This window comes from Cellulomonas chitinilytica (assembly GCF_016862675.1).
Classification (GTDB): domain Bacteria; phylum Actinomycetota; class Actinomycetes; order Actinomycetales; family Cellulomonadaceae; genus Cellulomonas; species Cellulomonas chitinilytica.
The window spans coordinates 1-57,671 of the sequence record NZ_BONK01000016.1 but is presented as its reverse complement, the minus strand read 5'-3'; the positions used below and the strand labels follow the sequence as shown (position 1 = coordinate 57,671).

Below are 57,671 nucleotides of genomic sequence, written 5' to 3'. Positions count from 1 at the left end.
ACGTCGAGGGCACGCGGCACCTGCTCGCCGCCGCCCGCGCGGCCGGTGCCGGCCGGTTCGTGCACGTCTCGTCGCCGTCCGTCGCGCACGTCGGCGGGTCGCTGGTCGGCGCCCCGGCGACTGCTGCCGAACCGGCGCTCGCCCGGGGGCCGTACGCCCGGACGAAGGCGGCCGGCGAGCTGCTGGCGCTCGAGACGGACACCGCGGCGATGCGCGTCGTCGTCGTCCGGCCGCACCTGGTCTGGGGACCGGGGGACACCCAGCTGATCGGGCGGGTCGTCGCCCGTGCCCGGGCCGGGCGGTTGCCGGTCCTGGGGTCGGGCGCACCGCTGATCGACACGACCTACGTGGACAACGCCGCCGACGCGCTCGTGGCGGCGCTGACCGCACCGGACGCCGCGTGCGGTCAGGCGTACGTGGTGACGAACGGGGAGCCGCGCCCCGTCCTGGAGCTGCTGCGCGCCATCTGCGTGGCGTCCGGGGCCCCGGCGCCACGCGTCCACGTGCCGGGCGGCCTCGCCAGGGCGCTCGGGGCCGGCCTCGACGCCGTGTGGGCCCGGTTCCCGCTCGCGGGCGAGCCGCCGCTCACCCGGTTCGTCGCCGAACAGCTCTCGACGGCGCACTGGTTCGACCAGCGGCGCACCCGCGAGGCGCTGCGATGGTCCCCGCGGGTGTCGCTGGACGAGGGCTTCGCCCGGCTCGCCGCCGCGTCGTGAGCGACGACCCGGGTCGGGTCAGGCGGTCATGTCCATGACGATGCGCCCGTCGATGTGCCCCGCCTCCATCTCGGCGAAGATCGCGTTGATGTCGCTCATCGGCCGCACGGCGTAGGTCGGGCTGACCTTTCCCCGTGCGAAGAAGTCGATGGCTTCGGCCATGTCCTTGCGGGTGCCGACGATCGACCCGCGCACCGTGAGCCCGAACAGGACCGTCGTGAAGATGTCCAGCGGGAACTGGTCGGGCGGCAGGCCGACGAGCGACACCGTGCCGCCGCGCCGCAGCGCGCCGACGGCCTGCGGGAACGCGTGCGCGTTGACCGCCGTGACGAGCGCGCCGTGCACGCCGCCGCCCGTGAGCTCCTGCAGGCGGCCCGCCGGGTCCGCCTCGGTCGCGGCGTTCACCGCGACCTCGGCGCCGTGCTTGCGGGCGAGGGCCAGCTTCGACTCGTCGACGTCGATCGCGGCGACCCGCCGGCCCATCGCGACCGCGTACTGGACGGCGAGGTGCCCGAGGCCGCCGATGCCGGAGACGAGCACCCACTCGCCGGGCTGGGTGTCCGTGACCTTGAGGCCCTTGTAGACGGTGACGCCCGCGCACAGGATCGGCGCGGCCGCTGCGAGGTCGACCCCGTCCGGGATGACCGGGCAGTAGCGGGAGTCGACCAGCATGAACTGCCCGAACGAGCCGTCCACCGCGTACCCGCCGTTCTTCTGCTGCGGGCACAGCGTCTCCCAGCCGGTCTCGCAGTACTCGCACTCGCCGCACGCCGACCACAGCCACGCGTTGCCCACCCGGTCGCCGACCTTGACGCGGGTCACCTGGTCGCCGACGGCGACGACCGTGCCGGCACCCTCGTGGCCGGGCACGAACGGCGGGGTCGGCTTCACCGGCCAGTCGCCGCGCGCCGCGTGCAGGTCCGTGTGGCAGACGCCCGAGTAGCGGACCTCGACGAGGGCCTCGAGCGGGCCGGGTGTCGGGATCTCGATGTCGGTGACGTCCAGCTCGGCGTCGAACGACCGCACGACGGCCGCCTTCATGGTGCTCATCTCGTCCTCCTCGACGGTGCGCACAGCGGGGCGGTCGAGCGGCCGTCCCGCTCTCGACAGTAGGCCGACCCCGGCACGCCCGGGAGGGGACGATCGTCCCGATCCCGGACGCCCCGACGCCCGTCGCCGAGCCGTCCTTAGAATCGGTGCGTGCCCCACGACCTCGCGCGCCCCACGCTGCCGCTGCGTCCCGAGCTCGCCGGCGTCGAGCCCTACGGCGCCCCGCAGCTCGACGTCCCGTACGCGCTCAACGTCAACGAGAACCCGTACGCGCCCTCGGCCGAGGTGGTGGCGGACATCGCGGAGTCCGTCGCGGCGGCGGCGGGCGGCCTGAACCGGTATCCCGACCGGGACTTCCTCGACCTGCGCGCGGACCTCGCTGCCTACCTGGCCGTCGAGTCGGGCGTGCCGCTGGCCGCCGAGCAGCTGTGGGCGGCGAACGGCTCGAACGAGATCATGCTGCACGTCCTGCAGGCGTTCGGGGGACCGGGGCGCACGGCCGTCTCGTTCGCGCCGACGTACTCGATGTACCCGGAGTACGCGCGGGACACGCACACCGGCTGGGTGACGGGCCGGCGGGAGGCGGACTTCAGCCTCGACCCGCAGGTGGCCCGGGACACGATCGCGGAGCTCGCGCCGTCGGTCGTGCTGCTCGCGAGCCCCAACAACCCGACGGGGACCGCGCTGCCGACGTCGACCGTCCTCGCCGTCCTCGAGGCGGCCGCGCAGGTCCCGGGCGGGTGCGTCGTCGTGGTGGACGAGGCGTACGGGGAGTTCCGCCGGCGGGGCACCCCGTCGGCGCTCGAGCTGCTCGCGGACCACCCTCACCTCGCCGTGAGCCGCACCATGTCCAAGGCGTTCGGCCTGGCGGGTGCGCGCGTCGGCTACCTCGCGGCGTCGCCGGCCCTCGTCGACGCGCTGCGGGTGGTCCGGCTGCCGTACCACCTGTCGGCCGTGACGCAGGCGGTCGCGCGCGCGGCGCTGCGGCACGCGCCCACGCTGATGGCGCAGGTCGGCTCGCTGCGCGACGAGCGGGACGCGCTCGTCGTCTGGTTGCGCGAGCGTGGCCTGCAGGTCGCGGACTCCGACGCGAACTTCGTGCTGTTCGGGGTGTTCGACGACCGGCACGCGATCTGGCAGGGTCTGCTCGACCGTGGCGTGCTGATCCGGGAGTCGGGTCCGGACGGATGGTTGCGGGTGTCGGTCGGCACCCCCCAGGAGACGGCGGCGTTCAAGGACGCCCTGGTCGACGTGGCAGGGCTCTGAGCGTCCACCCGGGACGACGCGGAGCGGAGCGCAGCAGAGGTATGGACGAGGAGAGACTGTGAGCCCAGCGCAGGGCAGGACGGCGCGGATCGAGCGCGCCACGAGCGAGTCGAGCGTGCTGGTCGAGGTCGACCTCGACGGCACGGGCCGCACCGACATCTCGACGACCGTGCCGTTCTACGACCACATGCTCACGGCGCTGGGCAAGCACTCGCTCATCGACCTCACGGTCAAGGCGACCGGCGACACCCACATCGACGCCCACCACACGGTCGAGGACGTCGCGATCACGCTCGGCGAGGCCCTGCGGCAGGCGCTCGGCGACAAGCGCGGCATCTCGCGCTTCGGCGACGCGACGGTCCCGCTCGACGAGGCCCTCGCGCAGGCGGTCGTCGACGTGTCGGGCCGCCCGTACTTGGTGCACACCGGCGAGCCGCCCGGGCAGGAGTACCACCTGATCGGCGGCCACTTCACGGGCTCGCTCACGCGGCACGTGCTCGAGTCGATCGCGCACCACGCCGCGTTCAGCATCCACGTCCGCGTCCTCGCGGGCCGCGACCCGCACCACATCGTCGAGGCGCAGTTCAAGGCGTTGGCCCGCGCGCTGCGGTTCGCGGTGGCGCTCGACCCGCGCGTCGACGGCATCCCGTCCACGAAGGGCGCCCTGTGAGCGACGACGACGTCGTCGTGCCCGACGACCTGTCGAGCCTGCTCGACGGGACCGCCGAGACGCCGTCCGTCGCGCTCGTCCTGACCCAGGTGGGGGTGCCGGCGCCGCTCGCGGCGGCCTGCGCGCTCGCGAAGGTCGACGTCGACGTGGTGCCGTCCCCGGTCGGCGCGATCGCGGTCCTGCGCGACCCGGCGGCCGCACCTGACGGCGCGGCGGCCATCTCGAAGCTGCTCCGCTCGGTGCCGGTCGTCCTCCTGGAGCGGCGCGAGGGGCAGATCACCGCGACCCGGTGGACCGCCGGGGTGCGTGGCGACAAGCTCCCCGCCGGTCTGGTGCTGTCGGACGCCCCGCCGGTGCTCGAGGAGCTCCTGCTCGACTCGGTGGACCCCACGACGCTCGACGACGTCGTGACGAGCGTGGGGCTGTCCCGGTGGCGGGCGACGAGGATGCTCGCGGAAGGCGCCCGCCGCCGTCCGACGTCCTGACCGGCCCCTCACCCGCACCCGAACCGCGCGACCGGTGACCGCGCGGGTCGTCGTCGTCCCGCCGCCCTGACCAGGCCCGGGGTCGGGCCATTCGACGTGCCTAAACGTTCCAGTTCCTGTCGGAACGGTTCGAGTGCTGCTTGCATGAACGCTGCCCACAAGCCTTCCGCCCCGCCGCGCACCGTGCTGGTCGGCCCGCCTCGCAGGAGAGGCGGAAGCGCTCCCATCTCCCTCACAGGAGCGTTCATGACACGCACGAGACGCGGCATCGTCGCCCGTCTGGTCAGCTCGGCGGCTGCCCTCGCCGTCGCGGCGACCGCGCTGGTCGCCCTCTCCGGGTCCACCGCGACCGCCGCGAACGCCAGCGGCACCGGCACCGGCTACCTCAGCACGAAGGGGAGCCAGATCGTTGACTCCACGGGTGCCACGGTCCGCCTCACCGGCATCAACTGGTTCGGCATGGAGACCGACAACAAGACGTTCCACGGCCTGTGGGCGAGCGTCACGTGGAAGTCGCAGATGGACCACATGGCCCAGCTCGGCTACAACACGCTGCGGGTCCCGTTCGCGGGCGACGCGCTCAAGTCCGGCGCGCAGGCGACGAGCGTGAACTCGTACACGAATCCCGACCTCGTCGGGCTGTCGCCGCTCGAGATCCTCGACAAGGTCGTCGACTACGCGGGTGAGCTCGGCATGCGCGTCATCCTCGACCGGCACCGCCCCACGGCGGCCGGCCAGACGGCGCTCTGGTACACCCCGACCGTGTCGGAGGCCAGCGAGATCGCCGACTGGAAGCTCCTCGCGGCGCGCTACGCGGGCAACCCGACGGTCATCGGCGCAGACCTGTTCAACGAGCCGCACGCCGAGGGCACCGAGCCGAACTCCACGGGCTCCTGCTGGGGCTGCGGCGACACCGCCCGCGACTGGCGGCTCGCCGCCGAGCGCATCGGCAACGCCGTCCTGGCCGCGAACCCGAACTGGCTCGTCATCGTCGAGGGCGTGTCCTGCCTGTCCGGCGGCGTCGCGAACCAGTGGGACGACATCCCGGACGACCCGGCGAACTGCAGCTGGTGGGGCGGGAACCTCGCGAACGCCGGCACGTACCCGGTCCGGCTCAGCGCGAGCAACAAGCTCGTGTACTCCGCGCACGACTACGGCATCTCCGTGTACGACCACCAGGAGTGGTTCGACACCACGAAGCACCCGGACTTCCCGGCCAACCTGCCGGCGACGTGGGACCACTACTGGGGCTACCTCGTCAAGCAGAACGTCGCGCCGGTGCTCGTCGGCGAGTTCGGCAGCACGCTGGCCGACCCGCGTGACACGAAGTGGCTCACGACGCTCGTCGACTACATGAAGACGAACGGCATCTCGTTCACGTACTGGTCGTGGAACCCGGACTCGGGCGACACGGGCGGCATCGTCAAGGACGACTGGGTGACGGTGCAGACCGCCAAGCAGTCGATCCTGCAGTCCGCGCTCGTGCCGCCGGTCCGCCGGGGCACGACCCCGACGCCGACCCCCACCACCCCGACGCCGACGCCGACCACGCCGACGCCGACCACCCCCACGCCGACCCCGACCCCGACGCCCACGCCCACGCAGAACCCGGGCGCGTGCACGTCGACGGTCACGCTGACCAACACGTGGGCGGGCGGGTTCCAGGCGGCGATCACCGCGAAGAACGGCTCGTCGTCGGCCCTCAACCCGTGGACCATCACGTTCACGGTGCCCTCCGGCGTGACGGTCGGCAGCGGGTGGAACGGCACGTTCAGCCAGAGCGGCACGACCGTGACGGTGACGGCGCCGACCTGGAACAGCTCGCTGGCCGCCGGGTCGGTGGCGAGCATCGGGCTCGTCGCGAACGGCCCGTCGAGCCCTGCCCCGAGCAACGTCAAGCTCAACGGGGTCGCGTGCTCCTGAGCTGAGGCCGCCCGTCGGGCGGCGGGCGTCACGGCCCGCCGCCCGACGGACCTTCCCGTCCTCCCACGTCGTCGACCGCTCCGAAGGAGTGCCATGATTCACCGAACCCGCACCCGCACGGTCGTGCTGACCGCGCTGCTGACCGCCGTCCTGGGCCTGCTCGGCCTGTCCGGCGCGCAGGTCGCCAGCGCGGCACCCGTGATCTGCGAGCAGTACGGCAACGCGTCCATCCAGGGCGGCCGCTACATCGTGATGAACAACCGCTGGGGCACCAGCTCCACCCAGTGCATCGACGTCTCGTCGACCGGCTTCACGGTCACCCAGGCCGACGGGCAGACGGCCACCAACGGCGCCCCGAAGTCGTACCCGGCGGTCTACTACGGGTGCCACTACAGCCAGTGCACGACGAGCAACAACATCCTGAGCCCGAACGGCCTGCAGACGAGCGACCCGCGCTTCAGCACCCTGAGCACGAGCGTGAGCATGACCTTCCCGAGCAGCGGCACGTACGACGCGGCCTACGACATCTGGTTCAACAAGTCGCGGCCCACGACGACGACGCAGCAGAACGACGGCGCCGAGCTCATGGTGTGGCTCAACCACGCCGGGTCGATCCAGCCGATCGGCTCGAAGGTCGGCACGGCGAACGTCGCGGGTGCCACGTGGGACGTCTGGTACGGCTCGTCCGGCTGGAACGTCATCTCGTACGTGCGGCAGACGCCCACGAGCTCGATCAGCTTCCCGGTGAGCGCGTTCTGGAACGACGTGGTGAGCCGCGGCTACGGCTCGACGAGCTGGTACCTCACGAGCGTCCAGGCGGGCTTCGAGCCGTGGATCGGCGGCGCCGGCCTCGCAGTGACCAACTTCTCGGTCACGACGGACGGGTCGACGCCGACCCCGACTCCCACCCCGACCCCGACGCCCACGCCGACCCCGACGCCCACCCCGACCCCGACGCTCACGCCGCCGCCCTCGTCCGGGTGCAGCGCCACGCTCAAGGTCGACAGCACCTGGTCGACCGGCTTCCAGGGCACGGTCGTCGTGAAGAACACCGGCTCGTCGATGACGAGCGGCTGGACCGTGACGGGCACCCTCGCGAACGGCACCACCATCCAGAACCTCTGGAACGGCGTGCTCACCACGAGCGGCTCGTCGATCACGGTGCGGAACGCCGCGTACAACGGGCTGCTGAGCGGCGGGGCGTCGACGTCGTTCGGCTTCGTCGCCAACGGCGGCGGTGCGATCAGCAACCTGAGCTGCACCACGTCCTGATCCCGACCGGCGACGGGCCCGGCACCACGCGTGCCGGGCCCGTCGCCGTGCGTGGACGCCCCCGCGGCCGCACCCGGTGCCCCGGGTAGCCTGGGCCGGTGCCCACCCAGCCCCACGTCGTCGTCCTCGACTACGGATTCGGCAACGTCCGTTCGGCGGTACGCGCCCTCGAACGCGTCGGCGCCGAGGTGGAGCTCACGGCCGACAAGCACGCGGCGGTCGAGGCCGACGGTCTCGTCGTGCCGGGCGTCGGCGCCTTCGCCGCCGTCATGGCGGGCCTGCGCGAGGTGGGCGGCGACCAGGTGGTCGACCGCCGGCTCGCCGGCGGGCGGCCCGTGCTCGGCATCTGCGTCGGCATGCAGGTGATGTTCGCCGAGGGGGTCGAGCACGGCGAGCGCACCGACGGGCTGGGGGAGTGGCCCGGTGTCGTCGACCGGCTCGAGGCCGACGTCGTCCCGCACATGGGCTGGGCGACGATCGACGCGGCCCCCGGGTCCACGCTGTTCAAGGGCCTCGAGGACGAGCGGTTCTACTTCGTGCACTCGTACGCGGCCCGCTCGTTCCCGCTGACCGACGACGGCGCGGGTGCGCCCCCGTTCACCACGCCGCTGGTCACGTGGGCGGAGCACGGCGACCGGTTCGTCGCCGCCGTCGAGAACGGCCCGCTCGCCGCGACGCAGTTCCACCCCGAGAAGTCCGGCGACGCCGGCGCGCAGCTGCTGTCCCACTGGGTCGACCAGCTCCGCTGACCTGCCCGCCGACCTGCCCCACCACACACCCCACGGAGAACACCGTCATGACCGACCGCCTCGAGCTCCTGCCTGCCGTCGACGTGGCCGACGGCCAGGCCGTCCGTCTCGTCCAGGGGGAGGCCGGCTCCGAGACGGGCTACGGCGACCCGCTGGCCGCCGCGCTCGACTGGGCCGAGGGCGGCGCCGAGTGGATCCACCTCGTCGACCTCGACGCCGCGTTCGGCCGTGGCTCCAACGCGCCGCTGCTCGCGGACGTCGCCGCCGAGCTGTCGGGGCGGGGCGTCAAGGTCGAGCTGTCGGGCGGCATCCGGGACGACGCGTCCCTGGAGCGAGCGCTCGCCACGGGCGCGACGCGCGTGAACCTCGGCACGGCCGCGCTCGAGGACCCCGAGTGGACGGCGCGGGTGATCGCGAGCCACGGCGACCAGATCGCGGTGGGGCTCGACGTGCGCGGCACCACGCTCGCGGCTCGCGGCTGGACGAAGGAGGGCGGCGACCTCTGGGAGGTGCTGGCCCGCCTCGACGCCGCCGGCTGCTCCCGCTACGTCGTCACGGACGTGACCAAGGACGGCACGCTGCGCGGCCCGAACGTCGAGCTGCTGCGCGAGGTGTGCAGCCGCACGGACGCGCCCGTCGTCGCGTCGGGCGGCATCTCGAGCCTCGACGACCTGCGGGTCCTGCGCACGCTCGTCCCCGTCGGCGTGGAGGGGACGATCGTCGGCAAGGCGCTGTACGCGGGCGCGTTCACGCTGCCGGAGGCGCTCGACGTCGCCGGCCGCCCCTGAGGCCGCGGCGTCGTGGCCGGTCGTGAGCTGCCGCCGTCGTCCCCGTTCGCGGGGGACGACGGCACCGCCGACCCGGCGGTCGCGGCGGCGCTGACCGCATACGGGGCAGGCGCGGGATCGCTGGGGGCGGTGGTCGAGGCGCTCGCCGGGACGCGCGTGCTCGTGCCGGTGCTCGCCGAGCTCGAGGCCTCCGACGTCGTCGTGCACGACGGGCACGAGCACACCGTCGACAAGGAGGCCTCGGCCGGCATCGTCGCGCTGCGGACCCCCGACGGCCGGACGGCGCTGCCCGTCTTCACCTCGGTGGCGGCAATGGGGGCGTGGCGGACGGATGCGCGGCCGGTGCCGTCGGACGTCGCGCGCGCGGCGCTGTCCGTGGTGAGCGAGGGGTGGGACGTCGTGGTCGTCGACCCGGGCGGGCCCGTCACCGCGCTCGTGCCGCGACCGGCCGTCTGGGCGCTCGCGCAGCAGGTGCCGTGGGCGCCGGCCGTCGTCGACGGACGTGTGGACCAGGACGTCGACCGCGCGGTCCGTGGTGCCCTCGCCGGCATCGCCGGCGTGGTCGACGCCTCGAGCGTCCCCGGGCGGCATGCCGAGGTCGCGGTGGTCGTCGGCCTCGTCCCGGGTCTGGACCAGGCGGCGCTCGACGCGGTCCTGGCGCAGGTCAACGCGGCGCTCGCCGCCGACGAGACGGTCGCGGCACGGGTGGACTCGGTGGAGCTCCGGCTGCGCGCGGCCGGCTGACCGTCTCCTCGGCGGGCCCGCGCCGTGCGTCGTCAGGTCCCGCGCGGACGCGGAGCGGCGCCAGGACGAGATCCCGCGCCGCTCCGCGCGTCGTGCTCAGGCGTCAGGACGAGGCCCAGCGCGACACGGCGTTCGCGATCGCGCTCGCGGCCGACGAGGCCGCACCGGCGAGCGCCTTCACGGCGAGCGCGGCGGCGAACGCGCTGACGGCGGTGGCCGCGACGGCCTGGCCGCCGAGGATCACCCGGTTCACGTCGATCGACGGCTTCCAGTGCACGCCCGCGTCGTCGATCACGTAGACGCCGACGGCCTTGACGTAGGCGCCGTACCCGCCGCCCCCGCCGTGACCGCCGCCGTAGCCCTGCTGCGGCCCGGAGTCGTCGAGCGGTGGCGCCTCCGCGTCGGACCCGGCGGCCAGGCGGCTCTGCAGGCGGGACCCGAGGGCGCCGAAGGGGACACCGCCCTCGCCGTCGCCCAGGCCCAGACCGGTCGCGGCCCACAGGCGTGCGACGGGGATGACGGTCACCCCGCCGCGTTCGTACGCGTCGCCGAACACGCGGCGGACGGTGACGGTGTCGTTCACGGCACCGGTGAGGGTGGCGGGGTCGAAGCGTGGGACATCGGCCATGGGAACCTCCGGGTCAGCTGCAGGTGGGCGCAGGGGTGAACGCCGAGTCGTCGTCCAGCATGGCCCGCAGCGTGCTCACCGGCACGACGAAACTCCGGTTCTGCTCGTCCTTCGCATACACGACACCGACGACCCGCCCGTCGGCGTCGAGGACGGCCGAGCCGGAGCTGCCGAACTCGACGGTCGCGTCGGTGAGGAACACCGCGCCGAGGTTCTCGTTGAGCGGGTCCGTCGTCGAGGCGAGCACCTGCCCGGTGGTCACGGTCAGCGCGTGCCCGAGCGGGTAACCGACCACCGTCACCGCGTCGCCGACGACCGGGTCGGTGCCCGAGAGCTCCGGCGCGTACGGCAGCGCGTCCGCCGTCCGGACGATTGCCAGGTCGGCGAGCCCGGCGGTGCTGGCGGCCGTCGCGGCGACGTCCCGGCCGTCGTACGTGCTGAGCTGGAGGGTCGCGGAGTCCGCGACGACGTGACGGTTCGTGACGAGGGTGTGGTCGTCGATCGCGAAGCCCGAGCCGGTGGACACCGAGCCGCAGCCGATGTTCCGGATCCGCACGGCCATCCGCTGCGCGGCGTCGAACCCGTCCGGCGAGAGGTTGCCGGACGACGTCGGCGCGGGCACGGGCGCGTCGGTCGGGACGACGCTCGTCGGGACCGGCGCCGGCAGCTCCGGCAGCGCGGAGCACCCGGCGAGAGCGACCAGGAGCGCCGCCGTCGCCACCCCCCGTGCGAGGGGCGACCTCACTGCGAGAGCTCGCGCTGGAGCGCCGCGTTCGCGTCGGTCGCCGCCCCGCAGACGGTCGTGACGTCCTGCTTGAACCGGGCGAGGTCGGCCGGGTCGTACCGGTCCGACTCCTCGAGGTAGCCGATGAGCTTCTGCTGCCCCGTGATGCACTGCGCGAGGGCGGTGGCGACGTTGCCGGCCGCCTGCGACACGCGCGCCTGGTAGTCGGCGAGCTGCGACTGCGCCGCGCTCGTGTCGCCGAGCTGGGCCTTCTCGTCTGCGAGCTCGGTGATCCGCGCCTGGGCGGTGGCGAGCTGGGTCTGCGCGTCGGTGAGCTGCGCCTGCGCGTCCGCGAGCTCGCCCTGCGCCGTCGCCAGGTCGGCACCGTGCGTCCGGGCGAGCGCCTCCCACCCGGCGCTGGACCGCTGCCACGCGTGCGTCGTGACGAGCATCCGGCCGACGAGCGCGGCGCCGAGGGCGACCGCGAGCACCAGCGCGACCGTGAGCAGGACGACCGTGCGGCGGGGCCGGGCGGCCGGGGCCGGTCCCACGGCGGCGCCGCCCGGCGTACCTGCGCGCACCAGCGGGTCCGCCGTCGCACCCGGGATCACGACCTGGTCGACCGGTCCGCCCGGTGGGACGGGGAGGCCCGGAGGCAGGCTCGGCGGTGGGACGGGGCCGCTCGCCGGCGGGGGCGGCGGTGAGGTCGGCGGAGGGCTCCAGCCCGGCACGGGGTCGTCGGACGGCATCCGCCCAGGATAGGGACTCGGGCTGTGGGCGACGGGGGTCCCTGTGAGGCGTCCCACCGTTCGTCACCCGCTATTGCGTTCGGGAGCACGCACGGTTGCGGGAGACAATCGTCGGCATGCCCCGGACGCCCTACGCCGCTCTTCTGCGCCTTCCCGGCGTCGCACGGCTGTTCGTGGTGTCCTTCGTCGCCCGCATCCCCGCCGCCATGGTGGGCGTGGTCCTGACGCTGCACGTCGTGACCTCCCTCGACCGCGGGTACGCGCAGGCCGGGGTCGTCGCCGGCGCGGCGACGGTCGGCATGGCGCTCGGCGCGCCGTGGCGCGGGCGGCTCGTCGACCGGTTCGGCCTGCGTCGGGCGATCGCCCCGTCGGTGCTCGTCGAGTCCGCGGTGTGGGTGTGCGCGCCTCGGCTGTCGTACGAGCTGCTCATCGGGGCGGCGTTCGTGGCCGGGCTGTTCCTCGTCCCCGTCTTCTCGGTGACCCGGCAGTCGTTGTCCGTGCTCGTGCCGCTGGCGCAGCAGCGTGCCGCCTTCGCGCTCGACTCGGTGGCGGTCGAGCTGACGTTCATGCTGTCGCCCGTGATCGGGGTCGTGCTCGCGACGCAGGTCTCGACGGTGGCCGCGCTCACCGTGGTCGGCGTCGCGACGGTCGCCGCCGGGGTGCTGCTGTGGTGGGCGAACCCGCCGACCCGGTCGGCGGCACCGGTCGCACCGCTCGAGACCGACGGTGCGCCGGACGGCACCGCACGCCGTCTGCTCGGGCCCGCGCTCGTCGTCGTGCTGCTCGCGGCCGTCGCCGCGGCGTTCGTCCTGGTCGGCACGGACGTCGCGCTCGTCGCGTCGCTCAACGACGCGGGCCGGGCGGGCGACGTCGGCTGGATGATCGCCCTGTGGGCCGGCGGCTCCGTCGTGGGCGGCCTCGTCCACGGCGCCCGTCACCGGTCGCCGTCGCCGCTCGTGCTCGTGGCGCTCCTCGCGCTCGCGACCGTCCCCGCCGCGTTCGCGCCCGGTCCGTACCGGCTGGCCGTCGCGGTGTTCGTCGCCGGCCTGCCCTGCGCCCCCGCGCTGTCGTCGATCAACGCGACCCTCGTCCGGCTCGTGCCGGAGCAGCGCCGCGGCGAGGTCATGGGGTGGAGCGGCACCATGGGGACCGTCGGGAACGCGCTCGGCGCCCCGCTGTGCGGGTTCGTCATCGACCGGTCGTCGCCGGGGGCCGGGTTCCTCACGGCCGCGTGCGTCGGCGGTGGCATCGCCGTGGCGGGGCTCGTGGTGCTGGCGCTCACGCGGCACTCGGCGGCGGGAGTCCCGGTGGCGGCGGACGCCCCGGCCCCGGAGGCCCTCGGTACCCCGGCCGAACGCGAGGTCTCGGCAGGGACGGCGTCGGGCGCCGGCGACGACGAGCGCGCCGAGCCCGGCCGTCTCGCCGAGGTCCCGCAGCCGCGGCGCTCGTCCGAGCGGCTCGGCCACACGGTCCGGCGGCGGGTCCGCCGGGTCGGTCGTCGGCCGTCGGCAGGGGTCAGACCACCGAGCCCGTGAACTTCTCGCCGGGGCCCTCGCCGGGGGCGTCCGGGAACGGGGAGGCCTCGCGGAAGGCGAGCTGCAGCGAGCGGAGCCCGTCGCGCAGCGACCGCGCGTGCTGGTTGCCGATGTCGGGCGCCGCCGCGGTCACGAGTGCGGCGAGCGCCGTGATGAGCTTGCGCGCCTCGTCGAGGTCCAGGTAGTCGGCGCCCTTGCCGTCCGGGCCGTCCTCGGCGAGGCCGCACTTCACGGCGGCCGCGCTCATGAGGTGGACGGCGGCGGTCGTGATGACCTCGACCGCGGCGACGTCCGCGATGTCTCGGGTCGCCTCGGCGGTGGGGTCGGGGGAGCTGGTCATGGTGTCGATCCTCTCATCGCCGTCCGGTCTGCCCGGCCGCGTGCCAGGTCTGCTTGCGGACGACGGTGCGGCCCCGCGTCGGGTGGACGCGGGGCCGCACGGGGTCGTGCTCGTCCGGAGATGGTCAGGCGCCGAGGTTCGCCCGCAGCTTCGCGCCCAGGTCGGCGTCGACGTGCGTCCAGTACGCGATCGCACGCTCGCGAATGTCGTCGGAGCGGACGGCCCCCACGTGGCCGGTGATCGTCTCGAGGAACCGGGCGCGCGCCTCGTCGTCGAACACCTCGCGGTACAGCGTCCCGGCCTGGCCGAAGTCGTCGTCCTCGCTGTGCAGGGACGCGGCGGCGCGCACGAGCGCACCGTCCGACTCCCAGCCGGCCGACTCGGCCGCGCGCAGCGGGTCGGCGTGCGCGCCGCCGCGGGAGTTCGGGGCGTACACGGGGACGTCGGCCGCCGAGAACGTGTACCGCGCGGCCCCGTCCTGCGCGTACGAGTGCGTCGGCGCCTTCGGGGCGTTCACCGGGAGCTGGGCGTGGTTGGTGCCCACCCGGTACCGGTGCGCGTCGGCGTAGGCGAAGATCCGCGCGAGCAGCATCTTGTCGGGGCTGGCCGCGATGCCGGGCACGAAGCTGCTCGGCGCGAACGTCGCCTGCTCGATCTGCGCGAAGTAGTTCTCCGGGTTCCGGTTCAGCTCCATCACGCCGACCTCGACGAGCGGGTAGTCGGCGTGCGGCCACACCTTCGTGAGGTCGAACGGGTTGAACCGGTAGCCCGCCGCGTCGGCGTACGGCATGACCTGGACGGAGAGCGTCCAGCGCGGGTGGTCGCCGGCCTCGATGTGCTCGTGGAGGTCGCGGATGTGCAGGTCGCCGTCCGAGCCGGCCAGCGCGGCGGCCTCGTCGGCGGTGAGGTTCTTGATGCCCTGCTGCGTCGTGAAGTGGTACTTGACCCAGAAGCGCTCGCCGGCGGCGTTGATCCACTGGTAGGTGTGCGAGCCGAACCCGTCCATGTGCCGCCACGACGCCGGCAGCCCGCGGTCGCCCATGAGCCACGTGACCTGGTGCGCGGACTCGGGCGACAGCGTCCAGAAGGCCCACTGCATGTCGTTGTCCCGCAGGTGCGAGCCGGGCAGCCGCTTCTGGGAGTGGATGAAGTCGGGGAACTTGATGCCGTCCCGGATGAAGAAGACCGGGGTGTTGTTCCCGACGAGGTCGTAGTTGCCCTCCGACGTGTAGAACTTCACCGCGAAGCCGCGCGGGTCGCGCCACGTGTCGGGCGAGCCGGCCTCGCCGGCGACGGACGAGAACCGGGCGAGCAGCTCGGTCTCGACCGCGGGCTGGAACAGGGCGGCCCGGGTGTACGCCGTCACGTCGCCGGTCACCCTGAACGTGCCGAACGCGCCGCCGCCCTTGGCGTGCACGACGCGCTCGGGCACGCGCTCACGGTTGAACTGCGCGAGCTTCTCCACGAGGTAGTGGTCGTGCAGGACGATCGGGCCGTCGGCGCCGACGGACAGCGCGTGGCCGTCCGAGGCGACCGGGGCGCCGCTGGTCGTGGTGGTGGCGGGCACGTGAGGCATGGGTGTGCGTCCTTCGTGGTGTGTGGTGGGTCTCGGCGGGCCGAGGGGTCGGTGAGGGGACGCGTGGTCGACGACCACGGCGTGCGGGGAGGGGTGCGTCAGCCGGCGGTGGTCGACCTGCACGCGGGACACAGGCCCCAGAAGGTCACCTCGGCGACCTCGATGCTGAACCCCTCGGTCGAGCTGGGGGTCAGGCAGGGGGAGTGGCCGACGGTGCAGTCGATGTCGCCGACGGCGCCGCACGAGCGGCAGACGACGTGGTGGTGGTTGTCCCCGATGCGGCGCTCGTAGCGCGCGGGGTGGCCGGCGGGCTCGATGCGTCGCACGAGCCCGGCGTCGGTGAGGGCGTGCAGGACGTCGTAGACCGCCTGGACCGAGACGGCGGGGAGCCTGTCGCGCGCGGCTCGCAGGACCGTCTCGGCGTCGGCGTGCGGGTGCTCGTGCAGCGCCTCGAGCACCGCCACCCGGGGTCCGGTGACCCGCAGGCCGTGCGTCCGCAGCACCTCGACGTCGTCCATGGGTACCACCCCACCACATGAACTGGAATCATTCAAATAACCGAACAGTTCAACTCTGCTGCTGGCCAGCAGGCGATCGGCCGGCGCGCACGCGCGTGCCGTCGGGCGTCCCGCGGCTCCGATCGACCCGTCCGGAACCGTGCCCCTGTTCTGGTAGAGTGGGCGGTCGACTGACCTGGGACGTACGCGAGTGCGACTCAGGCGCACAAGTGGAGCTTCTCCCACCTGGGTCTCGACCGCACGGCTCACGCCGACAACAGGGACCGGGTCACAGTCCGCACCGGACGGCCTCGTCGCCGTTCCGGTGGCGCAAGCGCGGCCGTCGGCCGGGTTTGGCCGCGCGGGCTATCGAGGCCTCCTCCTGTGCTCAGGACGGGGGCCTTCCTCGTTCCTGGCGGTCGGTCACGACGAACCCGAGGAGCAACAATCAGCGAGCCCCGCATCAACGATCGGATCCGCGTCGCCGAGGTCCGCCTGGTCGGCCCGAACGGCGAGCAGGTCGGCATCGTCCGCGTGGAAGACGCACTGCGCCTGGCCCAGGACGCAGACCTCGACCTGGTCGAGGTCGCTCCGGATGCCCGTCCGCCGGTCTGCAAGATCATGGACTACGGCAAGTTCAAGTACGAAGCGGACATGAAGGCCCGTGAGGCCCGGCGGAACCAGACGAACACGGTCCTCAAGGAGATCCGTTTCCGTCTGAAGATCGACCCGCACGACTACGGGACGAAGAAGGGCCATGTCACGCGGTTCCTCGCCGCGGGCGACAAGGTCAAGGTCATGATCATGTTCCGCGGTCGTGAGCAGTCGCGCCCCGAGATGGGCATCCGCCTGCTGCAGCGGCTCGCCGACGACGTCGCCGACCTCGGCTTCGTCGAGAGCGCGCCGAAGCAGGACGGCCGCAACATGATCATGGTGCTCGGCCCGGTCAAGAAGAAGGCGGACCAGAAGCAGGAGCAGCGTCGTCAGGCCCAGGCCGACGCGGCGCGTGCGGCGAACGCCGCTGCGGCTGCCGCGGCTTCCGCGCCGGCCCCCAGCGAGCCCGCCGCCGCGCCGGTCGTCGAGACGCCGGTCGTCGAGACGCCCACGGTCGAGACGCCCGCCGTCGAGGCCCCCGCGGCCGAGGCGCCGGTCGTGGAGACGCCTGCCGTCGAGGCCGCCGTGGTCGAGACGCCCGCTGCCGAGCCGGTCGCTGCGCCCGAGCCCGTCGCCGTCGAGCCCACCCCGGCTCCGACGCCGGCCCCCGCCCGGACCGCTGCGCCCCGCCCGCCGGCACCGCGCCCCGCCGCGGCCCGTCCGTCGACGCCGCGTCCGAGCACTCCGCGCCCGGCTCCGGCTGCGTCGCCCGCCGCCCGGTCGGCGAGCCCGGCGCCGCGTCCTGCGGCGCCCCGGGCCACCCCGGGCGCGGCCGCACCGAAGCCCGTCCCACGCCCGGGTCCGGCCGCCGGCCGCCCCTCGCCGTCGGCCTCCGACGACAAGAGCTGACCGCACGACGAACGGTCCGGCCGCCAGCCGGGCCGCACGACACGAGTCGCACGAACCCGTGCGATGAGAACGACAAGGAGACACGGCAGCCATGCCGAAGAACAAGACGCACTCCGGTGCCAAGAAGCGCTTCCGGGTGACCGGCACCGGGAAGGTCATGCGTGAGCAGGCCAACGGCCGCCACCTTCTCGAGCACAAGTCGAGCCGTCGCACGCGCCGCATCGCCGGCGACGTCGTCGTCTCCGCCGCTGACACCCCGAAGATCAAGAAGCTGCTCGGCAAGTGACCCGTCGGGACGCCCCCGCGTCCCCGGCGTCGCACTGCGAGCCCTAGACCAGCAAGGAGCATCACGTGGCACGCGTGAAGCGGGCGGTCAACGCCCAGAAGAAGCGTCGTTCGACCCTGGAGCGCGCGAGCGGTTACCGCGGGCAGCGCTCGCGCCTGTACCGGAAGGCGAAGGAGCAGGTCACCCACTCCCTCGTCTACTCGTACCGCGACCGCAAGGCGCGCAAGAGCGACTTCCGCAAGCTGTGGATCCAGCGGATCAACGCAGCCTCGCGCGAGCAGGGCCTGACGTACAACCGCCTCATCCAGGGCCTCAAGCTCGCGGGCATCGAGGTGGACCGTCGTGTCCTCGCCGACCTGGCCGTGAACGACGCCCCGGCGTTCAACGTCCTCGTCCAGGCCGCCAAGGACGCGCTGCCCGCCGACGTCAACGCGCCGTCGGCTGCGTGACGCTCCCTTCGGGAGCTGAACCGAGCCGCATCCCGGACGCCCGGCCGATGCCCGAGCTGACCAACCCCCGCGCCGAGCGGGTGAAGGCAGTCAGGGCGCTGGCCGGGCGTTCGGCGCGTCTGCGTGCAGGCCGGTTCGTGGTCGAGGGACCGCAGGCCGTCCGCGAGGCCGTCGCGGTCGGCGGTGTGCGCGTGCACGACGTGTACGTCACCGAGCAGTCGGCGCAGCGGTACCCCGAGATCGTGCGGGGCGCGCAGGACCGCGGCATCCGGGTGCACACCGGCTCCGCCGAGGTGCTGGACGCGATGAGCGCCGACGCGCAGGAGGTCGTCGCCGTGGCGGACCTCCTGGAGTCATCGCTCGACGACGTGCTCGGTGCGGCGCCCCGGCTGCTGGCGGTGCTCGCGCACGTCCGTGACCCCGGCAACGCCGGCACGGTCGTGCGGGCGTCCGACGCGGCGGGTGCGGATGCCGCACTGCTGACCAGCGAGAGCGTCGACGTGCACAACCCCAAGGTGGTCCGGTCGACGGCCGGGTCGCTGTTCCACCTGCCCGTGGTGACGGGCCTGGACCTGGCCGGCGCCGTCGACCGGCTGCGGTCCGCCGGGCTGAGCATCCTCGCCGCCGACGGCACGGGCGAGCACGACCTCGACGACCTGCTGGACGTCGCGGGTGCTGCACCGGCGGGTGTCCCCGACCTCGCGGCACCCACGGCGTGGGTGTTCGGCAACGAGGCGTGGGGGCTGCGCGACGAGGACCGGGCGCTCGCCGACGCCGTCGTCCGGGTGCCGATCCGGGGGCGCGCCGAGTCGCTCAACCTGGCGACCGCGGCGACGGTCTGCCTGTACGCGAGCTCGCGCGCGCAGCGCCCGGCGCGGCCATGAGGCTGTTCGCGGCCGTGTGGCCGCCGGACGACGTGCTCGACCACCTCGACCTCGCCCTCGCGTCGGTCCGCGGCGGCCCGGCAGGGTCGTCGACGGCGATCCGCTGGTCGGCGCGCGAGACCTGGCACCTCACGGCGGCGTTCTACGGGGACGTCCCCGACGGTGCGGTCCCTGCCCTGACGGCCGACCTGGCGTCGGCGGCGCAGGAGATCGACCCGTACCCGCTGGCCCTGCGGGGTGCCGGGGTGTTCTCGCACCGCACCATGTGGGTCGGCGTCTCGGGCGACGTCGACGCGCAGCGGGCGCTGACGGCGGCCTGCGTCGACGCGGGCGCCGCGGCGGGGGCGCACGAGGACCTGCGTCCTCGGGACCGGGCGCACCTCACGGTCGGGCGGATCCGTCCGGGGAGCCGCCCGCCGCGACGACGGTCCTCGCGGCCGGGACGGGGCGGGCCGGAGATGGCCGGGCGTCCGGGTGCGCCGGCGGACGACGACGACGTCGCGACGGGCGTCGCCCGCGCGCTGGCCGTGTACGAGGGTCCGACCTGGCTCGTGCAGGAGGTCGTGCTCGTCGAGTCGCGGCCCGGAGCGGGGCGCGGCGGCGGCCCGCTGTACACCGAGGTCGAGCGGCTCCCGCTCGGACGCTGAGCCGCCAAAGCGGTCGTCGACGTCACGGCGTGCGTGGCAGGATGACCGGCATGACGCCGTGCCCCCGTCGATTTCCGCGGCCCGTTCCCGGGCCGCGCTGACGCGCACGTGAGCAGGTCCGCCGACGTCGGCGGACGGCGCACCGGGCCCCGGGACGGGCGCCACTAGACTTCCCTGCTGGCCGTGCGCCTCGCGCACGTCCACGGCCCGGCGTCGCTCGCGCACGGTCGGGTCGCCCGCAACCTCCCCTGGAAGGTCCGGATGTCCGACGACACCCCCTTGTCCCCGCTCGACGAGCCCGGCATCGCCGCCGCCGTGGAGGCCGCGCTCAAGGCGTTCGACGCCGCGACCGACCTCGACGGGCTGAAGCAGGCACGGCTCGCCCACCTCGGGGAGCACAGCCCGCTCGCGCTCGCGAACCGGGCCATCGGCGGCCTCGCCCCGGCCGACAAGGGCACCGCCGGGCGGCTGCTCGGTGCGGCCCGCGGCCGCCTCAACGCCGCCCTCGCGGAGCGGCAGGCCGTGCTCGAGGCGGAGCGCGACGCCCGCGTGCTCGTCGAGGAGGCCGTCGACGTCACGCTGCCGGTGGACCGCCGTCCGCTGGGCGCGCGCCACCCGCTCGAGACGCTCCAGGAGCGCGTCGCGGACATCTTCGTCGCGATGGGCTGGGAGATCGCCGAGGGCCCCGAGCTCGAGGCCGAGTGGTTCAACTTCGACGCGCTGAACTTCGGCGTCGACCACCCGGCGCGCCAGATGCAGGACACGTTCTTCGTCGACGCGGGTGCGGGTGCCGAGTCGGGTCTCGTGCTGCGGACGCACACGTCGCCCGTCCAGGCCCGCTCGCTGCTGGAGCGCGAGCTGCCCGTCTACATCGCGTGCCCGGGCAAGGTGTTCCGGACCGACGAGCTCGACGCGACGCACACGCCGGTGTTCCACCAGGTCGAGGGCCTCGCGGTCGACAAGGGCCTGACGATGGCGCACCTCAAGGGCACGCTCGACCACTTCGTGCGGTCGATCTTCGGCCCGGAGGCGCGCACACGCCTGCGACCGGCGTACTTCCCCTTCACGGAGCCGAGCGCCGAGATGGACCTGTGGTTCCCGCAGAAGAAGGGCGGACCCGGCTGGATCGAGTGGGGCGGCTGCGGGATGGTCAACCCGAACGTGCTGCGCGCGTGCGGGGTCGACCCCGACGTCTACTCGGGCTTCGCCTTCGGCATGGGCATCGAGCGCACGCTCATGCTCCGCCACGAGATCGCTGACATGCACGACATGGTGGAGGGCGACGTGCGCTTCTCCACGCAGTTCGGGACGGAGATCTGATGCCCCGCATCCCCCTGACGTGGCTCGCCGAGCACGTCGAGCTGCCCGCCGGCCTCACCGCCGAGCAGCTGGCCGCGGACCTGGTCCGCGTCGGGCTCGAGGAGGAGGCGATCCACGCCGCCGCCGTCACCGGTCCGCTCGTGGTCGGCGAGGTCGTCGAGCTGACGCCCGAGGAGCAGAAGAACGGCAAGACGATCAACTGGTGCCGCGTCGACGTCGGCCCGGAGCACAACGAGCCCGGCGGCACCCCGAGGGGCATCGTGTGCGGCGCGCACAACTTCGTCGTCGGTGACCGCGTGGTCGTCGCGCTGCCCGGGGCCGTGCTGCCGGGACCGTTCGCGATCGCGTCCCGCAAGACGTACGGGCACGTGTCCGACGGCATGATCTGCTCGGCGCGCGAGCTCGGGCTCGGCGAGGACCACGCCGGGATCATCGTGCTGTCGACCCTGGGCATCGACGCGGAGGTCGGCACGGACGCGCGTGAGCTGCTCGGGCTCGGCGACGAGGTGCTCGAGATCAACGTGACGCCCGACCGCGGGTACTGCTTCTCGATGCGTGGCGTCGCCCGCGAGTACTCGCACTCGACCGGTGCATGGTTCACGGACCGCGGTCTGGCGTCCGACGCGCAGCGCGCGCCCGTGTCCGGCGGCTTCGCGGTCGAGATCGACGACGCCGCGCCCGTCGACGGCGTGCCCGGTGCGGACCGGTTCGTCGCGCAGGTGGTGCGGGGCGTGCGCGCGAACGACCCGTCGCCGCAGTGGATGCAGCGCCGGCTCACCCAGGCCGGCATGCGGCCCATCGGGCTCGCTGTCGACGTGACGAACTACGTCATGCTCGACCTCGGGCAGCCGCTGCACGCCTACGACCTGGACAAGGTCGCCGAGCCGATCGTCGTGCGGCGGGCGGCGCCGGGGGAGCGGATGCGCACGCTCGACGACGTCGACCGGGCGCTCGACCCCGAGGACCTGCTCATCACCGACAGCCCCGGCGGCGTGCGTGCGTCGCGGGTCATCGGCCTCGCCGCGGTCATGGGCGGCGGGGACAGCGAGGTCGGCCCGGGCACGACGGACCTGCTGATCGAGGCCGCCCACTTCGACCCGATCACGGTCGCCCGCACCGCGCGCCGGCACAAGCTGCCGAGCGAGGCCGCCAAGCGGTTCGAGCGGGGCGTCGACCCGCAGCTGCCGCGCGTGGCGGTCGCGCGGGCGGTGGCGCTCCTGACCGAGCACGGCGGCGGCGTCGCCGACGACGGGCTGACGGACGTGAACGCCACCACGGCACCGGCCCCGATCACGCTGGACGTGACCCTGCCGGCCCGGCTGGTCGGTGTCCCGTACACGGCCGACGAGGTCGTCGAGACCGTCACGGAGATCGGGTGCGCGGTCGGCGACGTCGTCGACGGCACCGTCCAGGTCCTGCCGCCGACGTGGCGTCCCGACCTGGTCGTGGGCGTGGACCTCGTCGAGGAGGTCGCGCGGCTGCGCGGCTACGACGCGATCCCGAGCATCGTGCCCGACGCGCCGGTCGGCCGTGGCCTGACCCACGGTCAGCGGACCCGGCGCTCCGTGGCCCGCGCGCTGGCGGAGGCGGGCCTCGTCGAGGTGCTGAGCTACCCGTTCGTCTCGACCGAGCAGCTCGACGCCCTCGGGCTGCCCGCGGACGACGCGCGGCGGCGGGCGGTGCGTCTGGTCAACCCGCTCTCCGACGCGCAGCCGTACCTGCGGACGAACCTGCTGGTCACGCTGCTCGACACCGCGCGGCGCAACGTCTCGCGCGGGGTCGTCGACGTCGCCGTGTTCGAGATCGGGCTCGTCACCCGGCCGCTGGCCGGCGCGCCCGTCGCGCCCCGGCTGCCCGGTGGTGTGCGGCCCTCGGACGAGGACCTCGCCGCCATCGAGGCGGCGGTCCCGCCGCAGCCGCGTCGGGTCGCGGGCGTGCTCGCGGGGAACGTGTTCCCGTCGGGGTGGTGGGGACCGGGTCGCAAGGCCGACTACACGGACGCGATCGCGGCCGCCGAGAAGGTCGCGCAGATCGTGGGCGTGCCGCTGGTCGTGTCGGCGGACGCCGACCACGCGCCGTGGCACCCGGGGCGGTGCGCGCGCCTGACGACGGCCGACGGGACGCTCGTCGGGCATGCGGGCGAGCTGCACCCGAAGGTCGTCGCCGCCCACCACCTGCCCGCGCGGGCGGTCGCGTTCGAGCTCGACCTCGACGTGCTGCTGGCGCACGCACCGCACGACCCGGTCCAGGCGCACCCGGTGTCGCCGTTCCCGGTCGCCAAGGAGGACGTCGCCCTCGTCGTCCCCGCCGAGGTGCCGGCGGCGGACGTGCTCGCGGCCGTCCGCGACGGTGCGTCGTCGAGCCCGGCGGGTGACGTCGTCGAGGACGTCCGGCTGTTCGACGTGTACGTCGGCGACCAGGTGCCGGCCGGGACCCGGTCGCTCGCGTTCGCGCTGCGGCTGCGGGCCGCCGACCGGACCCTGACGGCTCAGGAGCAGGCAGCCGTCCGGGACGCCGTCGTCGCCGCGACGCACGAGCGGTTCGGAGCCACGCTGCGCGCCTGACCTGCGTCGCGACCGTCACGACCCCGCGCGCCGCACCGGCCGCGGGGTCGTGTCGTGTCCGGTTGTCGTGCAGTCCTGGGACGAGTTCACCAAACGGTTACCGATGAGTAGTTGCGGCATATCGGGCAACCCGTGAGAGTGAACGACGGCCGCCCTGTGGGGCGGCTGTGTGGCGCCCCCGACGAAGGAGAGCTCGACGTGCACGCAGGAGTGAAGTCGGCGGCCGGGGGCATCGCGGCCCTCGGCCTGGCACTGGTCGGCACCATCGTGGGGGCGGGTGGCGCGCAGGCCACCGTCGTCGCGGGCGCGCCGCTCGTCATCAACGAGGTGTACGGCGGGGGCGGCAACTCGGGCGCCCCGTTCGACCGCGACTTCGTCGAGCTCTACAACCCGGGGACCGCGCCCGTCGCCCTCAGCGGGTGGGCGGTCCAGTACGCGTCCACGTCGGGGTCCTCGTGGCAGAAGACCGTCCTGACCGGCGGGACCCTCGAGCCCGGCGACTTCCTGGTCGTCGGCGAGGCGTTCGGCTCCAACACGGCGGCACCGGACGTCCCGGTGGACGTCGAGGGCACCATCCCGATGGGCGGGGCCGGCGGGAAGGTCGCGCTCACCAGCGACACCGCGTCGCTCGCCTGCTCGTCCGGCTGCGCGCTCCTGCCGGCCGTGGTCGACCTCGTCGGCTGGGGCAGCGCGACCGACTTCGCCGGCACGGGCGCGGCACCGGCCACGACCAACGCGACCTCGGTGTCGCGCTCGGCGACGCACGCGAACACCGCGGACAACGCGGCGGACTTCACCGCGGGTGCACCCACGCCGACGGCGTCCGGCACGGGCCCCGGCGGGCCGGGCACGCCGACCGAGCACACCATCGCCGAGATCCAGGGCACGGGCGCCGCGTCGCCGCTGGTCGGGACGCAGGTCGTGACGAGCGGCGTGGTCACCGCGGCCTACCCGACGGGTGGGCTCAGCGGGTACGTCATCCAGACGCCGGGCACCGGAGGGGCGAGCGACCCGACGCCGGGTGCGTCGGACGCGATCTTCGTCTTCTCGTCCGCGACCGTCGACCAGGTCCGGATCGGCGACAGCGTGAAGGTCACGGGTGCCGTCAGCGAGTTCAACGGGCTCACGGAGCTGACCGTCGCGGCCGGCGGCCTCGAGCCGCTGCACGACCCGGTGCCGGCCGTGACGCCGGTCGCGGGCGGGTGGCCGACGACCGACGCGGCACGTGAGGCGCTCGAGTCGATGCTGTTCACGCCGACCGGCGACTTCACCGTGTCCAACACGTTCAGCACCAACCAGTACGGCGAGGTCGGGCTGGCGGCGGGGACCACGCCGCTGCTGCAGCCCACCGAGGTCGGCGCGCCCGGCTCGGCCGAGGCCGCCGCTGCGGCCGCCGACGACGCGGCACGCGGTGTCGTCCTCGACGACGGCGCGTCCACCAACTTCCTGTCCGCGGCCAACCAGAGCCAGACGCCGCCGTACGTGTCGCTCGCGAACCCGGTGCGGGTGGGCGAGGCCGTGACGTTCAGCGCCCCGCTCGTCGTGGACTTCCGGAACAACGTGTGGAAGCTGAACCCGACCGCGCAGGTTGTCGCGGGCCTGCCCGCGCCGGTGGCGTTCGCGAACGACCGCACCACCGCACCCGACGCGGCGGCGATCGGCGGAGACCTCAAGGTCGCGTCGTTCAACGTCCTCAACTACTTCACGACGCTCGGCGCGGGGACCCCCGGCTGCACGTCGTTTAACGACCGCACCGGTGACCCGGTGACGGTGAACAGCGGCTGCAACCCGCGCGGGGCGTGGGACCCGGCCGACCTGCAGCGCCAGCAGGACAAGATCGTCGCGGCGATCAACGGGCTCGACGCCGACGTGGTCGGCCTGCTCGAGATCGAGAACTCACTGGTGGTGGACGGGGTGGCCGACGAGGCGGTCGGCACGCTCGTCGACGCGCTCAACGCGGACGCCGGGCCGGGAACCTGGGCGTTCGTCCCGTCCGCGACGGCCGACCTGCCGCCGGTCGCGCAGATGGACGTCATCAACAACGCGATCATCTACCGGACCGCCGCGGTGACCCGGACGGGGCCGTCGCACGCCCTCGGCTCGCTCAGCGCCGACGACGAGGCGTTCGGCAACGCCCGCGAGCCGATCGCCCAGGCGTTCACGCCGGCCGGCGGGGGAGAGCCGTTCCTCGTCGTGGTCAACCACTTCAAGTCGAAGGGATCGGCCGGCCCGTGGCCGGGCGACGTCGACAGCGGCGACGGCCAGGGCGCGTCGAACGAGTCCCGGGTCCGGCAGGCCACCGCGCTGCGGGACTGGGTCCCGGCCATCCAGGGCGGGGTCGAGTCGGTCGCGCTCGTCGGCGACTTCAACTCCTACACCCAGGAGGACCCGCTGCGGCTGCTCTACGACGCCGGGTACACGGACGCCGGGTCGGACCTCGCGCCGGGCCAGTACTCCTACTCGTTCGGCGGCCTGTCCGGGTCACTCGACCACGTGCTGCTCAACGGCCCGGCGCTCGCGCGGGCGACGGGTGCGGACATCTGGGAGATCAACGCCGAGGAGTCGATCGCGCTCGAGTACAGCCGGTACAACTACCACGGCACGCTGTTCTACGCGGCGGACCCGTACCGGTCCTCGGACCACGACCCGGTGGTCGTCGGCCTCGTGAAGGGCGCCGCGGTGCCCGTGAACCTCACGCTGCTCGACATCAACGACTTCCACGGCCGCATCGACGCCAACACCGTGAAGTTCGCGGGCACCGTCGAGAAGGAGAAGGCAGCAGCGATCGCCGCCGGGGACCCCGTCGCGTTCGTGTCGGCCGGTGACAACGTGAGCGCGTCGCTGTTCGCGTCCGCGGTGCAGCAGGACCAGCCGACGATCGACGTGCTCAACGCGCTCGAGCTCAACGCGTCGGCGGTCGGCAACCACGAGTTCGACAAGGGCTTCGCCGACCTCCGTGACCGCATCATCGCGGGCGGGACGAACGCCACGTGGGACTACCTCGGGGCGAACGTCTACGAGGCGGGGACCACCACCCCGGCGCTCCCGGAGTACGCCCTCATCGACATGGACGGCGTGACCGTCGGCATCATCGGGGCGGTCACCGAGGAGACGCCGTCGCTGGTCAGCCCCGGCGGCATCACCGAGCTGTCGTTCGGCGACCCCGTCGAGGCGGTCAACCGCGTCGCGGGCGAGCTGACCGACGGCGACCCGTCCAACGGCGAGGCCGACGTGCTCGTCGCGTCTTTCCACGAGGGCGCGTCGGAGGGCACGCCGGACGGGGCGACGCTGGAGGAGGAGGTCGCCGCGGGCGGCGCGTTCGCGGAGATCGTCAACGACACCTCGCCTGCCGTGGACGCGATCTTCACCGGGCACACCCACAAGCAGTACGCGTGGGAGGCTCCGGTCCCGGGGCAGCCGGGCAAGACGCGTCCGATCCTGCAGACGGGCTCGTACGGCGACAACATCGGCAAGATCGTGCTCACGTACGACCCGAGCACCGACGAGGTCCTCGCCCACACCCAGACGAACGTCCCGCGGCTCGTCCCGCCGGCCGGCACGAGCGAGGCGGACTTCGCCGCGCAGCTCGCGGCGACGTACCCGCGGGTCGCCGAGGTGAAGCGGATCACCGACGCCGCCCTCGCGTACGCCAACGAGGTCGGCTCGGTCCCCGTCGGGTCGGTCACCGACGACATCACCACCGCGTTCTCCGGCGGCACGTACACAGCGGACGGCTACGTCGGGCCTGGCCCGACGCCGACGTCCGGCCGGGACGACCGGGCGAGCGAGTCGACGCTCGGCGACCTCGTGGCGAACGCGCTGCGGGACACCCTGGCACCCGACAACCTCGGCGGCGCGCAGATCGGCGTCGTCAACCCGGGCGGCCTGCGGGCCGAGCTGCTGTACGCGCCCGACGGCGTCGTGACCACGGCCGAGGCGAACTCGGTGCTCCCGTTCGTCAACAACCTCTGGACGACCTCGCTCACGGGCGCCCAGGTCAAGACGATGCTCGAGCAGCAGTGGCAGACGAACCCGGACGGCACCATCCCGACGCGGCCGTACCTGCAGCTCGGGCTGTCCGACAACGTGACGTACACCTACGACGCCGCGGCGCCGATGGGGTCGCACATCACGTCCATCACGGTCGACGGCGTGCCGCTCGACCCGGCGGCGAGCTACCGCATCGGCACGTTCTCGTTCCTCGTCACGGGCGGCGACAACTTCCGGGTCTTCACCGAGGGCACGGACGCCCGCGACTCCGGGCTCGTCGACCGCGACGGCTGGATCGCGTACCTGCAGGCGCACCCGGACCTCGCGCCGGACTTCGCCCGCCAGGCCGTCGGCGTGCCGGTGCTGCCGGCGTCCGTCACGGCCGGCGACACCCTCGCGTTCCCGGTGACGAAGCTCGACCTCACGAGCCTCGGGTCACCGCAGAACACGAGTCTCGACGTGCGGCTCGACGGCACGTCGATCGGCTCGGCGCCCGTGACCGGCGGGAACGCGAGCGTGTCCGTCACGGTCCCGTCGGGCACCGGCGGGGGAGCGCACACCCTCACGCTCGTCGCGGCGCCCAGCGGCACCACGGTGACGCTGCCGCTCACGGTCGAGGAGGCGCTCCCGGCGTCGACCACGACCCTCACCGCGGCGCCCGCGCGCCAGGTGTACGGGACGTCGAAGGTCAAGCTCAAGGCGACGGTCACGTCGACGGTGCCGGTCTCCGGTCCCGTCGAGTTCGTGGCCGGCGATACGGTCCTGGGGACGGCGACGCTGAGCAAGGGCAAGGCCACGCTGACCCTGCCCGCCTCGACGCCCGCGGGCACCTACGAGGTCGTCGCACGGTTCGCCGGGGACGACACGGTCACCGGCTCGCAGTCCGAGGCGGTGACGGTCGTGGTGGACAAGGTCACCACCAGGACGAGCCTGACGGTGACCCCCGGCTTCCTGTTCGTCCCGTCCTTCGCCGTCGCGACCGTCTCGACCGACAACGGGAGGTTCCCGTCCGGGAAGGTCGAGATCCGTGAGGGCGGCACCGTCGTGAAGTCGCTCGACGTGGTGCTCGGGATCGCCATCGGCACCGTGCCGTCCGGCCGCCACACGTACACGGCCACGTTCGTGCCGGACGACCCGGCGAACGTGTCGCCGAGCACGAGCAGGCCGGTCAGCACCCGCTGACCGCGCGCACGGGGGCCCGCGTCCACGACGGACGCGGGCCCTCGGGCGTCCGTGCCGAACTCGGTGGACAACGGCCGCCGCGCCCGCGAGGGTGCCGAGATGGAGATCCCGCCCGACGTCCAGGCCTACTACGCCATCGGCGACGAGCAGGCGCGTCTCGGCGCCGGTCACGGCCGCCTCGAGGCGCTGCGCACCACCGAGCTGCTCCACCGCTGGCTGCCCCCCGCACCCGCGGTCGTGCTCGACGTCGGTGGTGCGGCGGGCCGGTACGCGCTGCCGCTGGCCGACGAGGGCTACACCGTGCACCTCGTCGACCCGGTGCCGCTGCACGTGGAGCAGGCGCGCGCGGCGTCAGCGGCCGCCCGCCGTCCGCTCGCGTCCGTGACCGAGGGTGACGCCCGCGCGCTCGCGTTCGACGACGGCTCGGTGGACGCCGTCCTGCTGCTCGGGCCGCTCTACCACCTGCCGTCCCGGCCGGACCGGTTGCGGGCGTGGGCGGAGGCCCGCAGGGTCCTGCGTCCGGGCGGGGTGGTCGTGGCCGCGGCGATCAGCCGGTTCGGGTCGACGATCGACGGGTTCGCGAGCGGGTTCCTGCGGGACCCGCGGTTCGCCGAGGTGGTCCGTCGTGGCGTCGAGACCGGCGAGCACGTCAACGCCGACCGGGTACCGGGCTGGTTCGCGACCGCGTACTTCCACCGGGCCGACGAGCTCGCCCACGAGGTCGAGGAGGCGGGGCTGGAGCTCGACGGCCCGGTCGCGGTCGAAGGGCCGGGCTCGTTCCAGCGAGGGATCGAGGAGCTGCTGGATGACCCCGGCACGCGTGAGCGGGTGCTCGACGCGATCCGCCGGGTCGAGCGCGAGCCCAGCCTGCTCGGAGCGAGCGCGCACCTGCTGGTCCGGGGCCGCCGGGCCTGACCCCGACGGGCGCTGTCAGAGGAAGTCGTGGTACGCGGGCAGGTCGAGCACCCCGTTGCCGGACAGCCCGATGACGATCGTCTGCGGCTCGGTCGCCGCGCGCGCGTGCGCGATGGCTCCCGCGACCGCGTGCGTCGACTCCGGCGCCGGGATGATCCCCTCGGCCCGCGCGAACTCGACCCCCGCCGCGAACGCGGTCTCCTGGTCGACGGCGATCGCATCGAGCAGCCCCAGCTCCTTCGCGTGCGACACCATCGGCGCCATCCCGTGGTACCTCAGGCCGCCCGCGTGGATAGGTGGCGGTACGAAGTCCTTGCCCAGGGTGTGCATCTTGAGCAGCGGGGTCAGGCCGGCGACGTCCCCGAAGTCGTAGCGGTACTCGCCCTGCGTGAGCGACGGGCACGCCGCCGGCTCGCACGCCACGACGCGGGTGCTCGTGCCCTCGCGCAGGTTGCGGCCGAGGAACGGGAACGCCAGCCCGCCGAGGTTCGAGCCGCCGCCCGCGCAGCCGAACACGACGTCGGCCCGCTCGTCGATCTCGTCGAGCTGCGCGAGGGCCTCCTGGCCGATGACCGTCTGGTGCAGGAGCACGTGGTTGAGCACGCTGCCGAGCGCGTAGTGCGCCGCCGGGTCGGTCGCCGCGGCCTCCACCGCCTCGCTGATCGCCATGCCGAGCGACCCGGTGGTGTGCGGGTCGGCCTCGAGCATCGCGCGACCAGCCTGCGTGAGGTCCGACGGCGACGGGTGGCACACCGCGCCGTACGTCTCCATCTGCATCCGCCGGTACGGCTTGGAGTCGTAGGACGCCCGCACCTGCCACACCTCGCACTCCAGGCCGAGCAGCGAGCACGCCATCGACAGCGACGCGCCCCACTGGCCGGCGCCGGTCTCCGTGGTGAGCTTCGTGATCCCCTCGACGGCGTTGTAGTAGGCCTGCGCGACGGCCGTGTTCGGCTTGTGCGACCCGGCCGGGCTCACGCCCTCGTACTTGTAGTAGATGCGCGCCGGGGTGCCGAGCGCCCGCTCCAGCCGCCGCGCCCGCACGAGGGGCGACGGCCGCCACAGCGCGTAGATCTCCCGGACGGTCTGCGGGATCTCGACGTACCGCTCGGTCGAGACCTCCTGGCCGATGAGCGCCATCGGGAAGAGCGGGGCGAGGTCGTCGGGCGTGAGCGGCTGCTGCGTGCCCGGGTGCAGGGCGGGCGGCACGGGCGTCGGCAGGTCCGCGGCGAGGTTGTACCAGTGGGTGGGCACGGCCGACGGGACCGCGAGGCCCAGGGGCTCGGTGCGCGGGGTCAGACGGACGTCGTCGGGGGAAGTCGTCATCGGTGCCTCCAGGTGAGCACGCCGCAGGCGTGCGCCGGTCAGGGGACGCACCGTTCGACGGTCGGGACCGACGCCGTCGAGCGGTCCGCAGCCGCAGGCTATCCGTTGCGCTCTGCACGAACGCGGTGCTCGGCCGGCTGAATCCACCCCCTGGGCGTCACGTCACCGTGCTAGCGTCCGCAGGCAAGCGCTTGACCATCGCGTGACCATCGTCCGACGGCGCCGCACGGCGCGACGCAGCGGCGGGGCACAGTGCTCGACGACCGCTGACGTGGAGGAACACATGACCGACGCGACCCCACTGACACCCCCGGCGGCGCAGTCGGCGTTCGCGCTGGAGCCGCCCGCACCGGCGCAGCCGGTCGCCGCGACGCAGGCCCCGGCGATGGCCCCGCGGATCGACGAGGCGGCGCTGCCCGGTCTGAACGCCAAGGTCTCGGCGTACGTCGACGGCCTGCTCGCCGTCCAGCCCGGCTCGCCCGAGCTCGCCGCGAAGGCCGACGACGTCCGCCTCATGGGCGAGGCTGACATCCGCACCGCCGCGGACTCGTCGAACCGGCTCCTGCAGGTCCCCGTGCGCGAGCTGCGTGAGGGCGGCGTGTCCGGGACGTCGCAGGTGAGCCGGTCCCTGCTCGACCTGCGCCGCACGGTCGAGGAGCTCGATCCCGCCGAGGCGAGCGTCGGCCGCAAGCTCCTCGGGTTCATCCCGTTCGGCCAGCAGCTCACCGACTACTTCCGCCGGTACGAGAGCGCGCAGGCGCAGCTCGACGCCATCGTGCGGGCGCTGTACGACGGGCAGGACGAGCTGCGCAAGGACAACGCGGCGCTCAACCTCGAGAAGCAGCGCCTGTGGGAGACCATGGGCCGCCTGAACCAGTACGTGTACGTCGCGGAGCACCTCGACACGCAGCTGTCCGCGAAGATCGCCGAGATCGAGGTGTCCGACCCGACCCGGGCCGACTCGCTGCGCAAGGACGTCCTGTTCTACGTCCGCCAGAAGCACCAGGACCTGCTCACGCAGCTCGTCGTGTCGATCCAGGGGTACCTCGCGGTCGACATCATCCTGAAGAACAACATCGAGCTCATCAAGGGCGTCGACCGCGCGACGACCACCACGGTCTCCGCGCTGCGCACCGCCGTGCTCGTCGCGCAGGCGCTCAACAACCAGAAGCTCGTGCTCGACCAGATCACGGCCCTCAACACGACGACCTCGGGCATGATCGCGTCGACGTCCAAGATGCTCAAGGACCAGTCGGCGAGCATCCAGCAGCAGGCGGCGTCGTCGACGCTCGGTCTGCCCCAGCTGCAGCAGGCCTTCGCCGACATCTACGCGACCATGGAGTCCATCGACGAGTTCAAGGTCAAGGCCCTCGACTCGATGGCGCAGACCGTCGGCGTCCTGCAGACCGAGACGGAGAAGGCGCAGGCCTACCTCGACCGCGTCTCGCGCACGGACACCCCTCTGCGCGAGGGGCTGTCGTCGTCGAGCTCGCTCGACCTCGGCGGCAGCTGACGGGTCGGGATCCAGATGAGCTGGTTCGGGGACGTCGTGGACCGCCTGCGGGGCCGGCCGCGTCCGGCCGAGCTCACGACCGCGCGGCCCGCCCCGCCGACGTCCGCGGAGATCCTCGCGTCGGTGCGGACCGTGGAGCAGCAGGTCGCCGGTCGCGTGCCCGCGGCGGTGGTGGCCCGCGTGCACGGCATCGCGCGCACCATCGAGGAGATGGCGCCGCGCCTCGACCGGTTCGGCGTGGGCTCGCGGCAGGCGCACACCGTCGTCGCGACCGCGACCAGCTACCTGCCGGAGGCTGTGGGCGGGTACCTGCGGCTGCCGCGGGAGTTCGCGGACCGGCGCGTCGTGTCGCACGGAAAGACGTCGCTCATGGTCCTGTGCGACCAGCTCGACCTGCTCGGTGTGACCCTCGACAAGATCTCCGACGCGGTGTCACGGGAGGACGCGCAGGCGCTCGTCGCGCACGGGCAGTTCCTCGCCGAGAAGTTCGGCGGGTCGGCGTTGGCGATCGCACCGGAGGTCGGTCCGGGCGCGGTCACGGGGGAGGCGCTGTGAGCGTGGGCCCGGTCGACGAGCTGCGCGCGGCGCTCGACGCGGTCCAGGAGGCCGCGACGGCGGCGGGCCTCGATCCCGCGGCGGCCCGCGACGAGGGGGCCGCCCTCGCCGCGGCGGTCGCGGAGGCGGTGCCGGGTGCGCCGGCGGCGTGGAGCGCGGCGGTCGGGGTGCCCGGACCCGCGCTCGACCGGTTCTTCGAGCAGGCCGCCGTCGCGCGCCGGTGGCGGTCGACGCCGACCGCGTCCCTCGCGGCGCTCGTCGCTGACGGGTCGGCGCACGCCGGCGGCTACGCGGCGGCGCTGGTCCGGGTGGTCGCCGCCGCCTGCGACCTGGGTCCGGCGTCGATCGACGTCATCGCGCGCGCGTCGGCGACCGCGGCGGTGCAGCGCGACGCCGTGCTGCAGGCCGGGCCGCCGCGACCGTCCACCGTGCCGGGACCCGAGCACGGCGACCGGTGGTCCCCGGACGGCGCGGCCACGACCGCCGGGCTGCCGGCGGGCCGGACCGCAGGCCCGGGTGAGCTCGCGACCGCGGAGCCGGCGACCGCAGCGGCCACCACCGGGACCGAGGCACCCGCGCCCACGCTCGACGAGCTGCTCGCGGAGCTCGACGCGCTCGTCGGCCTCGAGCGCGTCAAGCACGAGGTCCGGCGGCAGGCGCAGCTGCTGCGCGTCGCCAAGCTCCGCCAGGACGCGGGGCTCGCGACGCCGACGATCACCCGGCACCTCGTGTTCCTCGGGAACCCCGGCACGGGCAAGACGACGGTCGCGCGCCTCGTCGCGGGGCTGTACCGCGCGCTCGGGCTGCTGAGCAAGGGGCACCTCGTCGAGGTGGACCGCTCGGAGCTCGTCGCGGGGTACCTCGGGCAGACCGCCGAGAAGACGTCGGCCGTCGTCGCGTCGGCCGTCGGAGGGGTCCTGTTCGTCGACGAGGCGTACGGGCTGGCGGAGGACCAGTACGGCGAGGAGGCCGTGACCACGCTCGTCAAGGACATGGAGGACCACCGCGACGACCTGGTGGTCGTCGTCGCGGGGTACCCCGGGCCGATGGCGCGGTTCCTCGCCGTCAACCCGGGCCTGGAGAGCCGGTTCGCGACGACGCTCGAGTTCGACGACTACACGGACGCCGAGCTCCGGGAGATCTTCGACCGCACCGCGCGCAAGGCGGACTTCACGCCGTCGCCCGAGTGCCTCGCGCAGTTCGAGCGGCTCGCGTCCGCCGAGGTCCGCGACGAGGGCTTCGGCAACGGCCGGTACGCCCGCAACGTGCTCGACCAGGCCATCACCCGGCACGCGTGGCGGCTGCGCGACGTCGACGAGCCCAGCCTCGAGCAGCTGCGCGTGCTGCTGCCCGACGACCTCGTCGCCTCGGCGGACGACGCCGCTGCGGACGACGACCCGGCGGCCGACGACCCGGCCGCCCCCGACCACCTCGAGGAGTCCGCGTGACGACGCTCGTCTCACCCGGCAGCGCGACGGGCCGCACGGGTCCCGCGCCGGTCACGCCGGCGGTCGCGGCGGCCGCCGCGCCAGGAGACCCGGCGCCGGCGTCGCACGGCCTGCGGGCCGCGCTGCGCCGGACGCCCGGGAAGCTGCGCGTCGCGGGCGTCCTCGTCGTCGTCGCGGCCCTGGTCGCGGGGGCCGCGGGTCTCGCCGCGGGCCTGGCGCAGGCCGCGGCGCTCGACGCCGCCCGGGCCGACACGGCGCAGCTCATCGGGGTCCGCGAGGTGCGCAACGACCTCGTCACGGCGGACGCCGCCGCGACCAACGCGTTCCTCGTGGGCGGTCTCGAGCCGGTCGAGCAGCGCGTCCGCTACAGCACCGCGATCGCCGAGGCGTCGCAGGGGCTGGCCGGCCTCGCCGGCTCGAACTCCTCCGACGCCGACCTCCTCGGCACGGCCACCGCGGGGCTGACGACGTACACCGGCCTCGTCGAGCAGGCGCGGGCCAACAACCGGCAGGGGTTCCCGGTCGGCGCGGCCTACCTCGACCAGGCGTCGTCGGTGCTGCGGTCCGAGGTGCTGCCCGCGCTGGACGGCCTCGTGGCGGACAACGAGCACCGCGTCGACGGGTCGTTCGCGGCGGTGTCGCAGGTGCTGTGGGTGCTCGCGCTGTGCGTGCTGGCCCTCGTCGTGCTCGTCGTCGTGCAGGTGTGGCTGGCCCGGCGGACGCACCGGCGGCTCAACGCCGGCCTGGTCGTCGCGACCGTCGTGCTGGTCGTCGCCACGGTCGGCGGCGCCGTCGTCCTCGGCCGCGCCGGCGTCCGGGCGGACGACGTCCGCGACGGCCCCTACGCCCGGGCGGTGGCCGTCTCGCAGGCGCTGTCGCTCGCGACGGACGCGAAGTCGATGGAGTCGTTCACCCTCATCAAGCGCGGATCCGGGCAGGCGTTCGAGGAGACGTTCGTCGCCGAGACGGACCAGGCGGCGCAGGTGCTCGACGGCGCGCCCGCGCCCGCCGGCGACCTCGGCCAGCAGCTCGCGACGTGGGTCGGCGCGCACGCGCAGATCAGGGCCCTGGACGACGCCGGGGACTGGGACGGCGCGGTGGCGCTCGCCGTCGACCCGCAGGGCGAGCCGCGGATCGCGTTCGACGCGCTGACGGCCGCGGCCACGTCCTCGGTCGACGAGGACGTCACGGCCACCCAGGACGCGTTGGGCGACGCGGGTGGCGCGGTGGTGCTGCTCGGCTGGCTCGCGCTCCTCGCGGGCGTCGCCGCGGCGGTCCTCGGGTGGCGCGGTATCGGCAGGCGACTGGAGGAGTACCGGTGACCACGACCCGCACCCGCCACCCGGGACGAGCGCGCCGGACGGCGGCGGTCCTGGCCGCCGTCGTCGGGCTGGCCCTCCTGGCCGGCTGCGACCCCACGGACACCGCCCCGTCGCCGACGCCGACGGCGAGCGAGACCCCGTCGCCGACGGCCGCCCCGCCCGCCGCGCAGTGCGACGACGCGACGACGTCCTACGCACCGGACGCGGGGACGTCGGTCACGCCCGGCAGCACCATGGCGGCGATCCAGGATCGCGGCTCGCTCGTGGTCGGCGTCTCGGCCGACACGCTGCTGATGGGCTCGCGGAACCCGCTCACGGGCCAGATCGAGGGCTTCGACATCGACGTGCTGCACGAGATCTCCCGCGCGCTGTTCGGCGACCCGGACCGGCTCCAGTTCCGGGTCATCACGTCCGGCCAGCGCCTCGACGTGCTCACGGGCGGCCAGGTCGACCTCGTCGCACGCACGTTCACGATGAACTGCGACCGGTGGCAGCAGATCGCCTTCTCCGCGGAGTACCTGCGCTCCGGCCAGAAGGTGCTCGTCACGCGCGACTCCACCGCGACAGGCATCGACGACCTCGCCGGCCAGCGCGTGTGCGCCCCGAAGGGCACGACGACGCTCGACCGGCTCTCGCAGCACCCCGACATCACCGCGGTCGCCGCGGACACCCACACGGGCTGCCTCGCGCTCTTCCAGCAGGGCAAGGTGGACGCCATCACGGGCGACGACACGGTCCTGGCGGGCTTCGTCGCGCAGGACCCGTACGCGAAGGTCGTCGGCGACGCGTTCAGCGCCGAGCCCTACGGCATCGGTGTGCCCGCGGCGAACGTCGACATGGTGCGGTTCGTGAACGCGGTGCTCGACCAGGCCAAGACCGACGGGACGTGGACGGCGCTCTACGACAGGTGGCTCGGCGCGCTCGGGCCCGCACCGGCGCCTCCGACGTCCGTGTACGGCCGGACGCCGTGACCGGCACCATGTCGGGCCGCGTGGCGGCACCGTCGGCCCCGGGCCGGCTCGGCGAGGCCGCCCCCACCCAGGAGCTCGCCGCGTACCTGGCGGGCCTCGAGCGGTGGCTGACGGACCGCAGGGCGGAGCTCGACCGCCTCGACACGGCGGCGCAGGGGTCGAGCGCGGGCGACTCGCTGACCCCCGACCTCGTGCTGGCGCTGACGATGTGGCAGGCGATCCGCACGCGCACCGACGAGCTCGTGGCGGTGTGGGACGCGGGCAGGGCCGACGCGGTGGCCCGCGAGAAGATGTCGCAGCTCGTCTGGGGCCGCCTCGACTCGGGTCTCGGTTCGGCGCTCGTCTCGCTCGTCGAGGCCGTCACGCTGTGCGACGCGATGATCGGCCAGGTCCGGGTGCGCCTCGCGTTCGACCCGAGCACCGCCGACGACGTCGCCCGGCTCCGTGAGCTGCGCGCAGCCCTCGTGCGGTGCGAGGACCTCGCCGGCGTCGAGGCCGAGCCACTGGCCGCCGTCGCCGCCCTGCGCGAACGGGAGCGTCGGCTCGTCGAGCAGGCCGCGCGCGGAGCGGACGTCGGCGGCCCGCTCGCCGAGCTCGAGGCGGCGACGGCCCGCGCGGAGCGCGACCTCATCGTGCAGGTGTCCCAGCGCCGGACGCTCGTCACCGGCCGCGCAGCGGCCCGGGCCACGCTCGACGCGCTCGAGACCCGCGAGCCGACGTTGCACGACCTGGCCGACCGGTGCCGCCGCGAGGTGGTCCGGCCGCCGAAGCTCGCCGTCCCCGACGTGTCCCGGCTGGGGCCGCCGCCGGAGACCCGCACCGAGCTCGACGCCTACGTGGACCGGCTCGGCGCGGTGCAGCGAGCGTTCGACGCCGTCGCCGACGCGTACAGCGCACCGCTGCGCGAGCGTGCCGAGCTGCGCTACCGGCTCGAGCAGGCGCGCGCGGCGGCCGACGTGAACGGCCGCAGCGCGTCGCCGACCGTCCGGGCCGGCTACGAGGAGGCGCGGACGGCGGTCGAGCAGACTCCCTGCGACGTCGACCAGTCGCGCTACCTCGTCGAGCAGTACCTGTACCTCACGCGCGACCTGCCCCACCCGGGGCCGGAAGGGACCCGACGATGACGACCGCCGTCTCCTGCACCGAGCTCGGGTGCACCGGAACCTACGAGGACGGGTACTGCGACGTCTGCGGGTCGCCCCAGGCGCCCACCGCCCCGTCGTCGGGCACGTCGGCGCCCGCGTCGGCGACCACGCTCCTCGGCACCGGGTTCGCGCAGGCGCAGCCGGACCGCGGCGCGGCGGCGGCCGAGCCGGGCTCGGAGCAGTCGACGCGCACCGGCCGCACCAGCTCGAGCCGGCTCGCGACCGCGGCGCTCGGGTCGGCCCGCACCGCCGCGACCGGGTCGAGCACGACCCGCCGGGTCGGCACCTCGTCGACACGGCTGCGCGGCGCCCGGCTCGGCGCGGGCCTGACGACGGTCCCGCCCGCCCCCGTCCCGGACCCGCTCGGCTCCGTGATGGCCGACCCGCACGTGCCCGAGGCGAAGCGGTTCTGCCCCGCGTGCGGGGCGAAGGTCGGCCGCGGGCGCGACGGTGCCCCCGGTCGCACCGAGGGGTTCTGCCCGCAGTGCGGCAACGCGTTCGACTTCGCCCCCCGGCTCGCCCCCGGCGACCTCGTCGGCGGCCAGTACGAGGTCGTCGGCTGCCTCGCGCACGGCGGCCTGGGGTGGATCTACCTGGCGCGGGACCAGAACGTGTCCGGCCGCTGGGTCGTGCTCAAGGGCCTGCTCAACTCCGGCGACCCGGACGCGTACGCCGCGGCCATCGCCGAGCGGCAGTTCCTCGCCGAGGTCGAGCACCCGCTCATCGTCGAGATCTACAACTTCGCGATGCACGAGGGCGCCGGCTACACCGTCATGGAGTTCGTCGGGGGCCGGTCGCTCAAGCAGATCCTCGGCCAGCGGCGCGACGCCGCGGGCGGCGTCAACGACCCGCTGCCCGTCGACCAGGCCCTCGCGTACGTGCTCGAGATCCTGCCCGCCTTCGCGTACCTGCACGACATCGGGCTGCTGTTCTGCGACTTCAAGCCGGACAACATGATCCAGCAGGGCGACTCCGTCAAGCTCATCGACCTCGGCGGCGTGCGGCGGGTCGACGACCTCGAGTCGGCGATCTTCGGCACGGTCGGCTACCAGGCGCCCGAGGTGCCCGAGGTCGGGACGTCGGTGGCGTCGGACATCTACACGATCGGCCGGACCCTCGCGACGCTCGTCCTCGACTTCCGCGGCAACACCACGACGTACGCGGCGTCGCTGCCCGACGTCGCGGACACCCCGGTGTTCCAGCGGTACGACTCCTTCTACCGGCTGCTCGCGAAGGCGTGCGCGCTCGACCCGGCGGACCGGTTCGGCACCGTCGACGAGCTGCGCGCACAGGTCCTCGGCGTGCTGCGCGAGGTGGTCGCGACCGACCGCGGCGACGGCAGCCCGGCGCTGCACTCGGCCGCGTCCGTGCTGTTCGAGGTGCCGCAGTCCGACCAGGCGACCCGTCCGCTGGCGTGGGACGAGCTGCCCGCGCTGCGCGTCGACGCGAACGACCCGGCCGCGAGCTGGCTGGCGGGGGTCAACGTGAGCGACCCCGTGCAGCGCCTCGCCGTGCTGGCGGACGCGCCCGAGGACACCGTCGAGGTGCGCCTGCGTCGGGCCGGAGCGGCGATCGAGGCCGCACGACCCGACGTGCTGCAGGACGCGGTCGGGCTGATCCTCGCGGACGACCCGTGGGAGTGGCGTGCGGCGTGGCTCGGCGGTCTCGCGCAGCTCGCCTCCGGCGACCCGGTCGCGGCCCGCGCCTCGTTCAACGCCGTGTACGGGCAGGTGCCCGGCGAGCTGGCCCCGAAGCTGGCCCTCGCCGCGGCGTGCGAGCTGAGCGGCGAGCCCGAGATCGCGGAGTCGCTGTACGTCGTGTGCGCCCGCTCCGACGCGAACTACACCGCGCCCGCCGCGTTCGGGCTCGCCCGGATCCGCCGCGCCCGCGGCGACGTGCACGGCGCCCTCGCGGCGCTCGACCTGGTCACGCCGACCCGCAGCTCCTACGTCGACGCGCGCGTCCTGCGTGCGCAGCTCCTGGCCGAGTCGAAGGACGACCTGGCCGCGCTCGCGGACGCGCTGCGCAGCGTGCAGGCGGTGACGATCGCGCCGCGCGACCGGGCCGTGCTGCAGGTGGACGTGCTCGGTTCGGCGCTCGGCACGGTGCTGACGCAAGGGCCGTCCACGACCGTGACGATCGACGGCGTGCCCGCACGTGAGCCCGAGCTGCGGGACGCGCTCGAGGACGCGTTCCGTCGTCTCGCCGACCTCACCGAGTCGCCCGACGAGCGGATCGGCCTCGTCGACCGCGCGAACGAGGTGCGCCGGTGGACCACGTGGTGAGCGTGGCGTGCCCGGCCTGCGGTGCCGCGGTGCACGACTCCGACCGGTTCTGCGAGGGGTGCGGTGCCGCGCTCGTCGCACCTGCGGCGCCCGCCGAACCGTCGCCCGAGCCGTCGCCCCAGCCGTCGCCCGAGCCTTCCGCCGCCGACGGTGCGGGCGCCCCGTGCCGCTCGTGCGGCGGGGTCGTCGCGGCCGACGGGTACTGCGAGCAGTGCGGGGCGCTCGCGGTGAGCGAGCGTGACCACTGGTCCGAGCGCCCGGCCCCGCACGTCGGCGGCGTGTGCGACCGCGGGCGGCGGCACGCCCGGAACGAGGACGCGATGGCGCTGCACGCCGACGGTGCGCTCACGGCGCTCGTCGTGTGCGACGGCGTCTCGAGCGCACCGGACTCCGACCTCGCCAGCCTCGCCGCGGCCCGCGCCGCCCGGGACGTCCTGGCGGCCGGGGCGGTGCCCGCGACCGTCACCGAGGCGGCCCGCCCGGCGGCGTGGTCGGCCCTCCTCGTCGACGCCGCCGCCGCGGCGGACGCGGCGATCCGCGGTGCGGTCGGCGACCGGGCGGGACGGGCCGAGCCGCCCTCGTGCACGTTCGTCGCCGCCGTGGTCGACGGACCCCTCGTCGTGACCGGCTGGCTCGGCGACTCCCGGACGTACTGGCTGCCCGACGCAGGCACGCCCCGGCAGCTCAGCGCGGACGACTCCGGGGCGAACGAGCTGATCGCCCGCGGGGTGCCGCGCGCCCAGGCGGAGTCGTCGCCGACGGCGCACGCGATCACCCGGTGGCTCGGGCCGGACGCCCCCGACGTCGTCCCGCAGACCACGGCGACCCGGACCCAGGGTCCCGGCTGGGTGCTGGTCTGCTCGGACGGCCTGTGGAACTACTGCTCGGAGGCGGCCGACCTCGACGCCCTCGTCCGGGACGTCGAGGCGAGGGTCGGGTCGGCGCCCGACGCGATCGCGGCAGAGCTCGTGACGTGGGCGAACGCCCAGGGCGGCCACGACAACATCACCGTGGCGCTGGCGCGCCCGACGGGCGATAGCCTCCAGGCGGAGCCGACCGGGTCCGCCGCAAACGTCGAGGCCGCACCGCCGCCCGCCTCGCGCCCCGACCTCGACCCGACCGACCGCTGATCGACGAAGGAGCCACCGTGGCCGAGTTCCGCACCGAGGTCTTCCAGAACGAGTTCCTGTCCGACGGTGCCACGGACGTGCACGCGATCGTCACGGTCACCGCGGCCGGAGCGGGTCCCGCGGGGGCGGCCCAGGGTGGCGTCGCGGAGATCGTCATCATCGACACGTCGGGCTCGATGGAGGGCGCGAACCTCGCCGCCGCGAAGCACGCCGCCCAGGTCGCGATCGACCAGATCCCCGACGGCACGTTCTTCGCGGTGATCGGCGGCAGCCACGTCGCGCAGCGGGTGTTCCCGCTGCCGAACTGGGCGGTCGCGATGGTGCCGATGGACGACCGGGCGCGGTCCGACGCGAAGCAGGCGATCTCGGGCATCCGGTCGTCGGGCGGCACGGCGATGAGCACGTGGCTGCGGCTGGCGGACATCATCTTCGCGACCGTCCCGCAGGCGACGCAGCGTCACGCCGTGCTCCTCACGGACGGGAAGAACGAGTCGGAGGCGCGCACCGAGCTGTCGCGCGCGGTCCGGGACCTCACCGGGCACTTCCAGTGCGACGCGCGCGGCGTCGGCGAGCACTGGGAGGTCGACGAGCTGCGGGAGATCTCGACGGCGCTGCTCGGCACCGTCGACCTGATCGCGGACCCGGCCGACATCGCCGAGGACTTCCGCCGGATCGTCCAGACGTCGATGGCGCGCGGTGTGGCCTCGGCCGAGCTGCGCGTGTGGGCCCCGCAGGGGGCGCAGGTCCTGTTCGTGCGCCAGGTGGCCCCGACCGTCGAGGACCTCACGACGCGTCGGACGGAGGTCAACGCGCTCACGGGCGCGTACGCGACGGGGTCGTGGGGCGACGAGTCCCGCGACTACCACGTGGCGGTCCGGGTCGCGTCGAAGCCGGTCGGCTCGGAGCAGCTCGCGGCGCGCGTGCAGGTCGCCGTCGGGGGAGAGGTCCTCACGTCGGGGCTGGTCAAGGCCCGGTGGACGGACGACGACGCGCTCTCGGCGCGCATCAGCCCCGAGGTGGCCCACTACACAGGCCAGGCCGAGCTCGCGTCTGTCATCCAGGAGGGGCTGGCCGCGAAGGCCGCGGGGGACGAGGCGACGGCGACGGTCAAGCTGGGCCGCGCCGTCCAGCTCGCGGCGGAGACGGGCAACGAGGAGGCGACGTCGCGGCTGCGGCGCGTGGTGGAGATCGACGACGAGGAGAAGGGCACGGTCCGGCTCAAGCGGAACGCCGCCAAGCTCGACGAGATGGCGCTGGACACCGCCTCGACGAAGACCACGCGGGTGCGCCGATGAGCCCGGTCGTCTGCCCGCAGGGCCACACGTCGCAGGCGACCGACTACTGCGACGTGTGCGGTGCACCGCTCGACGCCGCGGCGCCGGCACCGGTCGCGACGCCGGCGGCGTCGGCACCGAGCACGTGCGCGCACTGCGGGGCTCCCGCCGCCGCGGGCGCGCTGTTCTGCGAGAACTGCGGGTACGACTTCACGACGGGGTCGCTCCCGGTGCCTGCGCCCCCGCCCGCCACGCCCGCCACACCGCCCGCCACACCGTCGTCAACCCCGACGCCGGCCGTCGCCGCGCCGTCTCCGGGCCCGGCGCAGTCGGCCCCGACCCCGGTGGTCCCCGCGCCCGCCGGGCTCGACACCCCGCCCCCGGCGGGCCCGGACCAGTGGGTCGCGGAGATCTGGGTCGACCCCGACTGGTACGCGGTGCAGAAGCCGGAGGACCCCATCCCGTCGCCGGGCCCGCCCGCGCTGGTGCCGCTGCGTGAGCGCAGCGTGCTGGTCGGACGCCCGTCGGTGTCGCGCAACATCCACCCGAAGGTCGACTGCGGGGCGGACTCGGGCGTGTCGCGCCGGCAGTGCCAGCTGAACACGGACGGCCAGCGCTGGTGGGTCGAGGACCTCGACTCGTCGAACGGCACGTACGTCAGCCGGGTCGGCGACCCGATCCCGACGCAGCCGATCCCGCCCGGTCAGCGGCGCGAGCTGCAGGACGGCGACCGCCTGTACGTGGGCGCGTGGACCCGGATCGTCATCCGCAAGGCGCTGCCCGACGAGGTGTGACGCCGTCAGGCGGGGGAGACGTCCTTCGCCAGCAGCGCGACGCGCACGGAGCCGCCCTTGGTGACCTGCTCGCCGACCGGGCCGAAGCCCAGCCGCGTGTGGAAGGCGAGCGACCCCGGGTTCGGCGGGTCGAGGTTGACCTCGCAGGTCACGGTCGCCAGCCCGAGCTCGCGTGCCCGCTCGTCGACGGCGGCGTACAGGAGCCGTCCGATGCCGCGTCCGTGGGCGTGCGGCGCGACGACGACGCGGTCGACGTACAGCGAGCCGGGGACGTGCTCGGAGAACCACCGGTAGTTCTCGGACGCGTACGCGGCGCCCGGTGCGAGCGCCAGCAGGAACCCGAGCGGCCCGTCGTCGCCGTCGGCGACCAGCGCGAGGTCGCACGCCGGGACATGGGCGGCGAGCCCGTCCGCGCCGAGCGCGTTGACGGCGGGCACGGCGTCGTCGTTGAGCGCGGCGAGGGCCGGCACGTCGGCGACGGTGACGGACCGCAGCCGGGTGCTCACACCGCGCAGCTGTCGTCGGTGCACGCCTCGGCGTCGGGGTCGCCCGCGAGCACGGCGAGCGGGTTCGCCTCGCGCCATCCGGCTTCGAGGAGCTGCGTGAACACCTCGGCGGGCTGCGCGCCGGACACGGCGACCCGGCGGTCGACGACGAAGAACGGCACGCCGTTGACGCCGAGGGCCCGGGCCTCGGCCTCGTCGCGCCGCACGTCGTCGGCGGCGCGGTCGCCGTCGAGCACCGTCCGGACGTCGTCGTCGTCGAGGCCCGCCTGCGCGAACCCGGCCTCGCGCGCGAGCCGCACGAGCGTCTCGTGGTCGCCGAGGTCGGCGCCCTGCGAGAAGTGCGCGTCGAACACCTTCTCGATCAGTGCCTCGACCAGGTCGGCGCCTCCGACCTCACGTGCGACGTGCAGGAGCCGGTGCCCGTCGAACGTGTTCGCGGCGAGCGCGCGGTCGAAGTCGAACACGAGGCCTTCGCCGGCGGCGACGGTCGCGACGTGCGCGAACATCTGCCGCACCTGGTCCCGGGGGATGCCCTTGTGCTCGACGAGCGCGTCGATCTCGGGCCGTCCCGGCCCGGCGGGGGTGTGCGGGGACAGCTCGTAGGAACGCCAGGTCACCTCGACGTGCCGGCGGTGCGGGAACGCGTCGAGCGCGGCGGCGAAGCGGCGCTTGCCGATGTAGCACCAGGGGCAGGCGATGTCGGACCACACCTCGACCTGCAGCGTGCGGGTCGGGGCGAGGGCCGTGGTCAGGGGGAGCACAGAGGTCACGGGAGCAGCAGGACCTTTCCGGTGGTGGCACGCCCTTCGAGGGCGCGGTGGGCGTCGGCCGCGTCGGCCAGCGGGTACGTGGCGCCGACGCGCACGTCGAGCGTGCCGGCACGGACCGCGTCGAACAGCTCGGTCGAGCGCCAGGTGAGCTCGTCGCGCGTCGCGATGTAGTCGCCGAGCGTCGGGCGGGTGAGGAACACCGACCCGGCGGCGTTGAGCCGCTGCGGGTCGACCGGGGGGACGGGACCGGACGAGGCCCCGAAGAGCACCAGCATCCCTCGTCGGGCGACCGAGGCCAGCGACGCGTCGAACGTGTCCTTGCCCACGGAGTCGTAGGCGACGTCGACGCCGCGCCCGGCGGTCAGGTCGCGGACCCGGGCCGGCAGCTCGGTGGTGAGGTCGTCGAGCTCGCGGTACCGGATGATCTCCGCCGCGCCCGCGGCGCGCGCGATGCGTTCCTTCTCGTCGGTCCCGACGGTCGCGATGACGCGCGCACCGCGCTGGGCGGCGAGCTGGGTGAGCAGGAGCCCGACGCCCCCGGCGGCGGCGTGCAGGAGCACGTCCTGACCGGCGGCGACGGGGAACGTGGACGCGACGAGGTAGTGCGCGGTGAGGCCCTGCAGCGGGAGCGCCGCGGCCACCTCGTCGCTGACGTCGGCGGGGACGACGAGCGCGGCGTCCTCCCGCACGACGACGAGCTCGGCGTAGGAGCCGGGTGCGGACGCCCAGGCGACCCGGTCGCCGACCGCGAGGGTCGTGACGTCGGCGCCGACCGCGACGACCTCGCCGCCGCCCTCGGCTCCCACGACGTGCGGGAACGGCATCGCGTAGATGCCGGAGCGCTTGTAGGTGTCGATGAAGTTGACCCCGGCCGCCGCGACGCGGACGAGGACCTCGCCCGGCCCGGGCCGGGGGTCGGGGACGTCGGTGGCCTGCAGGACCTCGGGACCGCCCGCGGCGGTGGCGATGATGGCGCGCACGTCGAACGCAACGACCGACGCGCCCGTCGTCATCCCGGGAATGCGCGTCGTATCTTTCTGCATCGCCGTGTATGGTCATGCACATGACGTTCACGGTCGCGGTCGCTGGCGCGTCCGGCTACGCCGGCGGGGAGATGCTCCGCCTCCTGCTCGCCCACCCCGAGGCGCGGATCGGCGCCCTCACCGCCCACTCGAACGCGGGCACCCGGCTCGGCGAGCACGCCCCGCACCTGCGCTCCCTGGCGGACCGCGTCCTCGACAGGACCGACGTCGACGCCCTCGCCGGGCACGACGTCGTGGTCCTCGCCCTGCCCCACGGCGCGAGCGGTGCGGTCGCGGCCGAGCTGGCCGCACGGGGCGACACGGCGGTCGTGGTCGACCTCGGCGCCGACCACCGGCTCGTCGACCCCGTCGCGTGGAAGGAGTTCTACGGGACCCCGCACGCGGGCACGTGGCCCTACGGCCTGCCTGAGCTGCTCACGGCCGGCGAGACCGTCGCCTCCGGCCAGCGGCAGCACCTCACGGGCGCCACCCGGATCGCGGTCCCCGGCTGCAACGTCACCGCCGTGACCCTCGGCCTGCAGCCCGGCGTCGCCGCCGGGCTGATCGACGCCGTCGACGTCGTGGCCGTCCTCGCCAACGGCTACTCGGGGGCGGGACGCTCCCTCAAGACGCACCTGCTCGCCGCGGAGGGCCTCGGCGCGGCCCAGCCGTACGCGGTCGGCGGCAGCCACCGGCACATCCCGGAGATCGCCCAGAACCTGCGCGCGGCGGGCGCGGCCGACGTGACGCTGTCGTTCACGCCGACGCTCGTCCCGATGGCCCGCGGCATCCTCGCGACGGCCACCGCCCGGCTGGTCGACGGGGCGGATCCCGCCGCCGTGCGGGCCGCCTGGGAGCACACGTACGCGGACGAGCCGTTCGTGCACCTGCTGCCCGAGGGCCAGTGGCCGACGACCGCGTCGACGCTTGGCGCCAACACCGCCCTCGTCCAGGTCGCGGTCGACGCCCGCGCCGGTCGGGTCGTCACCGTCACGGCGATCGACAACCTCGTCAAGGGCACCGCGGGCGGCGCCCTGCAGTCGCTCAACGTGGCCCTCGGCCTGCCCGAGACGCTCGGCCTCCCGCTCGACGGGGTCGCGCCGTGAACGCCGGGCAGGCGCCCCTGACGCTCCACCGCGCCCGACGCGACGGCGGCCAGCATGCTGGTGCCCGTCCGTCCACCACGACCGAGGAGACGCCGTGATCGACCAGACCGAAGAGCTCCCGTCGCCCGGGGTCACCGCACCGCGCGGCTTCCTCGCGGCCGGGGTGACCGCCGGCCTCAAGCCGTCCGGCCGGCCGGACCTCGCCCTCGTCGTGAACGAAGGGCCGCTCGACGTCGGCACGGCCGTGTTCACCACGAACCGCGTCGTCGGGGCGCCCGTGCTCTGGTCGCGCCAGGTCGTGCAGGACCACGTGGTCCGCGCCGTCGTGCTCAACTCCGGCGGCGCGAACGTGTTCGCCGGCCCCGAGGGGTTCCAGGACTCGCACGCCACGGCCGAGCGGGTCGGGCACGCGCTCGGCGTCTCCGCGGGGGACGTCGTCGTGGCGTCCACGGGCATCATCGGCGAGCGGCTCCCGCGCCAGCTGCTGCTCGACGGCGTCGACCTGGCGTCCGCCGCGCTCAGCGACGACGGCGGGCCGGCGGCCGCCGTCGCGATCATGACGACGGACACCGTGCCGAAGACGTCCCACGTGACGATCGACGGCGACTTCGGCACCTGGACGGTCGGCGGCATGGCCAAGGGCGCCGGCATGCTCGCCCCGGCGCTCGCGACGATGCTCTGCGTCCTGACGACGGACGCCGTGATCGACGCCGAGACGGCCGAGCGGGCGCTGCGCACCGCCACCCGGCAGACGTTCGACCGCATCGACTCCGACGGCTGCATGTCCACGTCGGACACGGTCGTGCTCCTGGTCTCCGGCGCGAGCGGCGCGACGCCGGACCCCGAGGGCTTCACGGCTGGCCTCACCGCCGTCTGCGGCGACCTCGCCCGCCAGCTCATCGCCGACGCCGAGGGCGCGACGCACGACATCGCGGTCACCGTCATGGGTGCCGAGACGGAGGACGCCGCGCTGGCGGTCGCCCGGGCGGTCACCCGCTCGAACCTGTTCAAGGCCGCCGTCTACGGCAACGACCCGAACTGGGGTCGCGTCCTCGCCCAGGTCGGGACCGTCCCGGAGTCGGTCGCGGCGTTCGACCCGGCGACGCTCGACGTGTCCATCAACGGCGTCCTGGTCTGCAAGGACGGCGCGGCCCACACCCCGCGCTCCGAGGTGGACCTCGCCTCCGAGCGGCTCGTGCAGGTGCTGGTCGACCTCAAGGCGGGCGGCGAGGTCGTCACCGTGTGGACGAACGACCTCACGCACGCCTACGTCACCGAGAACAGCGAGTACTCCACGTGAGCGACGACTTCGTCTTCGACACCCGGACGGACCTGCGCGCGGACCAGAAGGCGCACGTGCTGGTCGAGGCCCTGCCGTGGCTGCAGAAGTTCGCGGGCGCGCTCGTCGTCGTGAAGTACGGCGGCAACGCGATGATCGACGAGGACCTGAAGCGGGCGTTCGCCGAGGACATGGTGTTTCTGCGGCAGGTCGGCCTCAAGCCGGTCGTGGTGCACGGCGGGGGACCGCAGATCAACGCGATGCTCGACCGGCTCGGCATCGAGTCGGAGTTCCGCGGCGGCCTGCGCGTGACGACGCCCGAGGCCATGGACGTGGTCCGCATGGTGCTCACCGGCCAGGTGTCGCGCGAGCTCGTCGGCCTGCTCAACGCGCACGGCCCGCACGCGGTCGGGCTGTCGGGCGAGGACGGCGGTCTGTTCCAGGCGCGGCGCCGGGAGGCGTTCGTCGACGGGCAGCCGGTGGACATCGGCCTGGTCGGCGACGTCGTCAAGGTCAACCCGGGCGCGGTCCTCGACCTGCTCGACGCGGGTCGCATCCCGGTGGTGTCGACCGTCGCCCCCGACATCGACGACCCCACCCAGGTGCTCAACGTCAACGCGGACACCGCGGCCGCGGCGCTCGCGGTGGCGCTCGGCGCGCGCAAGCTCATCGTCCTGACGGACGTCGAGGGCCTCTACACGAGCTGGCCCGACAAGACGTCCCTCGTGCGCCGCCTGCGCGCGAGCGCGCTCGCGGAGCTGCTGCCCGGCCTGGACGCCGGGATGCGCCCGAAGATGGAGGCCTGCTGGCGCGCCGTCGAGGGCGGTGTCGGCCGCGCGCACGTGATCGACGGCCGTGCCCCGCACTCGATCCTCGTCGAGGTCTTCACGTCGGACGGCATCGGCACGATGGTGCTGCCCGACGAGGAGCCCGCCGACGCCCCCTTCACGTCCCCCGTGCCGGTCGTCCCGCACGCCACCCCCAGCCCCGAGGTGACCGCATGACCGCCGATGTGACGGCAGGAGCCCGGCACCGGGCCCCGAGCGCCCCCGACGCCGCACTGCCCGTGCCCCCGACGGAGGGTTCCGTCGCCGAGTGGACCGACCGGTACACCCACGCGCTCATGGACACGTTCGGCGCCCCGCAGCGCGTCCTGGTGCGGGGCGAGGGCCCCTACGTGTGGGACGCCGACGGGAAGCGGTACCTCGACCTGCTCGGCGGCATCGCCGTGAACTCGCTGGGTCACGCGCACCCGACGCTGACGGCGGCGATCAGCGCCCAGCTCGGCACGTTGGGGCACGTCTCGAACTTCTTCGGGAGCCCGACGCAGATCGCGTTCGCGGAGCGGCTCCTCGGCCTCGTCGGCGCCCCCGCCGGCTCGCGCGTGTTCCTCACGAACTCGGGCACGGAGGCCAACGAGGCGGCGTTCAAGCTGGCCCGCCGCAACGGTGGTCAGGACCGGCCGCGGATCCTCGCGCTCGAGGGGTCGTTCCACGGCCGGTCGATGGGTGCCCTGGCGCTGACGTCGAAGGCCGCGTACCGCGAGCCGTTCGAGCCGCTGCCCGGCGGCGTCGAGTTCCTTCCCTTCGGCGACACGGACGCCCTCGAGGCGGCGTTCGCGGACGGCGCGGGGCAGCAGGTCGCGGCGCTGTTCGTCGAGCCGATCCAGGGCGAGGCCGGCGTCCGGCCCCTGCCGCCGGGCTACCTCGCGCTGGCTCGCAGGCTCACCGCGGACAGCGGTGCGCTGCTGGTGCTCGACGAGGTGCAGACGGGCATGGGGCGCACGGGCGCCTGGTTCGCCCACCACCTCCCGCAGGTCGGCGGCGGCATCACACCGGACGTCGTGACGGTCGCGAAGGGGCTCGGCGGCGGCTTCCCGGTCGGTGCGCTCATCGCGCTCGGCGAGCCCGTCGCGTCGCTCCTGGGCCGGGGCCAGCACGGCTCGACGTTCGGGGGCAACCCCGTGGCGTCGGCGGCGGGCCTCGCGACGATCGCGGTGATCGAGCGGGACGGTCTGCTGGGGCACGTCACCGACCTGGGCGCGCGGCTGCGCGAGCGGCTGTCCGGCGCGAGCCCCCTGGTCGCGGAGGTCCGCGGGGAGGGCTTCCTCATCGCCGTCGAGCTGTCGTCGCCGGTGGCGGGCCAGGTCGCGCAGCGTGCGCTGGAGGCCGGGTTCATCGTCAACCCGTGCACGCCGACCGCCCTGCGGCTCGCCCCGCCGTTCGTCCTCACCGACGAGCAGGCGGGCACGTTCGTCGACTTCCTGGCGGCACTGCCGCACGACCTGGGGGTGCAGCCGTGACGGCGACCCGGCACTTCCTGCGCGACGACGACCTGTCCCCGGCCGAGCTCCGCACGGTGCTCGAGCTCGCGCTGGCGTTCCGCGACGACCGCTTCATCCGCTCGCCGCTGGTCGGCCCCCGCGCGGTGGCGGTCATCTTCGACAAGCCGACGCTGCGCACGCAGGTGTCCTTCACCGTGGGCATCGCGGAGCTGGGCGGGTTCCCGCTGGTGGTCGACGGCAAGCTCGCGGGCATCGGCAAGCGGGAGTCGATCACGGACACGACCCGGGTGCTGGACCGCCAGGTCTCGGCGATCGTCTGGCGCACGCACGCGCAGTCGCGCCTGGAGGAGATGGCGGCGGCGTCCCGCGTGCCGGTCGTGAACGCGCTCACCGACCAGTTCCACCCGTGCCAGATCCTCGCGGACCTCGCGACGATCGCGCAGCACCGCGGCGGTGTCGGCAGGCTCGCCGGCAAGACGCTCGCGTACGTCGGCGACGGCGCCAACAACATGGCCCACTCGTACCTGCTGGGCGGCGCGAACGCGGGCCTGCACGTCCGCATCGGCACGCCGCCGGCCTACCTGCCGGACCCGCAGGTGGTGGCCGACGCGGCGGCGCTCGCCGAGCGCACCGGCGGCTCCGTCCAGGTGGTGCACACCATCGAGGAGGCCGTCGCGGGCGTGGACGCCGTGGCGACCGACACGTGGGTGAGCATGGGCCAGGAGGACGAGGCGGGGGAGCGCGAGACGCCCTTCGTGCCGTTCCGCCTGGACTCGGCCGCCCTGGCGCTCGCCGCTCCGGACGCGCTCGTGCTGCACTGCCTGCCGGCCTACCGCGGCAAGGAGATCACCGCCGAGGTCCTCGACGGCCCGCAGTCGGTCGCGTGGGACGAGGCCGAGTTCCGTCTGCACGCGCAGAAGGCGCTCCTGTCGTTCCTGCTGGAGCGGTCATGAGCGTGACGAGCCCCGTCCCGGCGACGAAGGCGGCGCGGCAGGCCCTCGTCACGGCGCTGCTCACGCGCGGCCAGGTCCACTCGCAGCAGCAGCTCGCCGAGCTGCTGGCGGCCGAGGGCGTCCAGGTCACGCAGGCGACGCTGTCGCGCGACCTCGTCGAGCTGCGTGCCGAGAAGATCCGCACACCCACGGGCGCCCTCGCGTACGCCGTCCCCGCCGAGGGCGGTGCCCGGGCACCCGTCGCCGGACCCGACCAGGAGATGCTGGCCGCCCGCCTCGCGCGGTTGTGCGGCGAGCTCCTCGTCACCGCCGAGGCGTCCGGCAACCTCGTCGTCCTGCGCACGCCGCCCGGCGCGGCGCAGTTCCTCGCGTCGGCGATCGACCACTCGGTGCTGCCCGCCGTCCTGGGGACCATCGCGGGCGACGACACCGTGCTGGTGATCGCCCGGGAGAGCGAGGACGGCCCCAGCGCCGCAGGCGCCGCGCTCGCGGCGCGGTTCCTCGCCCTCGCCACCGACCCCCGTCCCGAGCCGAGAGCCGGCCAGAGCCGGCCCACCGACTGAACACCCCCACCACGAAGGAAGAGTTCCCCATGACTGAGCGCGTCGTCCTCGCCTACTCCGGCGGCCTGGACACCTCTGTCGGCATCGGCTGGATCGCCGAGGCCACCGGCGCCGAGGTGATCGCGGTCGCCGTCGACGTCGGCCAGGGCGGCGAGGACCTGTCGGTCATCCGTCAGCGTGCGCTCGACTGCGGCGCCGTCGAGGCGTACGTCGCGGACGCCCGCGACGAGTTCGCGACCGAGTACTGCATGCCCGCGCTGCAGGCGAACGCGCTGTACCTGGACCGCTACCCGCTGGTGTCGGCGCTGTCCCGCCCGGTCATCGTCAAGCACCTCGTCCGGGCCGCCCGCCAGTTCGGCGCCACGACGGTCGCGCACGGCTGCACCGGCAAGGGCAACGACCAGGTCCGCTTCGAGGTCGGCATCACGTCGCTCGCCCCGGACCTCACGTGCCTCGCGCCGGTCCGCGACCTCGCGCTGACCCGCGACAAGGCCATCGAGTTCGCGACCCGCAAGAACCTGCCGATCGAGACGACGAAGCACAACCCGTTCTCGATCGACCAGAACGTGTGGGGCCGCGCGGTCGAGACGGGCTTCCTCGAGGACATCTGGAACGGCCCGACGAAGGACGTCTACACCTACACGGACGACCCGACGTTCCCCCCGGTCGCCGACGAGGTCGTCATCACGTTCGAGCAGGGCGTCCCGGTGGCGCTCGACGGCGTGCCGGTGACCCCGCTGCAGGCCATCCAGGAGATGAACCGCCGCGCGGGCGCCCAGGGCGTCGGCCGGATCGACATCGTCGAGGACCGCCTCGTCGGCATCAAGTCCCGTGAGGTGTACGAGGCCCCGGGCGCGATGGCCCTCATCGCCGCGCACCAGGAGCTCGAGAACGTCACGGTCGAGCGGGAGCAGGCCCGGTTCAAGCGCACGGTCGAGCAGCGCTGGACGGAGCTGGTCTACGACGGCCAGTGGTTCTCGCCGCTGAAGAAGTCGCTCGACACGTTCGTCGCCGACACGCAGCGCTACGTCTCGGGCGACGTCCGGATCGTGCTGCACGGCGGGCGCGCCACGGTCACGGGCCGCCGCTCCGACGCGAGCCTGTACGACTTCAACCTCGCGACGTACGACACGGGCGACTCGTTCGACCAGTCGGCGGCCAAGGGCTTCATCGAGATCTACGGCCTGAGCTCCAAGCTCGCCGCCGCGCGCGACGTGCGGTTCGGCAACGGCGTGGACCTCGGCTCGCAGGGCGGGATCACGGGTGCCTGACGAGCTCGACAAGCGGCCCGGGGCGGACGTGGCCGCCGGTGCGCCGGTCTCCCTGTGGGGAGGCCGGTTCGCCGGCGGCCCGTCGCCCGAGCTGCAGGCGCTGTCGCAGTCGACGCACTTCGACTGGCGGCTCGCCGCGGTCGACATCGCCGGCTCGAAGGCGCACGCACGCGTGCTGCGGACGGCCGGCCTCCTGACGGACGACGAGCTCACCACGATGCTCGACGCCCTGGAGCGCCTGCGGGTCGACGTCGCGAACGGCGACTTCCTGCCGGTCCTGGCCGACGAGGACGTGCACACGGCCCTGGAGCGCGGCCTGATCGACCGGGCCGGCGCCGAGGTGGGCGGCAAGCTCCGCGCGGGCCGGTCGCGCAACGACCAGATCGCCACGCTCGTGCGCATGTACCTGCGCACGCAGGCCCGCTCGCTGGCGGGTCTGGTGCTCGACGTGGTGGACGCCCTCGTCGCGCAGGCCGACGCCGCCGGCGACGCGTCCATGCCCGGCCGCACGCACCTGCAGCACGCGCAGCCCGTCCTGCTCGCGCACCACCTGCTCGCCCACGCGTGGCCGCTGCTGCGCGACGTCGAGCGGTGGGTCGACTGGGACGCCCGCGCGGCCCTGTCCCCGTACGGCTCGGGCGCCCTCGCCGGCTCGTCGCTGGGCCTGGACCCGGCGGCGGTCGCGGCGGACCTGGGCTTCGACGGCCCGGTGGAGAACTCGATCGACGGCACCGCCTCGCGCGACGTCGTCGCGGAGTTCGCCTTCGTCGCCGCGATGACCGCGGTGGACGTCTCGCGGCTCGCCGAGGAGGTCATCCTCTGGGCCACGAAGGAGTTCGGCTTCGTCCGGCTCCACGACTCCTACTCCACGGGGTCGAGCATCATGCCGCAGAAGAAGAACCCCGACATCGCCGAGCTCGCCCGCGGCAAGGCGGGCCGCCTGGTCGGCGACCTCACGGGCCTGCTGACGACCCTCAAGGGCCTCCCGCTCGCGTACAACCGCGACCTGCAGGAGGACAAGGAGCCGGTGTTCGACCAGGTCGACCAGCTCACGGTCCTCCTGCCGGCGTTCGCCGGGATGGTCGCCACGCTGACGTTCGACACGGACCGCATGGCCGCGCTGGCGCCGCAGGGCTTCTCGCTCGCGACGGACATCGCCGAGTGGCTCGTCCGCGAGGGTGTGCCGTTCCGCGTGGCGCACGAGGTCGCGGGCGCGTGCGTCCGGGCGTGCGAGCAGCACGAGCCGCCCATCGAGCTCTGGGAGCTCACGGACGACGAGCTCGCGGCGATCTCCGAGCACCTCACGCCGGACGTCCGGTCGGTGCTCACGGTCGCCGGCTCGCTCGCGTCGCGGTCCGCGCACGGCGGCACGGCTCCCGCCCGGGTCGCCGAGCAGCTCGACCGGGCACGCGCGCGCGCCGTCGAGCTGCGCTCCTGGGCGTCCTGACGCCCGTGGTGGACTCCGGCACGGCGGCCCTGCCGGTCGCGGACGACCTCGTCACCCGCGCCCTGGCCGGGCCGCCGCGCCTGGGCCGGGTCCGCGTGGTCTGCGTCGACGGCCCGGCCGGGTCGGGCAAGACGACGACCGCGGCGGCCGTCGCCGCCTCGGCCGGGGCGCGCGGCCTCGCGGCCGAGGTCGTGCACCTCGACGACCTGTACGAGGGGTGGTCGGGTCTCGACGGCTCGCTGTGGCCGCGGCTCGCCGCCCAGGTCCTGGAGCCGTTGCGCCGTGGCCTGCCCGGCCGCTTCCAGCGGTACGACTGGCTGGCCTCACGGTTCGACGACTGGGTCGACGTCCCGGTCCCCGGTCTGCTCGTGCTCGAAGGATGCGGCTCGGCTCCGCGGGCCGCCGACGCGATCGCGGTTCTGCGTGTGTGGGTCGAGGCGCCGGAGCCGTTGCGCCTCGAACGCGGCCTGGCGCGCGACGGCGCCGACGCCCGCCCGCAGTGGGAGCGGTGGATGGTCGACGAGGCCGCCCACTTCGACCGGGAGCGCACGCGCGAGCGCGCCGACGTGCGCCTCGACGCCTTCGGCACGCCGTTGCCGTGAGCCGCCTCGCGTGCCGCACCAGCACGCGGCTCGCCTCTCTCGCGGCCGAAGGCCCGGGCGGCGGGCCGCCGCAGACGATCACCGGCGGGTCGATGTTCCCCGAGCGGTCGGTCGCGGACGGGTGCGTACGCCGGGTGCGGCGTGACCGGCAGGGGCCGGATGCGGTCCGCGGACAGGACCGACCCCGGGTCGAGGCCGGTCGTGCGGCAGGATGGTCGGGTGAGCACGTCGTCCGCCTCGCACCCGGGTCCGCCTGACGCGGCCGACCCGCGCGCGTTCGTGACCGTGCCCGCCCGGGTCTGGTACAGCCGGGAGGTGCACGCCGTCGCGCGTGACCTGCTCGGCGCGCACCTCACCGCCCGCTCCGACGAGGGCGACGTGACGGTCCGGATCACGGAGGTCGAGGCCTACGCCGGACCGGAGGACCCGGGCTCGCACGCGTTCCGCGGCCGGACGTCCCGCAACGCGGTGATGTTCGCCGAGCCGGGCCGCCTGTACGTCTACCGGCACCTCGGCCTGCACCACTGCCTCAACGTGGTCGCGCAGCCGACGGGCAGCCCCGCCGCCGTCCTGCTGCGCGCGGGCGAGGTCGTCGAGGGTGCGGAGCTCGCGTGGCGCCGACGGGAGCGGGTGGGGGTCGTCGACTCGCACCGCCAGCTGGCCCGCGGGCCGGCTCGTCTGGCCGTGTGCCTCGGGCTGGACCTGCGCGCGAACGGCGCCGACCTGACCGAGGCAGGCGGTGGCACGGTCCTGCACCGCGACCAGGCCGCGATGCAGCCGACGCACGCGACCGGCCCCCGCGTCGGCGTCGCGGGCCACGGCGGGGACCCGCAGCACTTCCCGTGGCGCTACTGGCTCACGGACGAGCGCACCGTGTCCGCGTACCGCCCGGCGTATCGGAGGCCGACGTCGGTAGACGCCCCGTGAGGGCGACGACGTCGGCGGTGCCCCTCGTCTCTCGCGCGCCCGACCGCGCGGCCCTTCGTCCTGACCAGGAGACCTCGTGACCCACATCCTCGACGAGCTCGAGTGGCGCGGCCTGACCGCGCAGACCACCGACCCCGACGCCCTGCGGGCCGCCCTGTCCGCGGGCCCGGTGTCCCTGTACTGCGGCTTCGACCCGACGGCGCCGAGCCTGCACATCGGCAACCTCGTGCAGATCCTCACCGTCCGACGTCTCCAGGACGCGGGTCACCGCCCGTACGCGCTGGTCGGCGGCGCGACGGGCCTGATCGGCGACCCGAAGATGACGGGGGAGCGCACGCTCAACTCCCGCGACGTCGTCGCCGGGTGGGTCGAGCGGATCCGCCGCCAGATCGAGCCCCTGCTCGAGTTCTCCGGCGACAACGCCGCGACGATGGTGAACAACCTCGAATGGACGGCACCGATGTCGGCCATCGACTTCCTGCGCGACGTCGGCAAGCACTACCGGCTCGGCACGATGCTCGCGAAGGACACCGTCGCCCGCCGGCTGAACAGCGAGCAGGGCATCAGCTTCACCGAGTTCAGCTACCAGATCCTCCAGGGCATGGACTTCCTCGAGCTGCACCGCCGCCACGGCGTCTCGATGCAGACGGGCGGGTCGGACCAGTGGGGGAATCTGCTGTCCGGCGTCGAGCTCGTCCGCAAGGTCGAGGGCACCGCGGTCCACGCCCTCACCACGCCGCTCATCACCAAGGCGGACGGCACCAAGTTCGGCAAGACGGAGTCCGGCACGGTGTGGCTCGACCCGGAGCTGACGAGCCCGTACGCGTTCTTCCAGTTCTGGCTCAACGCCGACGACGCCGACGTGGTGGGCTACCTCAAGGTCTTCACGTTCCGCACGCGCGACGAGATCGAGGACCTGGCGACGGCGGTCGCGGATCGCCCGGCGGCCCGCGAGGCGCAGCGGACCCTGGCGTACGACGTGACGGCGCTGGTCCACGGGACCGACGCCGCGGACAAGGTGGTCGCCGCGAGCCAGGCCCTGTTCGGTCGCGGTTCGCTGGGAGACCTCGACGCCTCGACGCTCGCGGCAGCGGTGGCGGAGCTCCCGTCCGCCGCCGGCGGCGCGGGTGTGCCGATCGTCGACCTGCTGGCGGCGACCGGCATCGTCACGAGCAAGGCAGCCGCCCGGCGCGCCATCAGCGAGGGGGGTGCCTCGGTGAACAACGTGCGTGTGCCCGACGAGGACGCCGTCCTGACGGCGGACGACCTGCTCCACGGACGTTGGGCGGTCCTGCGCCGCGGCAAGCGCACCCTCGCCGTCGTCGACGCCCAGGCCTGACGCCCGGTCCCGTCCGACCCGTCCCGGTATGTCGATACGGCCGGCCACCCCGTGCGGGTGGCCGGCCGTGTCTGTGCAGGTCAGGGCCGTTCACGGGTCTGGTGATCGGGGTCACCGCACCACGATTTGCCACCTGCGCCGAGCCACGCGTAATGTTCTCGATGTCGCCCGGCAGGGAGGAACAGACACCAGGGAACGAACCCGGTGGCTGGTCCCGAGGGTGGCCGCCCCCGAACTTCGATCGAGACGCTCCGTGCGCCCTGATACGGTTCGGGACCGGGCCTCAGCTCGCAACCGCCGCTCGAAAGAGCCGGACGGAAGCACTGAAAAGGTCCGCTAGGATTGAGAACGACAAAGCCTCGAAGAAAGGCCGAAAGGCCTGGAGCG

51 protein-coding genes (1 of these 51 running past the window's edge) are annotated in these 57,671 nt (G+C 74.2%); 40 read left to right on the top strand and 11 right to left on the bottom strand.

The annotated features are described in order from the left end of the window. Positions 1-716, top strand: the 3' portion of a protein-coding gene (locus Cch01nite_RS19405; protein ID WP_275407239.1) for an NAD-dependent epimerase/dehydratase family protein. Its footprint begins 262 nt before the window's first position; the window shows 716 of its 978 coding nt (coding positions 263-978); its start codon lies beyond the left edge, outside the window; the stop codon is at positions 714-716. An 18-nt stretch (positions 717-734) separates the two neighbouring features. On the opposite strand, the gene adhP is transcribed toward Cch01nite_RS19405, so the two are convergent. Continuing rightward, a complete protein-coding gene (gene adhP / locus Cch01nite_RS19400) occupies positions 735-1,766 on the bottom strand; it encodes an alcohol dehydrogenase AdhP (protein ID WP_203758141.1) in 1,032 nt (343 codons plus the stop codon). 150 nt (positions 1,767-1,916) lie between these two features. Here adhP and Cch01nite_RS19395 point away from each other — a divergent pair, with 150 nt between their 5' ends. The 8 genes from Cch01nite_RS19395 to Cch01nite_RS19360 all read left to right on the top strand — a co-directional run bounded on the left by Cch01nite_RS19395 (position 1,917) and on the right by Cch01nite_RS19360 (position 9,663). After that, a complete protein-coding gene (locus Cch01nite_RS19395) occupies positions 1,917-3,032 on the top strand; it encodes a histidinol-phosphate transaminase (protein ID WP_203758140.1) in 1,116 nt (371 codons plus the stop codon). A gap of 58 nt (positions 3,033-3,090) precedes the next feature. Further along, entirely contained in the window at positions 3,091-3,702 is a 612-nt protein-coding gene (gene hisB / locus Cch01nite_RS19390) for an imidazoleglycerol-phosphate dehydratase HisB (protein ID WP_203758139.1), read from the top strand. Then, positions 3,699-4,187 (top strand): hypothetical protein, encoded by a 489-nt coding sequence (locus Cch01nite_RS19385; protein WP_203758138.1) that lies wholly within the window; start codon positions 3,699-3,701, stop codon positions 4,185-4,187. The genes hisB and Cch01nite_RS19385 overlap by 4 nt, the downstream gene beginning before the upstream one ends. A gap of 246 nt (positions 4,188-4,433) precedes the next feature. Then, positions 4,434-6,110 (top strand): cellulase family glycosylhydrolase, encoded by a 1,677-nt coding sequence (locus Cch01nite_RS19380; RefSeq protein ID WP_203758137.1) that lies wholly within the window; start codon positions 4,434-4,436, stop codon positions 6,108-6,110. Between the two features lie 93 nt (positions 6,111-6,203). Further along, positions 6,204-7,382: a GH12 family glycosyl hydrolase domain-containing protein gene (locus Cch01nite_RS22795; RefSeq protein WP_239071090.1), complete on the top strand. Its 1,179-nt coding sequence runs from the start codon at positions 6,204-6,206 to the stop codon at positions 7,380-7,382. A 98-nt stretch (positions 7,383-7,480) separates the two neighbouring features. Further along, on the top strand, positions 7,481-8,131 hold the full coding sequence (gene hisH, locus Cch01nite_RS19370; RefSeq protein ID WP_203758136.1) for an imidazole glycerol phosphate synthase subunit HisH: 651 nt from the start codon (positions 7,481-7,483) through the stop codon (positions 8,129-8,131). 47 nt (positions 8,132-8,178) lie between these two features. After that, complete coding sequence (gene priA, locus Cch01nite_RS19365) at positions 8,179-8,919, top strand: bifunctional 1-(5-phosphoribosyl)-5-((5-phosphoribosylamino)methylideneamino)imidazole-4-carboxamide isomerase/phosphoribosylanthranilate isomerase PriA (RefSeq protein WP_203758135.1); 741 nt, start codon at positions 8,179-8,181, stop codon at positions 8,917-8,919. A 12-nt stretch (positions 8,920-8,931) separates the two neighbouring features. Then, positions 8,932-9,663, top strand: coding sequence for an SseB family protein (locus tag Cch01nite_RS19360; RefSeq protein ID WP_203758134.1), 732 nt, complete (start codon positions 8,932-8,934; stop codon positions 9,661-9,663). 103 nt (positions 9,664-9,766) lie between these two features. Here the strand turns inward: Cch01nite_RS19360 and Cch01nite_RS22790 are convergent, their stop codons facing one another. The 3 genes from Cch01nite_RS22790 to Cch01nite_RS19345 are packed head-to-tail and all read right to left on the bottom strand — an operon-like array spanning position 9,767 to position 11,764. Continuing rightward, positions 9,767-10,291: a hypothetical protein gene (locus tag Cch01nite_RS22790; protein ID WP_239071089.1), complete on the bottom strand. Its 525-nt coding sequence runs from the start codon at positions 10,289-10,291 to the stop codon at positions 9,767-9,769. A gap of 13 nt (positions 10,292-10,304) precedes the next feature. Then, complete coding sequence (locus Cch01nite_RS19350) at positions 10,305-11,036, bottom strand: S1C family serine protease (protein ID WP_203758133.1); 732 nt, start codon at positions 11,034-11,036, stop codon at positions 10,305-10,307. Then, positions 11,033-11,764, bottom strand: a complete 732-nt coding sequence (locus Cch01nite_RS19345) for a hypothetical protein (protein WP_239071088.1) — start codon at positions 11,762-11,764, stop codon at positions 11,033-11,035. The genes Cch01nite_RS19350 and Cch01nite_RS19345 overlap by 4 nt, the downstream gene beginning before the upstream one ends. Positions 11,765-11,880: 116 nt before the next feature. Here Cch01nite_RS19345 and Cch01nite_RS19340 point away from each other — a divergent pair, with 116 nt between their 5' ends. Next, positions 11,881-13,299, top strand: a complete 1,419-nt coding sequence (locus Cch01nite_RS19340) for an MFS transporter (RefSeq protein WP_275407238.1) — start codon at positions 11,881-11,883, stop codon at positions 13,297-13,299. Here the strand turns inward: Cch01nite_RS19340 and Cch01nite_RS19335 are convergent. The 3 genes from Cch01nite_RS19335 to Cch01nite_RS19325 form a co-directional block, all read right to left on the bottom strand. Then, positions 13,280-13,639, bottom strand: a complete 360-nt coding sequence (locus Cch01nite_RS19335) for a DUF1844 domain-containing protein (protein WP_203758132.1) — start codon at positions 13,637-13,639, stop codon at positions 13,280-13,282. The two genes, Cch01nite_RS19340 and Cch01nite_RS19335, sit on opposite strands and share 20 nt — an antisense overlap. A 124-nt stretch (positions 13,640-13,763) precedes the next feature. Next, positions 13,764-15,215: a catalase gene (locus Cch01nite_RS19330; protein WP_203758131.1), complete on the bottom strand. Its 1,452-nt coding sequence runs from the start codon at positions 15,213-15,215 to the stop codon at positions 13,764-13,766. Between the two features lie 98 nt (positions 15,216-15,313). Next, entirely contained in the window at positions 15,314-15,733 is a 420-nt protein-coding gene (locus Cch01nite_RS19325; protein WP_203758130.1) for a Fur family transcriptional regulator, read from the bottom strand. Between the two features lie 363 nt (positions 15,734-16,096). On the opposite strand from Cch01nite_RS19325, the gene infC reads away from it, so the two are divergent. From infC to Cch01nite_RS19280, 9 genes are all read left to right on the top strand, one after another. Next, the gene (gene infC / locus Cch01nite_RS19320) at positions 16,097-17,215 is read left to right on the top strand and encodes a translation initiation factor IF-3 (RefSeq protein WP_239071086.1); all 1,119 of its coding nucleotides are present in this window, start codon (positions 16,097-16,099) and stop codon (positions 17,213-17,215) included. A gap of 91 nt (positions 17,216-17,306) precedes the next feature. Continuing rightward, positions 17,307-17,501 (top strand): 50S ribosomal protein L35, encoded by a 195-nt coding sequence (gene rpmI, locus Cch01nite_RS19315; RefSeq protein ID WP_013883985.1) that lies wholly within the window; start codon positions 17,307-17,309, stop codon positions 17,499-17,501. A gap of 65 nt (positions 17,502-17,566) precedes the next feature. Beyond that, positions 17,567-17,950, top strand: a complete 384-nt coding sequence (rplT, locus tag Cch01nite_RS19310; protein ID WP_203758129.1) for a 50S ribosomal protein L20 — start codon at positions 17,567-17,569, stop codon at positions 17,948-17,950. Between the two features lie 47 nt (positions 17,951-17,997). Further along, the gene (locus Cch01nite_RS19305) at positions 17,998-18,834 is read left to right on the top strand and encodes a TrmH family RNA methyltransferase (protein WP_203758128.1); all 837 of its coding nucleotides are present in this window, start codon (positions 17,998-18,000) and stop codon (positions 18,832-18,834) included. After that, complete coding sequence (thpR, locus tag Cch01nite_RS19300; RefSeq protein ID WP_203758127.1) at positions 18,831-19,481, top strand: RNA 2',3'-cyclic phosphodiesterase; 651 nt, start codon at positions 18,831-18,833, stop codon at positions 19,479-19,481. The genes Cch01nite_RS19305 and thpR overlap by 4 nt, the downstream gene beginning before the upstream one ends. Positions 19,482-19,742: 261 nt before the next feature. Continuing rightward, positions 19,743-20,801, top strand: a complete 1,059-nt coding sequence (pheS, locus tag Cch01nite_RS19295; protein ID WP_203758203.1) for a phenylalanine--tRNA ligase subunit alpha — start codon at positions 19,743-19,745, stop codon at positions 20,799-20,801. Beyond that, on the top strand, positions 20,801-23,365 hold the full coding sequence (pheT, locus tag Cch01nite_RS19290; protein WP_203758126.1) for a phenylalanine--tRNA ligase subunit beta: 2,565 nt from the start codon (positions 20,801-20,803) through the stop codon (positions 23,363-23,365). The genes pheS and pheT overlap by 1 nt, the downstream gene beginning before the upstream one ends. A 198-nt stretch (positions 23,366-23,563) precedes the next feature. Beyond that, positions 23,564-28,537 (top strand): ExeM/NucH family extracellular endonuclease, encoded by a 4,974-nt coding sequence (locus Cch01nite_RS19285; RefSeq protein ID WP_203758125.1) that lies wholly within the window; start codon positions 23,564-23,566, stop codon positions 28,535-28,537. A gap of 99 nt (positions 28,538-28,636) precedes the next feature. Continuing rightward, a complete protein-coding gene (locus tag Cch01nite_RS19280) occupies positions 28,637-29,452 on the top strand; it encodes a class I SAM-dependent methyltransferase (protein ID WP_203758124.1) in 816 nt (271 codons plus the stop codon). A gap of 15 nt (positions 29,453-29,467) precedes the next feature. Here Cch01nite_RS19280 and Cch01nite_RS19275 read toward each other — a convergent pair whose 3' ends face one another. Then, positions 29,468-30,778, bottom strand: a complete 1,311-nt coding sequence (locus Cch01nite_RS19275; RefSeq protein ID WP_203758123.1) for a TrpB-like pyridoxal phosphate-dependent enzyme — start codon at positions 30,776-30,778, stop codon at positions 29,468-29,470. Between the two features lie 283 nt (positions 30,779-31,061). On the opposite strand from Cch01nite_RS19275, the gene Cch01nite_RS19270 reads away from it, so the two are divergent. From Cch01nite_RS19270 to Cch01nite_RS19225, 10 genes are read left to right on the top strand one after another with little or no spacing between them, the layout of a single operon-like run. Next, positions 31,062-32,291 (top strand): toxic anion resistance protein, encoded by a 1,230-nt coding sequence (locus tag Cch01nite_RS19270; protein WP_203758122.1) that lies wholly within the window; start codon positions 31,062-31,064, stop codon positions 32,289-32,291. Between the two features lie 15 nt (positions 32,292-32,306). Then, positions 32,307-32,846 (top strand): hypothetical protein, encoded by a 540-nt coding sequence (locus Cch01nite_RS19265; RefSeq protein ID WP_203758121.1) that lies wholly within the window; start codon positions 32,307-32,309, stop codon positions 32,844-32,846. Beyond that, the gene (locus Cch01nite_RS19260; RefSeq protein WP_239071083.1) at positions 32,843-34,294 is read left to right on the top strand and encodes an AAA family ATPase; all 1,452 of its coding nucleotides are present in this window, start codon (positions 32,843-32,845) and stop codon (positions 34,292-34,294) included. The genes Cch01nite_RS19265 and Cch01nite_RS19260 overlap by 4 nt, the downstream gene beginning before the upstream one ends. Continuing rightward, entirely contained in the window at positions 34,291-35,616 is a 1,326-nt protein-coding gene (locus Cch01nite_RS19255; RefSeq protein ID WP_203758120.1) for a GlnX family signal transduction membrane protein, read from the top strand. The genes Cch01nite_RS19260 and Cch01nite_RS19255 overlap by 4 nt, the downstream gene beginning before the upstream one ends. Further along, entirely contained in the window at positions 35,613-36,587 is a 975-nt protein-coding gene (locus Cch01nite_RS19250) for a glutamate ABC transporter substrate-binding protein (RefSeq protein ID WP_203758119.1), read from the top strand. Before Cch01nite_RS19255 ends, Cch01nite_RS19250 begins: the two co-directional genes overlap by 4 nt. Next, positions 36,584-37,711, top strand: a complete 1,128-nt coding sequence (locus Cch01nite_RS19245) for a hypothetical protein (protein ID WP_239071081.1) — start codon at positions 36,584-36,586, stop codon at positions 37,709-37,711. Before Cch01nite_RS19250 ends, Cch01nite_RS19245 begins: the two co-directional genes overlap by 4 nt. Next, positions 37,708-40,017, top strand: coding sequence for a serine/threonine-protein kinase (locus Cch01nite_RS19240; RefSeq protein WP_203758118.1), 2,310 nt, complete (start codon positions 37,708-37,710; stop codon positions 40,015-40,017). Before Cch01nite_RS19245 ends, Cch01nite_RS19240 begins: the two co-directional genes overlap by 4 nt. Further along, positions 40,002-41,147: a PP2C family protein-serine/threonine phosphatase gene (locus Cch01nite_RS19235; protein ID WP_239071079.1), complete on the top strand. Its 1,146-nt coding sequence runs from the start codon at positions 40,002-40,004 to the stop codon at positions 41,145-41,147. Before Cch01nite_RS19240 ends, Cch01nite_RS19235 begins: the two co-directional genes overlap by 16 nt. A gap of 17 nt (positions 41,148-41,164) precedes the next feature. Further along, positions 41,165-42,442: a VWA domain-containing protein gene (locus Cch01nite_RS19230; protein ID WP_203758117.1), complete on the top strand. Its 1,278-nt coding sequence runs from the start codon at positions 41,165-41,167 to the stop codon at positions 42,440-42,442. Then, positions 42,439-43,215: an FHA domain-containing protein gene (locus Cch01nite_RS19225; protein WP_203758116.1), complete on the top strand. Its 777-nt coding sequence runs from the start codon at positions 42,439-42,441 to the stop codon at positions 43,213-43,215. Before Cch01nite_RS19230 ends, Cch01nite_RS19225 begins: the two co-directional genes overlap by 4 nt. 5 nt (positions 43,216-43,220) lie before the next feature. Here the strand turns inward: Cch01nite_RS19225 and Cch01nite_RS19220 are convergent, their stop codons facing one another. Genes Cch01nite_RS19220 through Cch01nite_RS19210 form a run of 3 tightly spaced genes read right to left on the bottom strand, consistent with a single transcriptional unit; the run spans position 43,221 to position 45,471 of the window. After that, positions 43,221-43,721 carry a GNAT family N-acetyltransferase gene (locus Cch01nite_RS19220; protein WP_239071078.1) on the bottom strand — a complete coding sequence of 167 codons (501 nt, stop codon included), beginning with the start codon at positions 43,719-43,721 and terminating at the stop codon, positions 43,221-43,223. Continuing rightward, the gene (locus Cch01nite_RS19215) at positions 43,718-44,491 is read right to left on the bottom strand and encodes a DsbA family oxidoreductase (protein ID WP_239071077.1); all 774 of its coding nucleotides are present in this window, start codon (positions 44,489-44,491) and stop codon (positions 43,718-43,720) included. Before Cch01nite_RS19215 ends, Cch01nite_RS19220 begins: the two co-directional genes overlap by 4 nt. Then, a complete protein-coding gene (locus tag Cch01nite_RS19210; RefSeq protein WP_203758198.1) occupies positions 44,488-45,471 on the bottom strand; it encodes a quinone oxidoreductase family protein in 984 nt (327 codons plus the stop codon). The genes Cch01nite_RS19215 and Cch01nite_RS19210 overlap by 4 nt, the downstream gene beginning before the upstream one ends. A gap of 83 nt (positions 45,472-45,554) precedes the next feature. Here Cch01nite_RS19210 and argC point away from each other — a divergent pair, with 83 nt between their 5' ends. The 11 genes from argC (at position 45,555) to tyrS (ending at position 57,284) form a co-directional block, all read left to right on the top strand. Beyond that, positions 45,555-46,619 carry an N-acetyl-gamma-glutamyl-phosphate reductase gene (gene argC, locus Cch01nite_RS19205; RefSeq protein ID WP_203758114.1) on the top strand — a complete coding sequence of 355 codons (1,065 nt, stop codon included), beginning with the start codon at positions 45,555-45,557 and terminating at the stop codon, positions 46,617-46,619. A 94-nt stretch (positions 46,620-46,713) separates the two neighbouring features. Then, positions 46,714-47,919, top strand: a complete 1,206-nt coding sequence (gene argJ, locus Cch01nite_RS19200; protein ID WP_203758113.1) for a bifunctional glutamate N-acetyltransferase/amino-acid acetyltransferase ArgJ — start codon at positions 46,714-46,716, stop codon at positions 47,917-47,919. After that, the gene (gene argB / locus Cch01nite_RS19195) at positions 47,916-48,902 is read left to right on the top strand and encodes an acetylglutamate kinase (protein ID WP_203758112.1); all 987 of its coding nucleotides are present in this window, start codon (positions 47,916-47,918) and stop codon (positions 48,900-48,902) included. Before argJ ends, argB begins: the two co-directional genes overlap by 4 nt. Then, the gene (locus Cch01nite_RS19190; protein ID WP_203758111.1) at positions 48,899-50,200 is read left to right on the top strand and encodes an acetylornithine transaminase; all 1,302 of its coding nucleotides are present in this window, start codon (positions 48,899-48,901) and stop codon (positions 50,198-50,200) included. Before argB ends, Cch01nite_RS19190 begins: the two co-directional genes overlap by 4 nt. After that, entirely contained in the window at positions 50,197-51,135 is a 939-nt protein-coding gene (gene argF / locus Cch01nite_RS19185) for an ornithine carbamoyltransferase (protein WP_203758110.1), read from the top strand. The genes Cch01nite_RS19190 and argF overlap by 4 nt, the downstream gene beginning before the upstream one ends. After that, positions 51,132-51,698: an arginine repressor gene (locus Cch01nite_RS19180; protein ID WP_203758109.1), complete on the top strand. Its 567-nt coding sequence runs from the start codon at positions 51,132-51,134 to the stop codon at positions 51,696-51,698. The genes argF and Cch01nite_RS19180 overlap by 4 nt, the downstream gene beginning before the upstream one ends. Positions 51,699-51,727: 29 nt before the next feature. After that, positions 51,728-52,969, top strand: coding sequence for an argininosuccinate synthase (locus Cch01nite_RS19175; protein ID WP_203758108.1), 1,242 nt, complete (start codon positions 51,728-51,730; stop codon positions 52,967-52,969). Next, positions 52,962-54,416, top strand: a complete 1,455-nt coding sequence (argH, locus tag Cch01nite_RS19170) for an argininosuccinate lyase (protein WP_203758107.1) — start codon at positions 52,962-52,964, stop codon at positions 54,414-54,416. The genes Cch01nite_RS19175 and argH overlap by 8 nt, the downstream gene beginning before the upstream one ends. 5 nt (positions 54,417-54,421) lie before the next feature. Next, the gene (locus Cch01nite_RS19165) at positions 54,422-55,018 is read left to right on the top strand and encodes a nucleoside/nucleotide kinase family protein (RefSeq protein WP_203758106.1); all 597 of its coding nucleotides are present in this window, start codon (positions 54,422-54,424) and stop codon (positions 55,016-55,018) included. Between the two features lie 219 nt (positions 55,019-55,237). Beyond that, a complete protein-coding gene (locus Cch01nite_RS19160; RefSeq protein WP_239071076.1) occupies positions 55,238-55,945 on the top strand; it encodes a DNA-3-methyladenine glycosylase in 708 nt (235 codons plus the stop codon). 76 nt (positions 55,946-56,021) lie between these two features. Next, positions 56,022-57,284 carry a tyrosine--tRNA ligase gene (tyrS, locus tag Cch01nite_RS19155; protein ID WP_203758105.1) on the top strand — a complete coding sequence of 421 codons (1,263 nt, stop codon included), beginning with the start codon at positions 56,022-56,024 and terminating at the stop codon, positions 57,282-57,284. Positions 57,285-57,671: the final 387 nt, after the last annotated feature.

Excerpts from the sequence above, each read along its gene's own strand:
- adhP (WP_203758141.1), bottom strand. The coding sequence starts at position 1,766 with ATGAGCACCATGAAGGCGGCCGTCGTGCGGTCGTTCGACGCCGAGCTG.
- Cch01nite_RS19380 (WP_203758137.1), top strand. The coding sequence starts at position 4,434 with ATGACACGCACGAGACGCGGCATCGTCGCCCGTCTGGTCAGCTCGGCG.
- Cch01nite_RS22795 (WP_239071090.1), top strand. The coding sequence starts at position 6,204 with ATGATTCACCGAACCCGCACCCGCACGGTCGTGCTGACCGCGCTGCTG.
- priA (WP_203758135.1), top strand. The coding sequence starts at position 8,179 with ATGACCGACCGCCTCGAGCTCCTGCCTGCCGTCGACGTGGCCGACGGC.
- Cch01nite_RS22790 (WP_239071089.1), bottom strand. The coding sequence starts at position 10,291 with ATGGCCGATGTCCCACGCTTCGACCCCGCCACCCTCACCGGTGCCGTG.
- Cch01nite_RS19345 (WP_239071088.1), bottom strand. The coding sequence starts at position 11,764 with ATGCCGTCCGACGACCCCGTGCCGGGCTGGAGCCCTCCGCCGACCTCA.
- Cch01nite_RS19340 (WP_275407238.1), top strand. The coding sequence starts at position 11,881 with ATGCCCCGGACGCCCTACGCCGCTCTTCTGCGCCTTCCCGGCGTCGCA.
- Cch01nite_RS19335 (WP_203758132.1), bottom strand. The coding sequence starts at position 13,639 with ATGACCAGCTCCCCCGACCCCACCGCCGAGGCGACCCGAGACATCGCG.
- Cch01nite_RS19330 (WP_203758131.1), bottom strand. The coding sequence starts at position 15,215 with ATGCCTCACGTGCCCGCCACCACCACGACCAGCGGCGCCCCGGTCGCC.
- Cch01nite_RS19325 (WP_203758130.1), bottom strand. The coding sequence starts at position 15,733 with ATGGACGACGTCGAGGTGCTGCGGACGCACGGCCTGCGGGTCACCGGA.
- rpmI (WP_013883985.1), top strand. The coding sequence starts at position 17,307 with ATGCCGAAGAACAAGACGCACTCCGGTGCCAAGAAGCGCTTCCGGGTG.
- Cch01nite_RS19305 (WP_203758128.1), top strand. The coding sequence starts at position 17,998 with ATGCCCGAGCTGACCAACCCCCGCGCCGAGCGGGTGAAGGCAGTCAGG.
- thpR (WP_203758127.1), top strand. The coding sequence starts at position 18,831 with ATGAGGCTGTTCGCGGCCGTGTGGCCGCCGGACGACGTGCTCGACCAC.
- pheS (WP_203758203.1), top strand. The coding sequence starts at position 19,743 with ATGTCCGACGACACCCCCTTGTCCCCGCTCGACGAGCCCGGCATCGCC.
- pheT (WP_203758126.1), top strand. The coding sequence starts at position 20,801 with ATGCCCCGCATCCCCCTGACGTGGCTCGCCGAGCACGTCGAGCTGCCC.
- Cch01nite_RS19280 (WP_203758124.1), top strand. The coding sequence starts at position 28,637 with ATGGAGATCCCGCCCGACGTCCAGGCCTACTACGCCATCGGCGACGAG.
- Cch01nite_RS19275 (WP_203758123.1), bottom strand. The coding sequence starts at position 30,778 with ATGACGACTTCCCCCGACGACGTCCGTCTGACCCCGCGCACCGAGCCC.
- Cch01nite_RS19270 (WP_203758122.1), top strand. The coding sequence starts at position 31,062 with ATGACCGACGCGACCCCACTGACACCCCCGGCGGCGCAGTCGGCGTTC.
- Cch01nite_RS19265 (WP_203758121.1), top strand. The coding sequence starts at position 32,307 with ATGAGCTGGTTCGGGGACGTCGTGGACCGCCTGCGGGGCCGGCCGCGT.
- Cch01nite_RS19240 (WP_203758118.1), top strand. The coding sequence starts at position 37,708 with ATGACGACCGCCGTCTCCTGCACCGAGCTCGGGTGCACCGGAACCTAC.
- Cch01nite_RS19225 (WP_203758116.1), top strand. The coding sequence starts at position 42,439 with ATGAGCCCGGTCGTCTGCCCGCAGGGCCACACGTCGCAGGCGACCGAC.
- argC (WP_203758114.1), top strand. The coding sequence starts at position 45,555 with ATGACGTTCACGGTCGCGGTCGCTGGCGCGTCCGGCTACGCCGGCGGG.
- Cch01nite_RS19190 (WP_203758111.1), top strand. The coding sequence starts at position 48,899 with ATGACCGCCGATGTGACGGCAGGAGCCCGGCACCGGGCCCCGAGCGCC.
- Cch01nite_RS19180 (WP_203758109.1), top strand. The coding sequence starts at position 51,132 with ATGAGCGTGACGAGCCCCGTCCCGGCGACGAAGGCGGCGCGGCAGGCC.
- Cch01nite_RS19175 (WP_203758108.1), top strand. The coding sequence starts at position 51,728 with ATGACTGAGCGCGTCGTCCTCGCCTACTCCGGCGGCCTGGACACCTCT.